This is a genomic window from Anoxybacillus sp. P3H1B (genome assembly GCF_001560855.1).
GTDB lineage: Bacteria > Bacillota > Bacilli > Bacillales > Anoxybacillaceae > Anoxybacteroides > Anoxybacteroides rupiense.
In genome coordinates, this window is the sequence record NZ_LPUG01000034.1 from 1 (window position 1) to 53,267 (window position 53,267).

Below are 53,267 nucleotides of genomic sequence, written 5' to 3' on the forward strand. Positions count from 1 at the left end.
GGTCCGCTCGACTTGCATGTATTAGGCACGCCGCCAGCGTTCGTCCTGAGCCAGGATCAAACTCTCCAAAAGAAAGTTGATTGGCTATTATTTAAATTTCGGTTGACCATACCGAAATTTTTCGATTAACGCTTCGTTTTGTTCAGTTTTCAAAGAACATTTATCTTATCGCTCACAGGCGACTTTATCAATATAACATTTGTCTTTTAGCTTGTCAACTACTTTTTTAACTATTCATTACTGTTTTTGATCGACTAAAAGCGACGTTCTTAAATATATCACTTGCACGAAAATAAATCAATAGTTTTTATTAAAAAAATAAATTAAAATCCCCCATGAATTCCTTTCACAGGGGATTTTTTAGTATAACTTTTATCTATTACGCATTTGCGGAAATAGTAATACATCACGAATCGATGGTGAATTAGTCAACAACATAACTAATCTGTCGATTCCTATTCCTAATCCACCTGTTGGTGGCATCCCATATTCTAGAGCCTCAATAAAATCTTCATCCATCTCGTGTGCTTCATCGTTGCCTTGCTCACGCTCTTTAAGCTGTGCCTCGAATCTCTCTCTTTGATCGATTGGATCGTTTAATTCTGTGAATGCATTAGCATGCTCACGCCCTACAATAAACAGCTCAAAACGATCAGTGAATCGAGGATCTTCCGGATTTTTCTTCGCTAGCGGAGAAATCTCCACTGGATGACCATAAATAAAAGTCGGCTGAATGAGTTTATCTTCTACCTTTTGCTCGAAAAACTCATTGACAATATGACCAAATGTCATATGTGGCGCTACCTCCACGCCATGTTGTTTTGCCAATTCGCGAGCTTGCTCATCCGTCATTTGCCGCCAAAAATCTACTCCCACATATTCTTTAATAGCATCCACCATGTGAAGCCGTTTCCATTGTGGGGTTAAGTCTACTTCGTGCTCGCCGTATTGAATTTTTGTTGTATCTAGTACTTCTTGAGCGATATGGGCAATCATATTTTCCGTCAGGTTCATAATATCTTGATAATCCGCATACGCTTCATATAACTCAAGCATTGTGAATTCTGGATTATGTCGTGTAGAAACTCCTTCATTGCGGAATACACGGCCAATTTCATATACTTTTTCTAATCCACCTACAATAAGCCGTTTCAAATGCAACTCAATGGCAATCCGCATATATAGCGGAATATCTAGAGCATTATGATGCGTAATAAACGGACGCGCCGCTGCTCCTCCAGCGATGGAATGCATCATCGGTGTCTCTACTTCCAAATATCCATGAGTATCTAAATAACGACGCATCGATTGAATAATTAAACTACGAGTAATAAATGTATTTTTGCTTTCTGGATTTACAATTAAATCCAGATAACGCTGACGATAACGCTGTTCAATATCCTTCAAGCCATGATATTTTTCTGGAAGAGGCCGCAAAGACTTTGTTAGCAACTCATAAGCGGATACTTTAATCGACAATTCGCCTACTTTAGTTTTAAAAACGGTTCCTTGAACACCAACGATATCTCCTAGATCGGAAGTATCAAATATTTCATATTGTTCTTCACCAACATCATCTTTTCGCACATAAATTTGAATTTGACCTGTCAAATCTTGAATATGGGCAAATCCAGCTTTTCCTTTTCCCCTTTTTGTCATAATGCGGCCTGCAATGGCTACCTGGATCTTCTTTTCTTCCAATTCTTCTTTTGATAAACCTCCATATAATTCAAAAAGCTCTTCGGCTTTATGCGTGCGTTCAAATCGTTTTCCAAATGGGTCAATACCCTTCTGTCTTAGTTTGCTTAGTTTTTCTCGACGTACTCGTAATTGGTCATTCAATTCTTCGTGACTCATATTCCATTCACTCCATTTTTTAATTTATTAAAAATACTGTCAGCAAAGGCTGACAGTAAATAGTCATGACATATATTCCTTCACTTACACAGCCTGCGCATCACTCTGTTGTTTTGCTTCTACTTCTTCAACGAACTGTCTTAAAAGATTGACCAGCTCTTCCCGAGTATTGCATTCGTTAATGGCATTTCTTACCCTTGCATTTCCACGTACGCCTTTTAAATACCAAGCGGCGTGTTTGCGCATTTCTTTGACCGCAATATGCTCATTTTTTAAAGCAATGAGACGATCTAAATGCAAAATGCACACATCTATTTTTTCTCGGACAGATGGCTCTGGTATCAATTCTCCAGTTTCTAAATAGCGAACTGTTCGATAAATCATCCATGGATTTCCCAAAGCAGCACGACCGATCATAACGCCGTCAACGCCTATTTCATCAAGCATTCTTTTGGCATCTTGAGGAGTTTGTACGTCTCCATTTCCAATCACCGGAATATTAACAGCTTCTTTTACCTGTTTAATGATATTCCAATCTGCTTTTCCTTCGTACATTTGCACTCTTGTTCTCCCGTGAACAGCAACAGCCTTGCCGCCTGCGCGCTCTACTGCTTGGGCATTTTCCACTGCATAAATATGATCTTCGTCCCAGCCGATACGCATTTTTACTGTTACAGGTTTTTCAACCGCATCGACGACAGCACTTACGACATCATAAATTTTATTCGGATCTAGCAACCATTTAGCTCCAGCGTCGCATTTTGTGATTTTTGGAACAGGACATCCCATATTAATATCAATAATATCAGCATTTGTATTTTTATCGACAAATTTCGCTGCCTCGACAAGCGTTTCCTTCTCTCCGCCAAAAATTTGCAAACTTAGCGGCTTTTCACGTTCATCAATATAAAGCATATTTAATGTTTTTTCATTATTGAACAAAATTCCTTTATCACTGACCATTTCTGCACAGACCAACCCCGCACCAAATTCCTTCACCGTCAGGCGGAACGCAGAATTACACACTCCTGCCATTGGCGCTAGAACAACACGGTTATTGATCTGAACATCACCAATTTTAAACATTTCTTGCCCTCCTTTCTTCTCCCGCTATGATCTCTGGTGGCGAGAGCTCCTCAACCGTAATGTTTAAGCATTGAGCTACCATTTGTAAAAACTGTTCTGTCGGCAGGCGATTGCCTCGTTCAATTTCCCCTAAAACCGATACAGAAATGCCCAACTGTTTGGCAAATCTCTCTTGTGTGTAGCCTTTTAGCTTTCGAAAAGCGCGAATACGTCTCCCCCACTTTTCTGCTTCCATAAATATACCCCTTCTTTATTTAATAATTGATCTATACATAACGATAAATCACCATTCAAATTTGGAATGTATATTTTCTCATTAAGCTCAAACAACGGAACTAATACAAACGCTCTTTCTGCCATTCGCGGATGCGGAATGGTAAGTTGTTCTGTTTCAATATTTTCACGATTATATAATAAAATGTCAAGGTCTATCGTACGCGGTCCCCAACGAATCTCTCGTTTTCGCCCAAGCTCCTGCTCAATTTTTTGCGTTTCTTCCAATAGTTCAAAAGGAGATAGCGATGTTTGAATTTGCACAACCATATTTAAAAACTTGTTCTGTTGGATGTAGCCAACCGGATCCGTTTCGTAAATAGAGGAAGTTTGAATAACAGAGATTTGCGGATGTTCCGCTAGTTTTTGAACAGCTTTGTATAAATAAAGAATACGTTGTCCAATATTAGATCCCAAGGCAATATATGCGCAGTTTTCCATTTAACGTCTCCTTACTATTTCTACCGCTACAGATTGGTAATGGCCTTTAATAGGCGGATTCGGCTTCACAACTTTGACCGTGCATTGCAGAATCGAAGAAAACGCAGATAAAACATGGCAAGCAATTTGTTCCGCCACCGCCTCAATCAGTTTAAAGCGCTGCTCCTCCACGATTTCACGGCATATTTCATATAGAGCGGCATAATTAATCGTATCATCTAAACAATCGCTTTCTCCTGCTTTTTTCAAGTCAGTCTCAATCACTAAATCAACTATAAATCGCTGCCCCAATCTATTTTCTTCTGGGATGGCCCCGTGATATCCATAAAACTCCATTGCGTTTAGATAAATTTTATCGATGGCCATCGCCCCCTTTCCCTATCATGGCATCCATCATTTTTGCCATTCTAGCGATCGGCTGAACATCGTGAATACGAACGATGTGAACCCCTTTCGCAATCCCTAAACAAATCGTGGCTCCCGTCCCTTCCATACGCTCATGGACTGGCAAATCAAGAACATGGCCGATAAATGATTTTCGCGATGTTCCTAATAACAATGGATAGCCTAATTGTACAAACTTGTCCAAATGTCTCATGACTTGCAGATTATGCTCAGCTGTTTTTGCAAATCCGATGCCCGGGTCTAAAATAATATTTTCGTCCTTCACCCCAGCTTTTTTGGCTAACTCCACACTTTCCAACAGATCAGAAATCATATCGTTAATTAAGTCTCTATAATCTACTTGATGGCGATTATGCATTAAAATAATCGGCACTTGATAATGAGCAGCTACTTCTGCCATTTTCGTATCGGCTTTAGCCCCCCATATATCGTTAATTATATGCGCTCCCGCCTCAATAGCTTGCTTCGCTACTTCTGCCTTGTAAGTGTCTACAGAAATAGGAACCTTTATTTCATTGGCTAACGCTTTTACTACAGGTATCACTCGTTTTAATTCTTCTTCTAGCGCTACTTTCTCAGCTCCCGGGCGCGTCGATTCCCCTCCAATATCAATAATATCTGCTCCAGCATCTACCAATTGCTTGGCATGCTCAACAGCGCGATCGATTGCATTAAATTTTCCTCCATCCGAAAATGAATCAGGTGTTACATTTAAAATTCCCATGATGATTGTTTTTTGCTTTATATCAAGTGTATACGGTCCACACTGAATCACATTCATTGTTCCATACTGATCCTTTCTGTTAATTGATATCTTGTCCATAAAGAATGTGTGAAGCAAGCATAATGGGCCTTCAAAGATTGAACAAAGACGCCGCGTTCACCCGGATAAACGAAATGATCGATTCGCGAAACGGGAACAATTTCTTGAATTGAGTTCGTTAAAAATACCTCTTCTGCTTGTTCTAAATCCTTTAAGGTGTAAAGTCCTTCTTCACAGCGAATTCCTGAAACGCCGAGCATAGCCATGACAAACTGTCGTGTAACTCCATTTAAAATTCCTGTTTCTAGCGCTGGAGTATATACAATTCCGTCTTTCACCCAAAACAGATTGGAGACAATTCCTTCAGCAAGAAAGCCATAATGATTCAGAAAAATCCCTTCCATGTGAGGATGGCTTCTCATCTCGCGCTTACCAAGCACATTATTAAAATAATGATGCGATTTAAGACGCGTTTCTCCCTCAGGACTATTTCTCCTTGTTTTTAAAATGGTACACATTTTTTCTTTTACAGCTATTTCCGGCAATGATTTCATATATACAATAACAGTCGGCTCAGTATATGCATCGATTTGCAAACCAATATCGCCAATTCCCGCTGAGATATTTAAGCGAATATAAGCATCTTCTAAGCGATTAGCTGCTAATAGCTGCTGAATGATTGCGATTGTCTCTTCCCGGCTAACTGAAAAACGGATTTGCATATCCACTAAACTTTTATGAAGGCGTGCAAGATGGTCATCCAGTAAAAACGGATGACGATTATAAGTACGAAAGGTTTCAAAGACTCCCAATCCATACATAAAGCCGTGATCAAATGGCGAAATACGGGCCTGTTCATTCGGAATAACTTTACCATTTATATATACATACATGGATTATCGATTCCTTTTATATGTTTGAATAAAATTGTTCAAAAGCTCCATCCCATATACAGTCATGATCGACTCTGGATGAAACTGAACCCCCTCTATAGGCAGCGTTTTATGACGGATTGCCATAATCTCGTCGTCTTCTGTCCACGCTGAAATGTCAAAGCATTCAGGCAATGTTTCTTTTTTTACAATTAATGAATGGTAGCGGGTAGCTGTAAATGGATTTGGAACCTCCGAAAAAATCGTTTTTCCATCATGTAAGATTTGTGATGTTTTTCCATGCATCAGCTTTTCCGCGCGAACCACTTCCCCGCCAAATACTTGTGCAATGGATTGATGGCCGAGGCACACTCCGAAAATAGGAATTTTGCCAGCGAAGTGCTCAATGGCTGCCAAGCTGACCCCCGCTTCATTCGGACTGCACGGCCCAGGCGAGATCATTAAAAAATCAGGATTCAATTGTTGTATGCCCTGCACATCGATCTCATCATTTCGTTTGACAATTAACTCCTCACCTAATTCTCCTAAATATTGAACTAAATTGTACGTAAATGAATCATAGTTATCGATCATTAAAATCATCTTTTCTCACCTCGTCATAAATAATCGCTCTGCTTCGCTCATCTCTTTTGCTTGCCACAGGGCTCTTGCTTTTTTCAAACATTCTTTGTATTCATGCGGTGGCCGAGAATCAATAACAATCCCGGCGCCAGCTTGTACGTGCGCCATCCCGTCTTTGGCGATCATGGTTCGAATCGCAATATTAAACTCCATATCTCCATTAAAGCCGATCCAACCAATTGATCCGGTATAGATTCCGCGTCGCACTGGCTCTAATTCCTCAATGATTTCCATCGTGCGCACTTTTGGAGCCCCGGTAATCGTCCCGCCTGGAAACACGGCCTTTATCACATCAAAAACATCTTTTTCCTTTTTCATTTCTCCTGATACATGCGATACAATATGCATGACATGAGAATATGCTTCAATGGTCATCCATTCATCTACTTTTACTGTACCATATTTGCATACTCTGCCTAAATCATTGCGCTCTAAATCAACAAGCATGAGATGCTCTGCTCGCTCTTTCTCGTTTTCTAACAACTTATTAGCGATTTGTTGATCCTCCTCCGCTGTACTGCCTCGCGAACGTGTCCCCGCAATCGGTCTTGTACTCAAACGAGATTTTCGCTTTTTTATGAGCAATTCTGGTGAGCCGCTCACCACCTGAAATTCCGGAAAATGAAGATACCCCATATATGGAGAAGGATTTAACAGACGCAGCTTTTCATAAATGTGAAATGGATGTGTGAACAAAGGCTTGGATTGCCGCACTGACAGGTTGACTTGAAACACATCTCCTTGCCCGATATATTGCCGAACTTTTTCAACCGCCTCCATAAACTCCGTTTCTGTCATGGAAACAGATTCGCTTTGCGCCTTTGGAGTAAAAAACCACCCATTCGGCTGCTTGCTCTCCTGTAACCATAAGAATTCATAAAGCGAAAGACGCTTTTGTGCATCTTCGTGTTCTTCCTCTACATAATGAACAATGAGATGCAGAGCTTGTTCCTCATGATCATAAACAACAATATCGTCAAAAATTAAAAAATAAAGATCTGGAACTTTAAGATCATCCTCTGCTTGGGAAGGAAGGCGTTCGATATAGCGGACACAATCATAGCTAAAATAGCCCATCAATCCCCCTTGAAAATCGGGACCATCATCATCAAAATCCGTCTTCCATTGCGAAAACCATCGCTTTAGCAAATGTAACGGATTTCCTTGTAGCTTCAGTTCTTCTCCTCGATAGCGAAGCAAAAGCTCCTGTCCGCTTCCTTGTACCATTCCGGCTGGGCGCAAGCCGATAATGCTGTAACGCCCTGAACGTCCACTTTCTAGCAAAATATGATAAGGCTCATCTTGTGCGAGCCATTGATATTGTTTGAACCACTCCTTATGCTGATAAGCAATCTTTTTTTTGAGTATTCGCCTCAGTCTCATAAAAGGTCCATACCTCCCTTCCTTTGTTGCACCATACTTATTGTACTATAAAAAAATTTCGACAGGGAGTATTCCCTGCCGAGATATGCGACTTTTCATTATTCTTCGAATTGATATAGCGCTGTACTTAAGTAACGCTCTCCATTACTTGGAACAATTGCCAATACTTTTTTTCCTTTTCCAAGCTGCTTGGCTACCTTTAGAGCTGCATGGATAGCTGCCCCTGATGAAATGCCTCCTAAAATTCCTTCTTCGCGGGCAGCGCGGCGAGCAGTCTCAAATGCTTCCTCTGTCTTTACAGCAATGACTTCGTCGTAAATATCTGTATTTAAAATATCTGGGACAAATCCAGCGCCAATGCCTTGGATTTTATGCGGTCCCGGTTTTCCTCCTGATAACACAGGAGAATCTGCAGGCTCTACTGCATAAATTTTAATATTTGGGTAGGCTTCACGCAGTACCTCGCCAGCTCCTGTAATCGTTCCACCAGTACCGATTCCAGCAATAAACGCATCCAGCTGATCGCCCATTTGTTCTACAATTTCTTTTCCTGTCGTAATTCGATGGATTTCCGGGTTCGCTTCGTTTTTAAATTGCTGTGGCATAAAATAGCCGTGTTCTTTAGCCAACTCTTCCGCTTTGTTGATCGCTCCTCGCATTCCTTCACTGCCTGGTGTCAATATAAGCTCCGCACCATATGCCCGCAATAGATTACGGCGTTCCAAGCTCATTGTATCAGGCATGACCAGAATGGCTTTATATCCTTTCGCAGCCGCTACCATCGCTAAGCCAATTCCAGTATTGCCGCTTGTCGGCTCAATAAGTGTATCTCCTGGCTTTAGCTTTCCTTCTTTTTCAGCGGCTTCAATCATTGCTAAAGCAATACGGTCTTTCACGCTGCTGCCTGGATTCATAAATTCCAGCTTTACGTATACATCTGCGCTGTCTTCGTCCACGATACGATTTAATTTTACTGCTGGTGTGTCTCCGATTAATTCTGTAATAGAGTTTACTGCACGTGCCATTTTTTATCCACCCCTAATCCCGAGTAATTTTATAGAATTTGTTTAAAATTTATCAACTATTTTCTCAATTGTCAATTATTTAATTTTTTACTCGGTCGACGATTCAGCCATTTTCTTTAATTCATATAGCTCCTGTGTTGTAAAATGATACGCCTCATTGCAAAAATGGCACATTGCCTCAGCCTGCCCTTCTTCATCAATAATCGCTTGAATTTCTTCGGGACCTAAGCTGATAAGGGCATTTGCAATTCTTTCTCGTGAACAGCTGCATACAAAAGCAACAGGAAGAGTTTCAAGAATTTTTACATTTCCTTTGCCTAACAATTCTTCTAAAATCTCTTCAGGAGTCGCTCCTTTTTCAATCATTTTTGAAACCGGAGGAATGGCTTGAAGCCTTCGTTCAATTTCATGAATCGTTTGTTCTTCTGTATTAGGCATCAGCTGAATAATAAATCCGCCGGCTGCTAGGATTGTATGATCAGGGTTTACAAGCACCCCAACTCCAACAGAGGAAGGCACCTGCTCAGACGAAACAAAATAGTATGTGAAATCCTCTCCAAGCTCTCCAGACACAAGAGGAACTTGACCTGTGAAAAAATCACGCAGCCCTAAATCTTTCACAATCGTCAACGTTCCGTTTGTCCCTACTGCTCTGGCTACATCTAATTTGCCGTACTGATTTAAGTCAAAATGGACTTGCGGATTGGTCACATACCCTCTGACTTCTCCCTGGGCATTGCTGTCAACCATAATGGCGCCAAGCGGGCCCCCTCCCTCGATTTTAATGGTGAGCTTGCTATTTCCTTTTAGCATCGCTCCCATCATAACACCGGCTGTCATAGCGCGGCCAAGAGCGGCAGAAGCCGTTGGCCATGTCTGATGACGTCGCTGTGCCTCTCCAACGGTCGTTGTGGTTCGTACTGCATACGCCCTTACTTGTCCATCATAAGCCAAAGCTTTTACTAAGTAGTCTGACATTTCATTCACCTTTTCTTATTTTTTATCTGCATTTTTTATATAAAGGAGTTGCAGTCCTTTTAATGTTAAAAATGGATCAACGATATCAATTACGTTCGATTCGTTGGCAATCAAAGAAGCCAACCCTCCAGTTGCAATCACCTTCGGAGGAATGGCACTTTTTTCTTTCATCCGTGATACAATGCCTTCGACCTGTCCAACATAACCATATAGTATACCAGCCTGCATCGCACTGACGGTATTTTTCCCAATAATATCATCTGGACGCGCAATTTCAATCCTTGGCAATTTAGCAGCACGAGAATACAAAGCTTCTGTTGAAATCGTGATTCCCGGAGCAATCGCTCCTCCCATATATTGTTTATGTTCATTGATATAGCAATATGTTGTGGCAGTTCCAAAGTCAACGATAATTAACGGGCTCCCATAAAGGTGGATACCCGCAACAGCATTGACAATGCGGTCTGCCCCTACTTCTTTCGGATTATCATATTTAATATTGAGTCCTGTCTTAATTCCTGGTCCAACAATGAGTGGTTTAATATGAAAATATTTGTGACACATTCGTTCAAGCGCAAACATGATCGGCGGCACAACAGAAGAAATAATAATTCCATCAATATCAGAAAAATTAAGATCGACATGATTAAGGAGTGCTTTAATCGTCATTCCATATTCATCTTCTGTTTTTCCCCTGCTTGTTTCAATACGCCAATGATGCTTTAGCTCATCTCCATCATATACCCCTAATACAGTATTAGTATTTCCGACATCTAACACAAAAATCATCGCTTCATCCCCACTTTTCACACATTCTTGCCTTTTCATCATACCATAAGAATAGAAAAATTGCCTGCAAGGTAAGAAGCACGCAAAGTGTCCATCGATGGCGCTTGAAGCTAGACAGCGCCTTACTTCTAAAAAAAGAACGAGCGGTAATTTCTGATATGATGAAAAAAGATGCCTCTGTAAAAAGAGACATCTTATTCTTCTTCTTTCTTTGTATGAATATTTACTTTTACGTCTTCTTGTTGCTCTCCATTTCCCGTACGATTCGGAAGCGTTCCATGCTCAAAAAGATGTTTAATTTGCTCTGCATCTAACGTTTCCACTTGGAGTAATGTTTGGGCAATAAGCTCTAGTTTATCCCGTTGCTCTGTTAAGATATTTTTGGCTTTATCATAGCATTCCTTAATAATTCGCTGGATTTCTAAGTCAATTTCATATGCGATTTGATCGCTATAGTTTTGCTCACTATGCAAATCGCGGCCTAAAAACACTTGGCTATGAGACTGGCCGAACTGCATTGGGCCAAGCTTATCGCTCATTCCGAACTCTGTTACCATCCGACGAGCAATGTTTGTCGCACGCTGAAAATCGTTATGGGCTCCTGTGCTCACTTCATCAAAGACGATTTCTTCAGCGACACGGCCGCCCAGCAAGCCAGTAATTTTATCTAACAACTCTGGCTTGGTCATAAAGTAACGATCTTCTTTTGGCAACATTACCGCATAGCCACCTGCTTGCCCGCGTGGCACAATGGTTACTTTATGAACCATTTCCGCATCAGCTAATACCATGCCGATAACCGTATGTCCCGCTTCATGGTAAGCAACAATGCGACGCTCTTTCTCAGAAATCACGCGGCTCTTTTTCGCCGGCCCGGCGATGACGCGATCGGTAGCTTCGTCAATATCGCTCATATCAATTTTCTTTTTGTTTTGCCGCGCAGCTACGAGAGCTGCTTCATTGAGCAAATTCTCTAAATCAGCGCCAGAAAATCCTGGAGTGCGCATAGCAATGGCTTTTAAATCAACAGATTCATCCAATGGTTTGTTGCGGGCATGGACTCGCAACACCGCTTCACGCCCTTTCACATCCGGGCGATCTACCGTGATTTGACGGTCAAAGCGGCCCGGGCGCAGCAATGCTGGATCAAGAATGTCTGGACGGTTCGTTGCCGCAATAATAATAATGCCTTCATTGCCGCTAAATCCATCCATTTCCACAAGCAATTGGTTCAGCGTTTGCTCGCGTTCATCATGTCCACCGCCAAGCCCCGCACCACGCTGACGACCGACCGCATCGATTTCATCAATAAAAATAATACAAGGCGCATTCTTTTTCGCAGTTTCAAACAAATCACGCACGCGTGATGCACCGACACCTACAAACATTTCTACAAAGTCCGAACCGCTGATGGAGAAAAACGGAACTCCTGCTTCTCCAGCTACCGCACGAGCTAACAACGTCTTCCCTGTACCAGGAGGTCCAACAAGCAGCACTCCCTTTGGAATGCGAGCACCCAACTCGGCAAATTTTCTCGGGTCTTTTAAAAATTCCACAATCTCTACAAGTTCCTGCTTCTCTTCATCTGCGCCAGCCACATCGCGGAAGCGCACTTTTTTCTTTTCTTCGTTATAAAGTCTTGCGCGGCTTTTTCCGAAATTCATTACTCGGCTGCCGCCGCCTTGCGCTTGATTCAGCAAGAAGAAAAATAAAATGAAAATGATAACAAACGGAATAATCGACGTAAAGAACGTCACCCAACCGCTTGTTTCATCCGCCGGCATCACTTCTACTCTCGTCCGTTTAGCCGCCGCGTCAATACGGTTTAAAACAGGATCACTGTTCATTACATACGTAGAAAAATACTGGCCTTCACGATAGTCTTTTAGCTGACCTCTAATCTCGTATACGCCACGTTCCGGCTTCATGGAAAACGTTTTGACATCACCGTTTTCTAGATGGGTAATAAAAGCATCGTATGTCATCGGTTCAGTCCGCTGGTTGCTCCCATTAAAGAAGCTGACAACGCCAATGACCACGAGAAAAATTAGTAAATAAAATATCGTATTACGGAAGATCCGATTCATTTCTTGCCTCCTCCCATATGAAACACGCTATATTCAATAGTACCATAGAAAATCATTCCAACACAACCAATTCACCGTATGGACTGCCGCTTTATTTGCTGTATACTTCAGGCTTTAACACACCGATATAAGGAAGGTTGCGATATTTTTCACAATAGTCTAGCCCATACCCCACCACAAACTCATCCGGAACGACAAAGCCAACATAATCTGCTTCAATATCTGCTTTTCGTCCAGCTGGTTTATCTAAAAGCGTCACAATCTTGATCGATTTTGCTTTGCGGTAGCGGAACAGCTCTACCAAGTAACTCAGGGTCAGACCGCTGTCAATAATGTCCTCGATAATTAAGATGTCACGTCCTTCAACAGACGTATTCAAATCTTTTAAGATTTTGACTTCTCCAGATGACACCGTCGCATTTCCATAGCTAGACACATCCATAAAATCCATTTCTAAGTATGTATCAATATGCTTTAGCAAATCCGACATGAAAGGCATTGCCCCCTTTAACACGCCCACAGCCAGCGGAAACCGTCCGTCATATTCCTCTGTAAGCAGTTTACCTAGCTCCTTTACCTTTTCCTGTATTTGTTCCTGTGTCACTAAAACTTTTTGAATATCTTGATTCATCCCCATTTTCTTTTTTCCTCCTAGATGTTCATTGCTCTTTATAGTGTAATACAAGATATCGCATTTTTGTAACATCAGTTGCTTCAAAAGCGGATTTTTTTAGCTTTGGAAGCCACAAAATTCTCCCTTGTCCATCTTCAAGTACAGGCCAGCTATCTCGTTCATGCAAAGGGATTTTTTTTTCAATAAAAATATCCTTGATTTTTTTTGTTCCCTTCATCCCTTTTAATGTCATGCGATCACCCTTGCGCCTTGTTCGCACACGCAGAGGAAGTTCAAGCGTTTCTGGATCTAGAACCAGTATGGCATTTCCTTTTCGCTCCCTCGGATAGTGTTCCCAAAATTCGCTTATGATTGCACATCCATTTGGCAAATACAACGTTGTTGGTATGGCTGCATCAAATTCGACCATATAAGCCCCTGTTTTCTTTTCTTGGAACGTGAAGGTACAGCTATCATAAGAACGAATGATTTTTAGACCATTTGGAAAATCCAGCCTGCCTGAAGGATGGTTATTGTTTAAAATGGCTAACACATTTTTTATATGTAACGAGGACAAAGAGGAAGGCTTTCCATCATAAAGACAGTTCAATATTAGTTGAATCCCTCTTCTTTGTAAAGGCTTAGGCATCGCTTGAAACGGCTGAATCCGCAAAGTAATTTCGTCAGATTGCTTTTCCATTACCTTATTCATCGCTTGCTCCGTTAATTCCTCTAAAAAGGCTTCATCCTCCATCATCGTTTCACTATAATATTGAAACCGTTCATGGACACGCGGATTTTCTTTTTTCAAAAAAGGAAGGAGCACGTGGCGAAATCGGTTTCTTGTATAGCTATCTTTCGTATTGCTTTCATCGTAGCGAGGCTGAAGGCCATGATCATAACAGTATGCTTCAATATCATCCCGACTGATGCATAAAAATGGACGGATGATATAACCATCGTGAAATGGCCGCTTAACCGGAATCCCGGCATATCCCTTCTGGCTACTTCCACGAACAAGCCTCATTAAAATTGTTTCAATTTGGTCGTCACCATGATGCGCCAACGCTACATAAGAAGCAGAATGCTTCTCCATGATTTCCTGAAAAAAACGGTAACGGCATATGCGAGCTGCCTCCTGTACACCTATCTTGGTCTGACGTTGGAAAGAAGGAACGTCAATTTGTGTTGCCTCACATATAATACCGAACTGAGCGCAAAAATGTTTCACAAAATTCATATCTTCTTCTGATTGTAGACCGCGAAACATATGATCTACATGAGCAGCAACAAGCTTGATTTTCCATTCATGTCGAATAGTATAAAAAAAATGTAGCAAAGCAAGAGAATCAGGTCCACCTGATACACCAACTACAACAGTCGAATTCGGCTCAAGCAGCTGATGCGTCTGAATAAAGGAACGGACGGTCGAAAGCATATAGCAAAAACCCTCTTCTATCAATTTTCTTCATTATTTATCGTATCATTAATGAAATATTTTCTCAAAAAAGAAGGTTTGTCAATTTAAAGAACTTGTCCATATAAGTATAGTACGTATACGAATAATAAAATGGCAGCAATAAATGCCGTTTCAATCACTCCTCCTCGCCGCTTTTTTGCTTTCCGCCGTTTTTTCCTGCTTCTTGATGAAGGAATTGTTTGGGGAGGAACATGCTTTTCTTTTGGCGGGAGATCAGAATGATGAATAGCTGCTACCAGATCTCGTTTCATTTCAATCGCTTGCTTATAGGTTCCATCAATCGCTTTCATAAGGGCTTTGCGATATTTTCGCAATGTCGCATCCGCTTCAATCATAGATAGTAACTGCTGACGCGCATTTTCCTTTTTGGTAAATTGTGTAGGATAGCAAACATGAATCATCATCATTGCGACTGCGAATAGATCATAAGCAGGGTCTGCTTTTCGTGAACCAAGTCCCCAATATCCCCGATCATAAAATTCAGTAAATTCTTTAATTGCTCTTCCTTGCAAAGTCGTACCGCCAACATCAAGTAGCCGAATAGTTGGTGGCATTCCTGCCACTAGCAAATTCTCTGGTTTTAAATCTCCAAATACCCAGCCTTCTTTATGCAGCTTATCTAATGCAGATAGCAATTGCAAAATTAAAATGATCATCCATTCTTTTCCTCTTTTTTTAATAAAGGAAAAGAACTCCTCTCCTTTAATATATTCCATTACATAAAAAGGAGTCAGGCGATTGGTAGAGGGATCAAGCCAGTCATCCACGTCTAGCAAAGAAGGCCCAAGGGCGGCTCCTTGGACCTTGGAAAAACGTTTTAATACATTTACTTCAGATAAAATGGTGGTGTTATTATCACTTAATTTAATCGCCACAAGCCCCTTTTGGCTTTCCGCCAAATAAACAACCCCATTTGCTCCGTTGCCGAGCAGCTTAATCATTTTGTATGCTTTGCGATGCCATTTTCCCGTAATAATCGTTCCAGTCGGCAGCTTACATAGATGATTCTTCAAAGTATGATTCATCACCAGAGATCAAACTCCTTAAGGAACGTTTTTTATTGAAGTAGTAGGAAACCGCTTCACGTAATGCAGGACCTGTCGGTGTAAGTCCTCCAGACGTTAATTTCGGAAATACGGACGATAGTGCCTCCAGATTAGGTGTCCAGTCCATCACTTTTTCTACATTTCCTTGTTTCCCAGGAAATACGAAAACAGAGAATTGGTTATCTCCGGTACGGGCATTTAAGCTCAACGATAAATCAAATAATGCTTCTTTGACTGTTGGCAGCTTGGTTTTCATGCTTCCGCTTGTGTCTATTAATATTAAAACTTCCAATTCAATCGTTTCGCCGAGTTCATCGACAACTTCCATGACTTCTCCGCGCTTTTCTGGAGGCAGATCCTCTAACGATGTATCGGAACCTAAAATCTGCTTTAGCTCTTTATTAACCACTCCTTGCAATGTTTGTGTCATCGCTTTTCGTGTGACCATTTGCACGGTTTGTGATAGCTGTTTAGCATAAACAACCTGACTAACTCCACCTCCCGCCATTGCAATTCCTTCTATTTCACGCAAGCCGTTTTCATCAATCGTATCTTGATCAAGCACACCAATGACATTGACTGTAATTCCCTGCTCCTTAGCTAGAGAAGCCATTGCGATCGGATCTTCTCCGTGGTTGGAGCAACCATCCGTAATTAATAAAATTTGCCGTAATGTTCCTTTTCGCACCTTTCATTCCCCTCCTCAAATGATGTATTACCATCATCGACGGAATGAAAGAATTTTATACTTATTGAGCTTTTTTCGCATACATATAAGCCGGAATCGTTGCCCATTTTGGCGTATTATGCTTAATCTTAGCTACGATTACGGTCATATCATCCTCGATTTTTCCAGAACGAGTTCGAATCACCTCTTCCATGATTAAATCCGCTACTTCTTGTGGATCATTGGTTTGCAATTCGGTAATTTTTCGTTTCATCCATAGCTCATGATTCTCGACATGGGAAGGCCCTTCAAATACTCCATCGCTCATCATAATTAATAGATCGCCCGCTTTTAATTGCTCGCTAACCATTTCAAATTCGAATTCTTTAATAATTCCTATTGGTAAATTGCTTGATTCAATTTTTATCACTTTATTTCCTCTTTTAACAAAACTAGGAATAGAGCCGATTTTCAAAAATTTCGTGGCCGCATTTTGCAGATCAATAATCGCTAAATCAAGTGTTGAAAAAATTTCATCCGTCGTTCTCAGTGAAAGAATCGAATTAATCGACTTAATGGCTACTGTTTCATCAATACCTGTTTGTAAAATTTTTTGCAATAACCGAAGCGTTTCATTGCTTTCATTATGCGCTCTTTCTCCATTCCCCATCCCATCGCTGATTGCAATCGCATATTTTCCTGCGCCAAGCTCAATCATGGAATAACTATCACCAGAAACAAATCCCCCTCCTTTTGCTGCAAACGCTACCCCTGTTTCGACAACAAAAGCTTTCGTTGATCCGAATGCAACACGGCAATATCCATTTGGATAGGCGGCACACTCCTCTCTTTTGACAACAATGGTTTCATCTAAAATATCAGAAAGCATCGGCGCGATTAATTTTTCACATTCCCCTCGCCCCTCGCAATATGGAATGCTCATCTCAATATCAATATTTCCTTTTTCCAAACTATAAATATCAACATGCCCCACCTCGATGCCAAACTCCTGCAACGCGTGGAAAATTTGTTCCTCCTGTAAATAATGATTTTCGCGCTCCCGTTGAATCTCTTTAGCGAAATCTTCCATAACTTGCGAAACTCCCATAAGTTGTTCAGCCACAAGCTTGCGGCTCTCTTGAATTTGCTTTCGCAGTTTTTGATTAGCTTGATAAATCGCAACATCCTTTTCCATCACTTCAACCATTTTTTTGGCCTTCATGCAGTAGCGATCCCATTCACGCAAAAGTTTATGGTTTTGCATGAGATTTCCTGTCTCAGCCTCTGTCATAATCTGTTTCATATAATCATATGTTGTATCAAACTGTTGAGACCAGCATTGTTCTTTCCTAAAGCATGTTTGGCATGTTTTCTCAGCAATATTGCTAAGGAAATAGTCAACCTCTTTTTCGCTATATTCATGATCTGAAAGAAGCCGATCGCTAGAAAAGCTGTTAGCCAATGCCTGAAACACACGGGAAAATTGCGAAACTCTCTGAGCAGTCACATCGCGCACTTTCCGTACATATTGCTGTTGTTCATTCATATACTCGACAGTGCCAGGTACATACTTGGCTACCTTTTCTATTAACGAGCTAGGAGTAAGCAGAAACAACAATGTCGCAACGCAAGATTCCAATATGGTTGGAACGACATCCATTTTTCCGTTTCCATACAATCCGATCAATAAAGTAGCAACAAGCATTCCAAAAGCCGCACCAATTTTCTTGCCTTCTTTCAATAAGCCGCCTAAAAGCCCAGCAAATGCAAGCAATCCCATTTCATATAAATTGTCCACATTCGCTAAGCTTAAAATCAGTCCTGTTACTACTCCTACTGTCGAACCAACTGTTGTACCTGCCACAAAAGCAAATAGTAATACGAGATAACGGGATAAAATATACTCAGCAGATAAATCAGATAGCTGCCAGCCAATCGTACCTGTTAGCATCGAAGCAAGTAAAATAACGAGAGAAATAATTTCCTCAGACCTTAATGATTGCTTATATTTTTGCATTGTTAACAGAGGAATGCTTTGCAGAAAAATCAGAGTAAGGACAAACCCAAGACCAGCTTCAATCAAAGCCATGATATTTTCGTACATTGTCGGTGTACCCGATAAAAGGTAAATAACCGCCAATTTTGTAGAAAAAGAGAGACAAAATACAACAACAGGGAGCGTTTTCAGTGATTCATCAAAAAATTTCTTAATGAATGGATAGAGCAGCAAAAAGCTAACCATCCCTCCCAAAACAAACAGCGCCGTTTCAAACGATACCGTTAGTGATCCTGCTACTAAAGCAATAAATGCTAACCCTGCTTTTTCACGGCGCATCATATAAACAGACACAAAAAATGGCAAAGCAAATGGAATCAGCTTTGATAAAATGAGCGCGCGCCCAAGCAAAAAACCAATGACTAATAATAGAAATCCTTTATGAATAAACAAATGCCCTAACCTTAATTTCAAATGCTTCGTCCAACGTGAGAAAATAGCTGGTGTGTTGTTAAGCGGCACCTCTGAAATTTGGTTGATTAAACGACTTTCAATTCTTTCCACTTCCGAACCACTCCTTTGTTTTTTCTATTAGCCCTATTATATCTCCTGAATTATCAAAAATTTGTCAAAAAAGGAACGCTGTATAAAAAACTGTTCGACGAATTTCATGCTCACTTGCCATAATGATACAGGCTCTGCCTTGTTTGAAAAAAATAAAAAAGGATGCTTCCTATTGCTAGGAAGCATCCTCCTGTAGTGACCCGTACGGGATTCGAACCCGTGTTACCGCCGTGAAAGGGCGGTGTCTTAACCACTTGACCAACGGGCCTTATTTTTATGATAGCGGCGGAGGGAATCGAACCCCCGACCTCACGGGTATGAACCGTACGCTCTAGCCAGCTGAGCTACGCCGCCATATAACGACAATTACAATTTTAATTTTCTATTTTTCTTTTGTCAACATTTTTTTATCTATTTTTGAATGTAAAAAGGAATATGGCCACCGTTCTGCCTTGCCTGTACTTACATAACAAGCATCGCTGTCTATCGCATGACGATCCCTGTATTCTTTGACAAAACGAGCGACATTTACACACGTCAGCCACTTGAGTTTGTATGACCATCATCAGATGCGACATAGAAAAAGCATCCATCAGCTGGATGCTTCTATACGTTCACCATTTACTTATCTGCCCGATTATTATGGTAATTCAGCAGCAAGTCAACCGCGTCTCGCGCCACGACCTCCTCGTTTTGATTCAGTATGACGTTTTAGAGAGGCTAAACGATCTTCGCTTTCTTTTAAAAAGCGGCTGATTTTTTGTTCGAAACTCTCTTTTGTGGCACGATCATTCACTTTCGTACGCGGGCGCTGTGAAGACTGCGATTCTTTTGCCTTTTTAATCGACAAGCCGATTTTTCCGTCTTTTTCAACATTAATGACTCTGACATCTACCACATCGCCGACTTTAAGATGGTCATTAATATCTTTTACATAATTATCGGCTACTTCGCTAATATGCACCAAGCCTGTTACGCCGTCTGGCAGCTCCACAAACGCTCCGAATTTTGTAATTCCCGTTACTTTGCCTTGTAACTTGCTGCCTACTTCAATTGACATAAAAAAAGTGCTCCTCCTTAATCATTAAAAAAGTAAAAATTATTTTCTTTATTATAACGAATGCGAAAAACAGGTGTCAATAAGCTCAATGCCCATGTCTTGAGGGATTCGCTGATTATTTTTTCGGAACAGCAAATATGATTTCCCCTTCTTTTGATAAATAATACTTTTTTCTGGCCAGTTCCGCAATATAGTCATCGTCATGCAGCTTTTTAATTTCGGCCTCCAATTGCTTTTGCTGCTTCTCCAACGCTTTTAATTGTTTCTCGAGCTTCTGCTGCTCTTTTACCTTCGCCTCAATATCGGCGGACTGAGAGTGGAGAGAATATAAAAATACAGTGGACAGCGCCATGAGCACCGCACATAAAAAAGCAAAACGAATAACAACCATACGCCGTCTTTTTGCCGTTTTCCTTTCTTTTTCTTCGTGTGCTAGAGCATATGAAGAATGAAGCTTTGTCACATTGTTTTTATGTAAAGCACTCACATTTTATACCTCCACTCCTATTTTCGGAATTTAGAGCTCCTTTTTATGATGATATTCTTGACTCTTTGCACAACTCCTGCCGCCCAATCAAAAAATTTAGCTATTGTCTCTCTTTGTTTAAGCGGAACCATCATCCAAAGCCATTTTATCAGCCAAAAAACAGGCATTAGCAAAAAAATAACACAACGATAGAGCAGTTTACATGTCGAAAGAATCAATTTCCATATCACAAGCAAAAGCAGCAGTAATAGATGCAGAAGCCCTTGTATAGGGCGAACCACTATATAATAGCATGTCCTGACAAAAAAGCGGAACAATGCTGTAAAAAAGCGAATGAACATTTCTAATAGCCGCAAATATAGGCTGCGCAACAAGCTTTGATAAGCGGCATAACCACATAAAATAGCTAAAAAAATATAAACTCGCAGTTCCCCTTCATTGACAAGCAGCAATACATAAAAAATAATGAGACCTTGGAGGAGCCAGAATAAAACATCATTAATAAAAACGATGAAACGAGCCCGCTTCCGGCGTTGTAAAAAGCGGCTATATGTGTCGATCGACAGGCCGAGCCAGCCGCCCATTCCAATCATAGCAAGCATCGTTTCGAGTTGAGTGGTTACACTCATTTGAACAACTTGCTAAAGAATCCTTTAGCTTTCTCCTGATGATGTTCATCTAAATAAATCAAATCGAAAATTTTCCCCTTGATGGAAACAATTCCTTTATCAACATCTAAGTTTTTCATTTGCAAGTTTTGTCCCCGAATAGACAAAAATCCCATCACTGTTTCCAACAAAAACTCTTCGCTGTCAAAGCTTTCTACCTGCTTGACACCCGTAATATCTAAAAGCCGGCGCCCCCGCATCACCACATCATGCTCTTGCACAGCTCCTTTATTGTTCATTCCTTCGTAATGTTGGCTCATATTCATCCCCCGCAATCATCTCACATTTGTACCATATGTATGAATGCGAGGGACATTTTAGAACAAGCTATCATCATTCATTTTGTGGGAGTTCCTCTTCGATACGCTCTTCCTTTATAATTTCATAAAGCTGCGACGCTTCTTCTTTTTTTGTCGTTTCTTTTAAATCAGTAATTTTAACAGTCAATTTTTTCTGTCCAAATTGAATCGTCACTTCATCCCCTATTTTCACTGTTGAGCTAGCCTTTGCAATGGTATCGTTGATCGCGATACGCCCTTGCTCTGCCACTTCTTTCGCTAATGTCCGCCTTTTAATAAGGCGTGATACCTTCAAAAACTTATCAAGCCGCATTAGCCTTCCTCCTTTTATAGACCTTTCTCCTTTGCTTCCTCCCACCATTGATCAAGCTCTTGTAGAGATAGTGCCTCCATGCGCAAGCCGCGCGTCTTCACCTGCTCTTCAATATAAGAAAAACGACGGTAAAATTTCATATTTGTTGCCTGTAACGCCTCTTCCGGATTGATCTTATAATAACGAGCGATGTTGACAAGAGCAAACAATAGATCTCCGAACTCATTCATTTGCTTTTTCACATCTTGGTGTCCTTGCAAAAGCTCCTGTTTAAATTCTTGCATTTCTTCTTCTACTTTCTCCCACATCGGTTTTACGTCATCCCAATCAAAGCCGACTTTTGCTGCTTTTGCTTGAAATTCATAAGCCTTTAGAAGGCTTGATAAACTTTTCGGCACTTGGTCAAGCAACGATACAGAACGGTCTTGTTTTTCTTTTTCCTTAATCAGCTGCCAATTTTGCAAAACTTCCTCTGCATTTTGTACCTCTATGTCTCCAAATACATGGGGATGGCGGCGAATCATTTTCTCCGTAATTCCTTTGATGACATCAAATATGGAAAAAAGACCCTCATCCTCACCAATTTGCGCATGCAGCATCACTTGCAATAAAACATCTCCCAATTCTTCAATGATGCCGTCATCGTCCTGCATATCAATAGCATCAAACAGTTCATATGCTTCTTCTAGCAAATATTTTTTTAATGATTCGTGCGTCTGCTTACGATCCCATGGACAGCCATTTGGTCCGCGGAGTGTAGCAATGACATGACGCAATTTCTCAAAACGATGATACAGCCACTTTTCTTCCTTCACAGGCGGAACGTAGACGCTCGTTAAATTGTTCAGCTCCGTAACACGATCCAGCTCATACAAAGGAACTTGAATCACTTTTTCTGCTACCGTCCCTGCCGCTGTCACCACATAAACAGGATAATCATCTGGCAGTTGTTCCATTAATGTGAGTTTCACTTCAGAAGCAATGAATGAATCATATACTTGACAAAAAACAACGTGATTCGTTAACTGCCACTCCTCTTGCTGAAACGATGTTGCATCCAGAAGCTGAAAGCCTTCAATTGGATCGATTTTCACAGCGGCAAACAGCGGATCCAAAAAGCTTTGGCCCCCTGAAACCACCACCCGGCATTGCTGCTTTTGTTCAACCTCTAATAAAAGCTGTACCGTTTTTTCTGCTACGAGAGGGTGGCCAGGTACCGCATAATATACATCGCTCGTTTGCGCTTTGTCCAACAGTACACGAACAATCGCTTCATATACTTCTTCAAACGTTTCATATGTTTGATATAACTCATCAAAAGAGGTGGCCGAGACCCCTTCATCAATAAGTGCTTGTACAACCGGATGCTCTTTTGTGCGCAAAAAAAGTGGAGAAGCCGTTTTTAATTGACGGTAAATGCCAAGCGGCAATTGATCTATATCTCCCGCACCCAAGCCAAAAATAAAAATCGTATTCACTTTTCATCACCTATTTTGCCAAGAAATATGCGTAATTTTTCTCCAAAAGGAAATAAAGCAATCTCTTTTGGAGAGAAAAGCTTTCCTCTTAAAATCATTATAATATAAACGCTTCCTCCAAGCAGCACGCCAAGCAATGCTTGACCTGTCGCTCCCAGCCGGCTTCCTCCCCACAGCTGCGTTCCCCACATATATAGTTTTAATGATACCACCATTATAAGCGCCGCTTTCATTACAGCATATACATCTTTCTTCCTAATAAACCAAACACCTATCTTCTTTCGTAATACTTGATACAGAAACAAAAACATCACGATGTATGAAAGCCAGGTAGCCCATGACGCTCCAGCAATTCCAAACATAGGGACAAACCAAAGATTGCCCAACCACTTACTAATAAACGCAATGAGTACGCCAATGACGGCAAATTGCTCATATCCAATCCCTTGTAAAAGGGCGGAAGCTGTAAGAGACATCGTGGTAAAAAAAATAGATAGCGATAAAATAGCTAATGGCCAAGAGCCGGCATCATTTTTGAACAGCATGATGTTGACCGGACGGATTAACGCAGCCAAGCCAAAAGCCGCACCGATACCGACAACAAGGGCAACCCGCAAGGTGACGTCTATTTTTTCTAAAATAAATGTCTCGTCCCCGCGTTTTTTCGCTCCTGCAATGAGCGGCACAAGCGTTAATGAGAACGACGTCGCAACAACGGTTCCTAGCTGCACAAGCGGCTGACCGCGATCATATACTCCTTTAAATGCTTTCGCAGCCTGCTCCTCTATTCCTTTTTCCATTAACAATGATAATAACGACATCGCATCAGCAAGTTGAGTAAGCGTTAGTGCCATATTGGCTATACAGATCGTCAATCCTTGTACAAATAAATACCGAATAACACTTTGAGCAGACAGCCTCGAAGCTTCGTAGAAATACAGTGAACGTGCGCTACGCAGCCAATACGCACTTAAAAGCAAAAGCGCTGCAAACCCTCCCGTCAACGATCCAAAAATAGCACCTGTTCCAGCTTCATACATGGTATGTCCCGTTTTCACTAAAAGATATGAACAGATGATAATCGTGGCTACTCGCACGGATTGCTCTGCTACTTGTGACAGAGCCGTTGGCATCATCTCATTTTTTCCTTGGAAATAACCGCGTAATACGGAAAGAAAGGGCAGGAGTAAAAATGAGAAAGAAATGGTACGAATCAGCGGTGTCAGCTTTTCATCTCCCATCCATCGCGCAATCCCCCCTCCCCCTACGTACAACACACCGAAGCAAAGCAGGCCCATAACAGCTAAAAACCAGAATGAGACTTGCAAAACATAGCGAATTCCCGCTTCATTTTTTTCCTCTGCTTGCTCCGCTACAAGTTTAGAGATGACAACGGGATAGCCGTATGTAGCTAAAGCTATAACCATTGCATAAATCGGATAAACCTGCTGATAAATGTAGAAACCGATATCGCCTACAATATTTTGATAAGGGATACGGTAAAAAGCGCTCAATATTTTCGTTACAACGGCTGCAATAGCCAAAACAGTAGCTCCGCGCCATATGCTTGCATTTCGCGATTCACCATTTATAGCCATTTCGCTTCACCTTCCAACACTCTAAAAGCTAGCCCTTGCCATTATAACGCAAAAAGAAAAAGACAGCATAGCAGCTGCCTTTCTGAAGGAATAGAATGCTGTTTATTCAAAACAGCCCGCTCGCCTCAAAGCTCGTTGCATAAAGTACAAACATTCCTTAAGGGGATAACATTTTATTAGGCGTCCATTCTGTTTTAAAATCTCAGGCGCTCTTTTTAGCATACCCCGTAAACGATTACCCAATAGCAAGCAGGCCGATATTGATAGCCGTTATAACATTTGCCTGCTTTAGACATGCGAGCGGAGGCCATTCACGTGTTACCGCTCAAAATATAGCGATATCGTTTGTTAAGTAATCCACTTTATTTCATTATTGCTCCATTTGCCGCGCTAAAAAGCTTGCAGCAGTTTCCGCTGATTTGTGCTCTACTTCGCCAATCGTTTTGTCTTTTGATAAAATGACAACAGCTCCAATTGGATCCCCGTTCGCCACAATCGGTCCGATTGTATATGATTTCAATCGTTCCTCATGGCCATCGACAAGCTCCACTTCACTCTCTTCTGTATGGATCACAGACTGGCGCTCCTCCATTGCTTTCTCAATAAGAGAGCTTACACCTTTATTGAGAAATTCTTTTTTCGACACACCAGCTACGGCGATAAAGGTATCTCGGTCACAAATTAAAACCGGATGACCTAAGCTGTCAAACAATGCCTCTGCATATTCTTTCGCAAAATCACCAAGCTCGCTAATAGGCGAATATTTTTTTAATATAACCTCACCATCACGATCAACAAATATTTCGAGCGGATCTCCTTCTCGAATACGCAACGTTCTGCGAATTTCTTTTGGAATGACAACGCGTCCTAAATCATCAATTCGACGAACAATACCAGTTGCTTTCATCTATTGCTGCCTCACTTTCATCTAAATTTAAAAATTACATCGATGAATCCTTCGTTGAAGAATTCACCATTGTTGTGATTAGTATCCTTCACAACCCAACTTCTATACACGATGAAAGTGATTTTTTCAATTTTAGATAAAATTCCCCAACCTCCATGATCGACAACATTCCTAAAAAATAAACATGAGATCCCCATGATGCTAGGTAAGCATTATGCTCAACTACTATTATAGATACATCTTGATACATCAACATTTGTCCCATGCGAACAAGGGATGATCCGATTGGAATGATCGGACAACCCAATAAAACCGCTTCCAGATAAATTCATTTATCTGGAAGCGGCTTGTTGGTTGGTTTTGGCGTCCCCGAGGCAGGTCGGTGACTTTTCTTCCGGCTTCGGATTTTTGTAGATAACGTTCGTTGATATTTATACAGCACAAGGACAACAAATAAACCAATTGTATCTGACACCACGGGTAAACATGGGATGCTTAAGCTGTCACCGATTTTCCGTCTTTCTCATATACTAACTCTTTTAAGGTTTCATATAAGATGACAAGCCATTCCTGAGGCTTTAGCCCCTTTACATACAGCACAATTTTTAGCTTTGGACCTTCCATGCCAAATCCAAATATTCGTCCATATCTGTTTCCTATTTTCGATAAACGTTGGATTTGTACATCCTTAGAAGCCTGATCATTAAATAGTAAATCAATTTGTTGCTTATGCTGTTTAATGGACTCGACTCCATTTTGTTTTGCATATACCTTCATTTCAGCAATTTGGAATAAATAATCTACCTCATCTGGATATTCTCCAAAACGATCCAACATTTCTTCGCGAAGCTCCTCCAACTCTTCTAGGGTGCTGATCGCTTTAAAGCGTTTATACATATCAATTTTTTGCAAGCCATCAGAAATATACGTATCAGGAATATAAGCATCAATTTCGATATCGATTTCCACATCAGCTGGCTTTTCTTCTTGCTCCACTCCTCTTCGTTTTTCAATCGCTTCTTTCAGCATTTGTGAATACAAGTCAAAACCAACCGAGTCAATAAATCCATGCTGCTCAGCTCCCAGTATATTTCCGGCTCCACGAATGGATAAATCACGCATGGCAATTTTAAATCCCGATCCGAGCTCTGTAAATTCTTTAATTGCCTGCAGCCGTTTCTCAGCAACCTCATTTAATACTTTATCCTTTCGATACGTAAAATAGGCATACGCTACCCGATTTGAACGGCCAACGCGCCCTCTTAACTGATAAAGCTGGGATAGCCCCATTTTATCTGCCTCATATACAATCAATGTATTAACGCTTGGTATATCAACGCCTGTTTCAATAATTGTCGTCGTCACTAGCACATCGTATTGTCCCTCTAAAAATGCAAGAAGCACAGATTCCAGTTCGTTCTCGCTCATTCTCCCGTGCGCATATGTGACACGAGCGTCGGGTACAAGCATCGAGATCTCTTCCGCTCTTATATCAATATCTTCAATGCGGTTGTACAAGACAAATACTTGCCCATCTCTGGCAAGCTCTCGCTCAATGGCCTCGCGAATTAGCTCTGGCGTATGTTCCATCACATACGTCTGTACAGGAAAACGATTTTCCGGCGGAGTCTCAATAATGGATAAATCACGCACGCCAATCATGGACATATGCAATGTTCTAGGAATCGGCGTTGCAGTCAATGTTAGCACATCAATATTCGCTTTTAGCTGTTTAATTTTCTCTTTATGGCTTACACCAAACCGCTGCTCTTCATCAATAATGAGCAGCCCTAAGTCTTTAAAGGCTACATCCCTCGATAATAATCGATGGGTGCCAATCACAATGTCAACTGTGCCATTTTTCAATCCTTGGATCGTCTCTGATTGCTGCTTCCTTGTCCGAAAACGATTAAGCAGGCCAATTTCAATCGGATATCCTTGAAACCGCTCTCGAATCGTTTCATAATGCTGCTGGGCCAAAATAGTGGTTGGAACTAAAAAAGCTACTTGCTTTCCATCCATAATCGCTTTAAAGGCTGCGCGAAGGGCCACTTCTGTTTTTCCGTAGCCGACATCGCCGCATAATAAACGATCCATCGGCTTTTCGCTTTCCATATCCCGTTTAATTTCCTCAATAGAACGCAGCTGATCATCTGTTTCTTGATAAGGAAAGGCTGCTTCAAATTCGCGCTGCATTTCCGTATCTGGAGAAAACGCATATCCCTTGCTTGCTTCCCGCTCTGCATAAAGTTTAATTAAGTCTTCCGCAATATCTTGAACAGACGACTCAACCTTTTTCTTTACCTTTTTCCATTCCGAACCGCCCAATTTATAAATTTTCGGTTCTTTTCCCTCTGAGCCTACATATTTTTGCACCTGATCGATTTGATCGACAGGAACATAGAGCGTATCGCTACCTTGATATTGAATATGAATATAGTCTTTATGAATCCCATTGATTTCTAACGTCTCGATGCCTAAGTATTTACCAATCCCATGATTGACATGGACTACATAATCTCCTACTTGCAGCTCTGAATAGCTTTTAATTCGCTCTGCATTTGATAATTTCTGTCGGCGAGCTGGTTTTTTTACCCGCTTTTTAAATAGTTCTTCTTCAGTAATGACCGCCAGTTTTTGCATCGGCAACTCAAAACCAGTGCCCAAGTCTCCTTGAATAATCTGGATCTTGCCATGCATCGGCAACGCTCCTCCAGGCAAAGGAGAAGCATCCATCTCATAATCTTCCAAAACAGATTGTAATTTTCGCATTCGTTCTGCATTCGCAGCTAAAAAAACGATGGCGTATTTCGCCTTTTTCCATCTTTCTAGCTCCGCCTTTAGCAACGGCATTTGTCCATGAAAATTTTGCATTTGCTTGCAGGAAATATTGACGATATTTTGCGGATGGGTGTGCGGAACATGCCGTAAAAAGAGCGATAAATATAAAATCGGCCTTTTGTTTTTCTGCAATAGATCAGAAAATGAGTGAGAAACAAAAGCAGTATGAATCGTTTTACCCTCTGCAAGTAAACTTGTCTGCCACTCTGCTTCCTCTTCATCTAAATTTTCTGACGTTTCTTGCAGCCGGCTCACCTCATCAAGCAACAACAAACCGTTTTCTGGCAGATAATCTAGCAAACTAGCAGGTTGCTCATAAAAAAGTGCCGAATATTTATATGGCTGCTCAATTTCTTGCCCTTGCTTCAAGCGCTCGAGCTCATATGAAATATGCTGCAATAGCAGCTGCTTCGTTTTTTCATCTTTGACCTTTTGAATACTTTCTTTTAATCCCATCTCAATGCGCTTGATTCCTTGCTGCAGTGCATCCCCATATACAAGTGTCTCATTTACAGGTCCGATTAAAACTTGCTGCACTTCCTCATGAGAGCGTTGATCGTCAACCGTAAATGTTCGAATCGATTCTACCTCTGTATCAAATAATTCCATTCGGTATGGCAATTCAGCTGTTAACGGATAAATATCAATAATACCACCGCGGATGCTAAATTCTCCCGGGGTTGATACAACGGATACACGCTTATATCCCATTTGAACAAAACGATGTTTATAAGCTTCAATATCGAATTCTTGCTCCACAGTAATTTTCAGTAAATTTTCTTTCCATAACGACTTTGGCGGCAATAAACGCCGCACCCCAGCAACAGGAGCAATCACAATTCCTCTTTTTTGCTCTGACCAATAATTCATGACCTCTAAACGCTGAGCCTTTAGTTCCGGGCTAGCAATGGCCATTTCTGCGGCAATCATTTCATTAACTGGATACAGAAACACTTCCTCTGATCCTAAAATTTGAACAAGATCATCATATATTTTTTGCGCTTGAAATAGGTTATGAGCAACAATAAGAAGCGGTCTTGCTGTTTCTTTATAAAGAGCAGATAAAAATACGGATCGAGCAGAGCCAGATAATCCTGTTATAAGCTGCTCTTTTAACCCCGCCTCAATTCCTTTCATGATCGATTGAATATCTTGGTTTTCGATAAAATAATGATGCAACGAACGCACCTTGCTCTCCCTCCTCTCGCAAAGCAATAAATGCAAAAATGCTTTGGTCACCCAAAGCGATCTACTGAATAAATTTTTCGCATTGATGCAGTTCCGGATTTCTCTCAAGCGCCTCATAGCAATCTTCACAAATCGTTTTTACATGAATTTCCCCGTTTGGAAGATAGGAGATCATATCTAATCGCTCTTCTTCTGTTAAATGGTGAAAGCCCAGTTGTTCACTATATATCGGCACTTGACTGATCGTTCCTATTTTTACTCCACAATGCCGACAATAATAGTGTAATGCCATATGGATAACCTCCTAACGGTCTCTTGCTCACATTCATTTTTTACCATTTAGGAGGATTTTATTCATGCATTAAATTCATTCATCACTTGCAAAAAAGGTTCGGTCATAAATTTTTCGCAAGCGTCAGCCGCACGCATGATAGCATGCTGAATATCCGGTTGTTCCTCGCTTATAAACCGTCCTAATACGTAATCGGTTACTTTTTGACCGTTTTGTGGACGGCCAATACCAATGCGGATCCGTTTAAATTGATCTGTGCCTAAATGATGGATTAACGATTTAATCCCGTTATGACCTCCGGCGCTTCCTTTTACCCGTAAACGAATTTTTCCTACTGGCAGATCTAAATCATCATAGATAACCAATAAATCATCTATATCCATTTTAAAATAATCCATCAACGGGCGAACACACTCACCTGATAAATTCATATATGTTAGCGGCTTACATAATATGACTTTTTCTGTTCCTACCATGTGTGATGAAAACAGCCCATTAAATTTAGTTTGATTGTATGAAAGATTCCATCTTTTCGCAAGCTCATCGATGACCATAAATCCGACATTATGTCTTGTCTGTTCATATTCTCTCCCCGGATTTCCTAGACCGACCAGTAACTTCAATGCCTTTATCTCCTCTCTATATGACACGTTCTTTCGATCTTTTCATTTTCTTGGTGTAATCCCTTGTCACGATATCGTTCTCATGGAATGTGTCAACGCTACCCCAGCATCTGGACACACGAACACAAAGCCCGTGACGGCTGTCATCGGGATGGCGAACGTAAAATTTTCACTTTTTGCTGCGGATATCATAACAGGAAAACCAACAGCCAAAAGTGCAGATCAACATTCGGCCGCAAAACAGACACACAACCCTACGTCAAATATTATCACAAAAGACGTAACCGAAATACGGTTACGTCTGTCATCATGATTCAGGCGTAGTTTCTCTTCCCTCTTCAGCTTCCGGGTGACCTGGTTCCTGTTGTTCGCCGCTATGAATTTCCTCTTCCTGCTTAGGCGGTAAAATCGAGGCAATCACTTCTTCCGACTCATGATTGATTTCGTACATCCCACCTGTTTGCACATCGCCCACTGTAATGGTTTCACCAACCTGTAATGAGGAAATGTCAATATCAATTGAGGAAGGGATGTTGGCTGGCAACGCCCGAATCGACAGCTGATGTAAAGACTGCTGTAATACACCGCCATCTTTCACGCCAGCTGCATTACCAACTAAATGTACATTAACAGCCACATCAACCTCTGTTGACATATCAACGACTTGAAAATCGACGTGAATAATCTCATTGCGAATCGGATCTTTTTGAATATCACGTAACAACGCAGAATGACTTTCACCATTTACCTTTAACGTGATTAAGCCATTTCGTCCTGCTTCGCGAACGGTTTTCAAAAAATCTGCCGCATTCATATAAACGACACGATTTTTCACATTTTTTCCGTAAAGTACTCCAGGAATATTTCCTTGTAATCGGATTTTGCGCAATCCAAAGCCTTGCCCTTCTGTACGCTCTTTCGCTTCGAGCACAGCCATGCGTCATCCTCCTCCTGTTTAAAGACTCTACGAATTACTTTGTCCTAAAACAGGAAGATTTAAACATCTATTTTTCTCAATCAAACAAGGCACTAATCGATTGCATTTCATAAATACGAATAATCGCTTCGGCAATCAACGGGGCTACTGATAGTTCTACAATTTTATCAATTTTCTTTTCTTCTGGAAGAGCAATCGAATTTGTCACAACAAGCTCTTTAATTTTTGAATTTTGAATTCTCTCAATCGCTGGACCTGAAAGTACCGGATGCGTACAACACGCATATACTTCACTAGCTCCATTTTCTACAAGTGCATTGGCCGCTAATGTTATCGTTCCAGCGGTATCAATAATATCGTCAATGAGAATGGCCGTTTTGCCTTCCACTTGTCCGACGATATTCATAACTTCAGCAACGTTTGGTTTAGGGCGGCGTTTATCAATAATCGCAATCGGAGCTTTTAACCGATCAGCTAACCGACGGGCCCGTGTTACTCCTCCATGGTCTGGGGATACGATCACGATGTCTTGAAGATTTTTGTTTTTAAAATAGTCCGCTAAAATTGGCACACCCATTAAATGGTCGATTGGAACATCGAAAAATCCTTGAATTTGTGGAGCATGGAGATCAAGCGTAATCACGCGAGAAGCCCCCGCCGTTTCTAGCAGATTCGCAACCAGCTTAGCTGTAATCGGCTCGCGAGAACGCGCTTTACGATCTTGTCTAGCATATCCATAGTAAGGCATAACGATATTAATCGTTTTGGCTGACGCCCGCTTCAGTGCATCAATCATAATTAAAAGCTCCATTAAATGTTCATTGACAGGGGCGCTGGTCGATTGGATAACAAATACATCTCCGCCGCGAATGCTCTCCTCAATGTTGATTTGAATTTCTCCATCACTGAATCGGGATACAGAGCATTTTCCCAATTGTACCCCAATCACTTGAGCAATTTCCTCTGCCAGCTTCATATTCGAATTTAACGAAAATAATTTTAGACTGGAATCAAGATATTGAGACATGATAAACCTCCATCAGGAATTTTTCTTAAAGTTAAGGCGATCCACATAATTTTCTTTATTAACCTGGCGGGCGCGAGCAATCGATAAAGCATTTCCCGGGACATCGTCTGTAATGGTAGAGCCAGCAGCTACATAAGCGCCTTTTCCAATGGTCACTGGAGCAATCAAGTTAGCATTACAGCCGATAAATGCGCCATCTTCAATTTTGGTTAAATATTTATGCTTTCCATCATAGTTCACTGTGATAGAACCGCAGCCTAAATTGACATCTTCCCCGACCTCAGCGTCGCCAATGTAGCTTAAATGCGAAGCTTTGCTGCCTTTGCCAAAGGTGGATTTTTTAATTTCAACAAAATTGCCAATCCGAACATCATCGCCGATTTGAGACGATGGACGAATATGAGCAAAGGGACCAATCGTTACTTGATGTCCAATTTCACTGTCATGGGCAACAGAGTGACGAACCGTCGTGCCGTCACCAATCGAACAATCTTTAATTTCAGAATGAGGACCAATGATACACTCTTTTCCAATCGTTGTTTTTCCTTCAATGATCGTACCAGGATAAATGATGGTGTCACGTCCAATTTCCGCTTCTGGTGATATATAGGTATGCTCTGGATCAATAATTGTCACGCCATTGGTCATATGCGCATAGTTAATCCGTTTGCGCATAATCGCCTCAGCTTGAGAAAGGGCAATGCGGTCGTTGATCCCTATTGTTTCCTCAAACGAAGGGGACTGATAAGCAGAAATGATTTCGCCTTTTTTTCTTAAAATTTCAATCACATCAGTTAAATAATACTCGCCTTGAACATTCTGATTCGATACATTTGTAAGCGCTTCAAACAATGCTTTGTTATCGAAACAATACGTTCCTGTATTAATCTCTTGAATAGACCGTTCCTCTTCTGTAGCATCTTTATGCTCTACAATTTTTTCTACGCTTCCTTCATCATTTCGGACAATTCGGCCATATCCGCTAGGATTTTCTGCAATTGCCGTTAAAATCGTCGCTTTAGCCTTGGTTGAAAGATGATGCTCTAATAGCGCTTTCATCGTTTCAGCCGTGATGAGTGGGGTATCACCGCACACAACAAGTGTTACACCTTCCAGTCCTTTCAAGTAAGGAGAAGCTTGCATAACAGCATGAGCAGTCCCTAGCTGCTTTTCTTGGAGAGCAAATTCGCTTTTATCACTGATTTGTTTTTTTACTTGTTCCGCACCAAATCCAACTACGGTAATTAACTTCTCAAGATCAAGCCGCGATACTTGATCGACTACATGCTGAACCATTGGCTTGCCGCAGACAGGATGTAAGACTTTATATAGGTTTGATTTCATTCTTGTTCCCTGTCCCGCCGCCAATATTATCGCGTATCGTTTTACCATAAACAGGGCCTCCAATTACCTTTTTATCCATAATTGAATATATCCTAATTAGCTATGTATTTCAAGGAAACATTCCATTTTACCAGAAAATAAAAAAAGCCTGTTGCACAGAACAGGCTTTTTTTATTTAAGAAGCACCGGCTTCTTCTAACTCTTCTTCAAGTTCCCCTAAACGGTGATACTCAGCTAATACTGCTTCTTGAATTTTTCCACGAGTTGTGGAATTAATTGGATGTGCGATGTCGCGAAACTCCCCGTCAGGAGTACGCTTGCTTGGCATAGCCACAAACAAGCCGTTATTGCCATCAATTACGCGAATATCATGCACCACAAATTCGTTATCCAGCGTAATAGAAGCAATCGCTCTCATACGTCCTTCGGTATTCACGCGGCGTAATCTAACGTCGGTTACTTCCATTCTGCTCACCACCTTTTCCCTATATAAGAACTTGGTTAATTTATTCCACATTCATCTCGCATTTCCTTCTTTTAATTTAAAAAATTTCATAAAAAATAGATAAAATGACCTGTTTTTGTCAAAATAAGTGTTTATTCTAGCCGATGCTGTCGAATGAAGATATGCGGGAAAATCTAATAAGGGAAAAGGGGAGTAGAAAAGCTATCATTCACTCGTGGGGCCTGATAAAATGGATTTGCTTGTTATTCTTGCGCCTCATAAATGATGAACGGACCGTATCTATATCTGTAAAAAGCCTCGAACGGAAGGCAAGTGGGTGCACGGTCACGCCAAAGCGTGACCGTGCACCCGCCAACAAGTATCTTATAGTTGGGATATCGCTAAACTTATTTCACTAAAGCAATCACTTCAATTTCAACAAGTGCGTCTTTTGGCAGCTGAGCCACTGCTACGCAAGAACGCGCTGGTTTATGCTCATTAAAATACTGGCCATATACTTCATTCACAGCTGCAAAATCGTCCATGCTTTTTAAGAAAACGGTTGTTTTTACAACTGTTTCAAGTGATGCTCCTGCTGCTTCCAGAACGGCCTTCAAATTTTTGAACACTTGATGAGTTTGCTCTTTGACATCTCCCTGCACCATTTCTCCTTCTGGTGTCAAGGCAATTTGACCTGAGCTGTAGAACATATTATTAACAATGATTCCTTGGGAGTATGGGCCAATCGCCTGAGGCGCTTTCGATGTTTGTACTTTTTCCATCTTTGTATGACTCCTTTCTTTTATTCGAGAAAATTTAAATAGTTTCCTTCTTTTACAGCAATGTGCTTCTCTTTTATATTAACAGAAGAAAGCTTCACTAAGGAAACGTATTCATCCACAAGCCGTTCACTTATATCTTCTGACTCGACAAGCACTCCGATTCCAGCCAAACGAGCGTTAAACTCATTTAATAAACTGGTCATACCATGTATCGTGCCGCCCGCTTTCATAAAATCATCGATAATTAATACGTTCGTTCCCTCTGCTAAACTGCGTTTTGCCAATACCATTGTTTGAATGCGTTTAGACGAGCCAGATACGTAATTAATGCTAACCATCGATCCTTCTGTCACTTTATTATCATGACGCACGATCACCACAGGCACATTCAAAAAATGGGCTACAGCATAAGCTAACGGAATCCCCTTTGTCGCAATGGTCATAACGACATCAATAGTCCGTTCGGCAAAAAGAGACGCATATAATTGGCCGATTTTATTGACAATTCGCGGATCTCCAAGAATATCCGTCATATAAAGATACCCACCGGGCAGCAATCGATCCGGATTTGCCAGCTGCTCACATAAGTAATGAACCGTCTCTTTGGCTTCATCAACAGAGATTTTAGGAATATATTGAACTCCGCCTGCCGCGCCTGAAAGTGTTTTCAATGTTCCGATCCCTTGCTGTTCAAATGTTTGCTTAATAATCGCTAAATCCTCACTAATGGAAGATTTGGCCGACTGATAGCGTTCAGCAAAAAAAGTGAGCGGGACCAGCTGATGGGGATGTTCTAGGAGATAGTGCGTCATATCGACTAAGCGGCTACTGCGCCTTAATTTCATAAACGAACCCCCTAAAAACCGAATGTTATATGGTAAATATAACATTAATGTACGTATTTAATCAAGCGTATTCCGCTCTCCTAATAACCTCACTGTAAAGACTTGGTCACAAAAACCTCTTAAACCGTTATAAATGCGCTGCAATCGTGAATCATACTGGACGAGTCCAAAAACCGTCGGGCCGCTTCCGCTCATTAATACCGCATCAGCCCCGAAACGCTTCATTTGCTCTTTAATATGGGCTACCTCTGGATATTTTTTTAACGTCACATCTTCCAATACATTTCCAACAAGAGAACAAATTCCTTCGTAATCTTGGTGTTTAATGGCTTGTACCATTCCATCGACATCAGGGTGCTCAATCGTGTTGACATTTAAACTTCGATACACTTCGGCTGTTGAAACCCCGATGGCTGGTTTTGCTAGAATGACCCAGCACGGTGGAGGAGCAGGAATATGTTCAATTTTTTCTCCTCGTCCGGTGGCAATGGCTGTTCCGCCATAGACGCAAAACGATACGTCAGAACCTATTTTTGCACCAAGCTCGGCTAATTCATCGAGAGTAAGTCCCAGTCTCCAAAGTTTATTTAGTCCTCGCAGTGTAGCTGCTGCATCACTGCTTCCTCCAGCCAAACCAGCAGCGACCGGAATCGCTTTCGCAATTGAAATAGCGACCCCCTTGCGAATTCCAAACGTTTCTTTCAGCAATTTTGCTGCTTGGTAAGCTAAATTCCGATGATCGTCAGGAACAAATCGATTATGTGAGACAATTTTAATTGTATCGCTGGCTAATGGGACTAGTTCGATTCGGTCAGCAAGATCAATCGTCGTCATCACCATTTTGACTTCGTGATATCCGTCTGGCCGTTTATGTAGCACATCTAACGATAAATTGATTTTAGCCGGAGCTTTTACCAATAGTCTCAAACTTTCCACCTACTTTATCCACTTCAAACTTATACGAACATTTTACCACAAACCAACGAACTCCATTATGCAATCTTTCAAGAGCCTTGTCAAAGAAAAACCGAAGCCATTAAGCTTCGGCTGCCGCGGTTATAATTTTTAGTGATTTTGATTACTTTGTCCTCTCAGCCAAATGACGTTCCGCCATTTGTATCGCTAATTTCACCATATTTCCCGCATCTTTCGCGCGAATAGCTCCCCAGCCTTCTTTTTGAACGACATCGTAAAATCCCAACTCTTTGGCCAGCTCTTCCTTAAACTGCTGTGACATCATTCCTCGACGTCTGCTCAATTGCAAGCAGCTCCTTTCAAAAACCGCGACAATTTTATTATTTAAAAACAGACGCATCTTTATGTTTCCTTTATAAAGAAAAGTACAAAACAAAAAGCAGCAAACAAATGTCTACTGCCCGCCCATTACCATATGATCGTCATCTAAAAAGGTTAATTTTACTGTTTCTGTTAACACGTCAGCATAGCTATAAGATACACGCTCGAATGCGTTTTCCGCTTGATCAAGCTCAATGACAAAGACAGATGGATACGTTTCTGCAAGAATCCCGCAGCGTTCAATGGTTTTTCTTCGCCCACCGTTCGCTTTTAATGTTAGGCGTTTACCGATGTTAGAGTCTAACGCCTTCTTAATATCGGATAAAGTTTTTGCCATCATTCGCCCTCCACCTCACTGATTTAATTATAACAAATTATTACTCAAAAATCAAAAATAAAAATTATACCAACCATTTTTTATTTATGTCAATGTGTATTTTTCTACATTTTTCTCATTTCTGTGCATATTATATACTGTTTATGAAAAATTATGTATCAAACATAGAAAAGATCGCCCGACTATCTCCCGTCGTAGCGACCTTCCTGATTTTCTTTTTCAATTAGACGAAATGGCATTCCTGTGCGCAGGACTCCTTTCGTTTCTATGCCTCCGAGCCCTTTTTCACCAGTCAATGTATTTCGTAATACATCCCAAACATGAACCGTTTCAATAAAAGGAGTAAAGCTAATCCTAGAAACAATATAGACAGGGTCAAGGGCATGAATATTGACCCGAGCTGGAGAACTAGCGAAGTTGGCGCCTGCGCGAATAAGCGATTCAAAATACGATTGACAAGCTCCTGCGAAAATGACGAGCTGGTCGAGATGAGGTATTCTTTTGCGCGCTTCTTTCACAGTCTGCACAAAATATCGCGAGTGACGATATGCCTTTAAATCCGTCGCTTTTCCTTTCGATTTCGAATAAGAGTCATGTCCTGTGATCACTAAAATATCAGGACGAATTCGGTCGATAAGCTCCCCAACCCTTTCTGGCATTTCCTTTTCTTCGCAATATATTCCATGTACCGGGACGCCAATTCGCTCATACATGCTTAAGCATTTTCGTAAATACACAGGGTCACCGTCCATGTGCAGAACGCGCCCCGGGATTTGAAAAAAATCTTCCTCTGTTTGATAGCCTCCTGTTGCTCGGTACTCTGATTTTTGCTTTAATAAGTGATAATCTTGCCTTAACAATTTATACGACTGCTCGATTAATTCACTTTCTTTTTTCTGTCTCATTTGCTGCTCTTGCTCATCAATAATGATTAAATCATCGAATGGAGCATCAGCTATTAATCGCACATCTTCTCCATGCAAAATGACTTCTTTTTCTCCGTCATTCCTCACCTTAATGTCAATGACTCGGAATAGCAAATCGCATTCATATGACTTCCTAGCGACAATATCGCCGATTTTGATATCCATTGCCTCTTCACTCCAAAAATATACGATTTATTAAGTACAATATGCATAGATTTTCAAGAGGTGAAGCGAAAAGAAAAAAAGGTCTAGAGCTAGACCTTTTTTTCAAAAATATCCACTAAGCGATTACTAAGAGCAGCAAATTCTTGAATGGTCAGCGTCTCACCTCTTCTTTTTGAATCAATGCCACTATCCGCTAACCCGCGCTCAATATTTTCTTTTTGCTGTTTTCCGTTGGGCAGATGGCTTATTAGATTATTTAAAATCGTTTTGCGCCTTTGTCCGAAGCTAGCCCGAACCACCTGAAAGAAAAATGATTCATCAACGACTTCAACCGCTGGCTTTTCTCTTTTTGTTAAACGAATCACAGCAGAATCAACATTTGGCTGAGGCATAAAAACCGTTCTAGGCACATTCATCACGGTTTCAGCTTTTGTATAGTATTGGATAGCAATGGATAAAGAGCCATAATCTTTAGTACCAGGAGAAGCAGAAATGCGGTCTGCCACTTCTTTTTGCAACATGACCACAATGCCACGGATCGGCAAACGATCTGTAAGCAGCTTCATAATAATAGGTGTCGTTACATAATAAGGCAAATTGGCCACAACCATAATATCATGAATTTCTGCCAATTCTTCATCAATAATGTGCTGAATATTAGCCTTAAGTACATCTTGATGAATAATACGAATATTGGAATATAAGGAGAGGGTATCCGCTAAAATAGGCAAAAGGCGCTGATCGATTTCAAAGGAAATCACTTTTTTGGCCTGGCGCGCCAGCTGCTCAGTAAGGGCCCCAATCCCTGGGCCAATTTCAATTACGCCTGTTTCGTTAGACAATTCTGCAAAATCGACAATGCGACGCAAAATGTTCGTGTCAATGAGAAAATTTTGTCCTAAACTTTTCTTAAATGAAAAACCATATTTATTTAAAATTTCACGCGTACGTGCCGGTGTAGCAATATCCTTATTCATTGTTTTTTTCCTCCTGAAGCACTTGCTCAAGCGCATGATAAAACGCTTCTTTAGAAATTTGAAACATGAGCAGCCGTTTATAGAGCTGCTTTCCATTTGTATAGCCAATTTTTAATATTTGCCCTAAACGCTGCCGCCGAGCTTTAGCTAATGCTCCGCCAATCAATCCAGCAGCTATGAGGTCATCCAGCGTAATATCTTCTCGCCATTCTGCCGCTTCCTCATATACGTGCCTTAGTGCTTGCTGAATCGCTTCCACAGAAGCATATTCAACGCCAACTCCCCTTCCTTTTTTAGAAAGCGCCTCCTGCTTTGGTAAAAACGCATGTTTACAACCAGGTACGCGTTCAGCAATTGTTTTTCGAATCTTTTCACCAGGGAAGTCTGGATCAGTAAAAATAATAACGCCACGCTTTTCATTTGCCAGCTTGATCCGTTCAATCGTTTCTTCTGTAATGGCCGAACCATTCGTTTCAATCGTATCTGCTGTAACCGCGCGCTGAATGGCTACTGTATCATCTCGTCCTTCAACAACAATAATTTCTTTAATTTTCAATCCTTCTGCGCAGAAATATGGTTCCGCGCTTCCCCCTTTCTTTCACAAAAAATGTTCCATGATGATCCCATAAAACCGAATGAACAATTGTGTCCCAGACTTTATTTAATATTTTTTATCATTACTACATAAAAAACGCGAAACTTTTTGCCCATTTCTTCGTCTAATAATGTAGAAAATCACTTCCCATTATAACGAAAAAAAAGAGGGGAGAAAAACCCCTCTCTTGCGTTTTGCCTATTGTATAATTCTTACCTTTACGCGTTTCGTTCCCCAACGAAATGCAGCGGACTTATTTGGAAAGAAAACATCAATTTTATACCCATTAATGCTGCCTCCTGTATCAGCAGCAATTGCATAGCCATAGCCTTCTACGTATACTTTAGAGCCGAGAGGAATAACGCGAGGATCCACAGCAATGACTTTCATATGCGGATTCGCCCGCAGGTTGATTCCTGTACTCGTTCTTCCCGAACAGCCGCCGCAATAGGCTGTATACGCTGTCGCATTAACATAAAGTTCTCTAGATGATGCTGACGAGCCGCGCGATGTCATCGCTGGCCTTTCTTTCGTACCCACAGCGATCACTCGATTTTGGCTTTGCTTCACGGTTTCAGTTTTTAATAGCTTCCTAGATATTTCCTTTCCGTTTTCTAGCACAACCTCATAATGCTTTGATAAAAGCCCTTTTTGACCTGGATTAATGACTCGTTGCTCACCTTTAGGCAAGCTAGCATCCTTCTGAGTAACGACTGCGAAATTTACCGGTTCTTCCACTACATCGGTGACTTTTTGAACTTTCGTAACCTTCACAACCATATTCGCTTTTATTTGATCTTGTAATGCTGGCTCTACACGGTCGAGTTCATTTAACGTGATATGGTGCTGCTTTAAAAAGTCAGCGACAGTAGTCGAAGTTGCCCACACTTGCTGTTGCTTACCGCCGACATTCAACTGAACAGGAAACGCTTTTTGCAGCGAAATGCTCATCCCTTTTTGGATCGGTGCATCCAGTGATGGAGATACTCGATCATATGGTCCGACGGTAATATGCTGGCTCGCTAATAACTCTCTTACACTTTCAGCAGTCGTCCATAGTTCCTTTTGCTTTCCATCTATTTTGACGGTAACTTGTTTGCTCGCTTCCCAGACAATATTCAAATCGTCTGTAACAACCGTATCAAGAGAAGGGTACACATGATCCTCTGGACGAAGGTCAATATGCTGCTCCTTTAACACTTCTTTCACTGTGTTAGCGTGTGTGCGAATCTCTTGCCTCTCTCCATTTTTAGTAAGAACCACATGATCCTTTGTTGCTTCATATCCTGCAAATCCAGTCGTCGCTGAAAAAGCTATTAAACTACTAGCTGTTACTGTAAAGTTTTTCCTTAATGAATCAGAAAGCAGACTCCTCATGCTAGTCAACACGGTCTAAACCGCCTCCTTCATTTGCCTATATTTCCCCTTTCCCTAACCTTTACGCATAAGCACACTCTATTATGCAAAAAATAAAGGTAAAAGGGAAGGAAGACTTGTCGACATGTCTATACTATGCATCGTTCTAAATTTGTAGAACTCTTTTTTATTTCTCGATGATTAGACAAGCCTTCTCAAAAAACGACACATTTTGTTAGCGATTAATGCCGAATAATTTTTTCGCATTTTCGGTTGTTTTCATCGCTACTTCCTCAAAAGAAACCCCTTTCAGCTCAGCAATCGCTTCGGCAACATACTTCACATAGCTCGGTTCATTGCGCTTGCCTCGAAAAGGATGCGGGGTTAAATAAGGACAGTCCGTTTCTATAAGCAAATGTTCAAGAGGGATTTCTTTCGCAACTTCTTTAGGCTTCTTCGCATTTTTGAATGTCACAGGTCCGCCAAACGAAAGGTAAAAATTCATATGGATGCACTGCTTTGCCACCTCAACACTGCCGGTAAAACAATGCATGACCCCGCCGACTTCTTGTGCGTTTTCCGATTGTAAAACTTCCAAAATATCCGCTGTCGCCTCGCGATTATGTATAATAATCGGCAGCTTCACCTTTTTCGCCAGTTCAATTTGCTGCCGAAATACTTCTTTTTGTATTTCCTTCGGTGATTTATCCCAGTAATAATCTAGTCCCATCTCTCCTAATGCCACTACTTTAGGATGCGATGCTAGTTCTTCAATCATTTGCAAATCTTTGTCCGTCATATCAATCGCATCGACAGGATGCCAGCCAACCGCAGCATAAATAAACTCATATTGCTCTGCCAGTTCCATCGCACCGGCAATCGTCGGACGATCAAATCCCACGACTACAATATGAGATACTCCTTCATCCCGGGCTCGCTGAATGACCTCTGTCACATCCTCGCTATATTGCATCGCATTTAGATGTGCATGCGTATCAAATAACATAAGCAATGACCCCTTTTCTAACCTGTTGTTAAGTGTAGCATACAAAGCGATTACATATATCACATATCCTTAACATTTATATTACAAAATGACAACAAAGAGGTGTCGTGTGTTTCATTCACGTCCACCTCTCTGATTGATGCTACTTAATTTTGGTTCCGTTCGGCAGATTCTCATCAACAGTTGCTAAAGAAAGCATTCCATTTGTCTCGCCAGCCAAAATCATTCCTTGAGATAGTTCTCCTCGCAACTTAACTGGCTTCAAATTCGTTACACAAATCACTTTTTTGCCAATTAATTGTTCAGGTTGATAAAATTCAGCAATTCCTGACACGACTTGACGCTTTTCATAGCCAAGGTCGAGCTGTAGTTTAAGAAGCTTGTTGGCTTTTTTTACCAGTTCAACATGGAGAATTTGCGCCACTCGCAAATCTACTTTCATAAAATCATCAATTGTAATTTCCGCCGCCGTTTCTTTGGATGGATCGTTTGCTGAAGGATTTTGTGCCGCTTGATCTCCTTGCATGTGCGATTTAATATACGCCACTTCCGTTTCCATCTCCAATCTCGGAAATAAAGGCTCTCCTTTTTCAACCTTTGTTCCTTCTTTTAAAAGGCCAAATTGATATAAGCTTTCCCATTCTTTTAATTCTTGTTGTTTGATGCCGAGCTGCTGAAAGATTTTGTCTGGAGTGCGAGTTAAAAATGGCTGAAGCAAAATCGCCATGTGACGGAGCGATTCTGCCAAGTGCGTCATGACGGACGCCAATTTTTCCTTATTTGCTTCCTCTTTCGCTAATATCCACGGTTGTGTCTCGTCAATATATTTATTAGCTCGGCTGATGAATTGCCACAACGCTGTCAGAGCAACAGAAAACTCCATTTTTTCCATTGCCTCTTCATAATGCTTTACCGTTTCCTTCGATGTTTCAACAAGCTGATTATCGAACGCGGTTTTCGGTCCATCATAAACCGGAATCACACCATCAAAATATTTTTGAATCATCGCAATCGTACGATTTAGTAAATTTCCTAAATCATTGGCTAAATCATAATTAATTCGTTCGACAAACCCTTCCGGAGTAAATACCCCATCTGAACCAAATGGAACTTCGCGGAGTAAATAATAGCGAAGCGCATCTAAACCATAACGGTCAATTAATGTCACAGGATCGACGACATTTCCTTTAGATTTCGACATTTTCCCATCTTTCATTAGCAGCCAGCCATGGGCAAATACCTTCTTCGGCAACGGTAAATCCAGTGCCATTAGCATAATCGGCCAGTAAATCGTATGGAAGCGAACAATTTCTTTCCCTACCAGATGAACATCTGCCGGCCAATATTTCAAAAACTTCTCATCATTTTCCGTACCATAGCCCAATGCTGTAATATAATTAGATAACGCATCAATCCATACATAAATCACATGTTTCGGATCTCCCGGCACTTTAATGCCCCAGTCAAAGGTTGTTCGCGACACAGCTAAATCTTCCAAGCCAGGCTTAATAAAGTTGTTAATCATTTCATTTTTGCGAGATTCTGGCTGGATAAATTCCGGATTTTCTTCGTAATATTGAAGAAGACGATCGACATATTTGCTCATATTAAAGAAATACGATTCTTCTTTTACCTTTTCAACCGGACGCCCGCAATCTGGACAATTACCATCTACCAACTGTCTTTCTGTATAAAATGATTCACAAGGTGTACAATACCAGCCTTCATATTGATCTAAATAAATATCTCCTTGTTCTACTAGGCGGGCAAAAATCTTTTCAACCACCTCTTTGTGGCGATCCTCTGTCGTACGAATGAAATCATCATAAGAAATATCGAGCTTTTTCCATAGCTCTTGAATCCCAGCAACGATTTCATCTACATATGCTTGAGGTGTAACTCCTTTTTCTTCCGCTTTTCGCTGAATTTTTTGTCCGTGTTCGTCCGTTCCTGTCAAATACATCACATCGTATCCGCGAAGCCGCTTATATCGAGCCATCGCATCTCCAGCCACCGTCGTATAAGCATGGCCAATATGTAACTTGCCGCTTGGATAGTAAATCGGTGTCGTCAGATAAAAGGTTTTCTTCTCCATTTTATACCCTCCTCGATATGCAAAAACCCTCGTCCAAAGACGAGAGCAATTATCGCTTATTATATATTTTATATGATTTTGATGGTATATAAAAACATCTATTTCTCTCATCTTGGAAAAATATACATAAACACTTGAACAAATGTCAACAAATACGGTTGATTTTTGTCGAATATTCTTTATGAGTTTATATTTATAAAAAAAGAAGTGGAAAAAATAGAAAAGCATGCTTATTTTTTGATAAATTTATATATTTTATTACTTTCTTAATATATAAATAAAAAGATATAAACTCTTAATTGAAAGCATGCGATATTAAATAAAATTTTTCTGAAATAACAAAATACATTTTTTTTAAATTTTACATATAAAAGGATTGACGTATAATGGAAACATTGATATGATTAGGTTGTAGGAATTTTGTCGAATATTGACGAATAAACAAACAGGCACATAGAATTTATGATGGAGAGGAGATTATTTCAATGAAATCTACAGGTATCGTTCGTAAAGTGGATGAATTAGGCCGCGTTGTTATTCCAATTGAGTTACGCCGTACATTAGATATCGCGGAAAAAGATGCGTTAGAAATTTATGTTGACGATGAGCGCATCATCCTCAAAAAATATAAACCAAATATGACATGTGTCGTAACAGGTGAAGTTTCTGACGATAACTTCAAGCTTGCTGGCGGCAAAATCATTTTAAGCCGTGAAGGTGCTGAAATCCTTCTTAAAGAAATTCAAGAACAATTAGAAACATCAAAATAAAAGTTTCTCTAGATTTTCTAGAGAAACTTTTTTATTGGTGATATTCTTGATAGATTTCCCGTTTCGGCACCTTTCGATCTTTTGCTACTTCTTTTATTGCATCCTTGACGCTCAAATGTTTTTCATCAATATAATAATCAACATGTTCGCTGACTGAAAGCGAATGCCACCAATCGCTCACCTGTTCCTCGTTTTCCTTTGCCCCTTCCACAATGATACAAAATTCGCCGCGAATCTCCCCGTTCTTTGTCCATTCGATTACCTCGCTTATAGTACCGCGAATAAATTCTTCAAACCGCTTAGTTAATTCGCGGCCTATCGCAATTTTCCGCTCTCCCATGACTTCATGCATCACCGCCAGTGTATCGGCCAATCGGTGCGGCGATTCATAGAAAATCATGGTGTCACGTATATTCTTTAATGCTTCAAGCTGTTGTTTCTTCTCTTTTTTCGCCCGATCAAGGAAACCAAAAAAATAAAAATGTTCAGTTGGCAGCCCAGAAGCAACAAGGGAGGTGAGCGCCGCATTCGCTCCCGGCAATGGTACAACAGGGCAACGCTCTTCCAAAGCGGCGGCAACGAGATCATAGCCCGGATCAGAAATAGCAGGCATTCCAGCATCGCTCACCAATGCAATCGTTTTTCCTTCTTGCAGCCATTCGACAATTTTTTTGCCAGCTGTATATTTATTATGTTCATGATAACTGATGATTGGTGTCGTAATTTCAAAATGGTTAAGCAACTTTTTCGTTTGTCTCGTATCTTCTGCTGCTATCATATCTGCTTCCTTTAACACCCGCAATGCCCGAAATGTTATATCCTCTAAATTGCCAATCGGGGTCGGCACAATATATAAAGTTCCTTGATGAGTTTGCTCTACAAAGCTTTTCTGCTGCCAAACCATAATTTTTTCTCCTTTTTATCACATTCCATATAATATTTGTCTTACTTCTTCTGTATACTCATTATGATCATTATACACAATTAACGGTGGCAAAATTTTTAAATCAGGATTCCCATCTTTTATCCCTTCGATCAAAAGCGTATTGGCTTCCTTCCCCAGTTTGGGGTATACGAAACGTAACCGCTTTGGCTCTAAACGATATTTCCGCATCAGGGTCACAATATCTAATAAGCGACCCGGCCGATGAACAAATGCCGCTTTTCCTCCTTGCTTAAGCAGCTGGCTGCTAACCTTCATGACATCCTCTAGCGTACAATAAATCTCATGACGCGCAATCGCTAAATGCCTATTTTTATTCATTTCCTCCTCACTTACAGTCGGAAAATATGGCGGATTGCATGTCACCACATCATATTTGCTGTAACCGAGCTTCTGAGGCATGTCCTTAATATCTCCATGAATCATCTCAATTTGCTCTGTCAGCCCATTATATTGCACACTTCTTCTAGCCATATCATAAATTCGTTCTTGAATTTCAACACCGATAATTTTTCCTTTCGTCCTTTTGCTGAGCAAAAGTGGAATCACACCATTACCTGTACATAAATCAACAATATGGCCTTTTTGAATGGGCAAATATGCGAATTTCGCCAACAACACTGCATCTAATGAAAAGGCAAAAACAGATGGACTCTGAACAATGCGCATATCTTCATTTAAGAGATAATCGAGTCTTTCATCGTGCTGCAATTCAATCATCGTTCTAATCCCTCTTTCATGTTCTTTCAAGAAAAGAGCCTCTCCTTGTTGGAAAGGCTCCGTTATTACTTTTTATTTAAAAAAGACAAGCAAAATAAGCAATCTTCCGTACGAACGCTGCCATAATGAACATTGCAAATATGAAACCCTTCTTGATAAAGCCGCGCCAAATTGTCATATCCTTCACCAATATCAATCGGCTTGCGTTCATTTTTTACCTTATGGCTTTTTTCTTTTCGTTTTATGCTGACCGCATCTTCAGTAAGTTGCTCGAGACGCATGCGCAAATGGCTGTTCTCCATTTGCAACTGCCGGTTCTCCTCAAGTAATTGAGCAAGATGTTCCTTCAGTTCAACAAGCTGACTATACAAATGGCTGATTTGTTCTTCCATACTTGTTACTGATTGAAAAATCTCTTTCTTATCCACGCAAATCCACCTCAATTAATCTGTGGCCTGAATCGACAAAACTCCTTCTTTTACTAGCTCATCAATGGTATATTCGACTACTCGTTCGTGCTCTGGCAATTCCACTTGCAGCACTCTTTCCAAAATATTTAAGCCAACTACTCTGCCGAGGCCATGCGGGGTTTCAATATATTCCCCTAAATCAGGCAACTGCTCTTTTGCTGTTTCATATTCGTCGTTTTCATATTTTAAGCAGCACATTAGCCGTCCGCAAAGACCAGAAATTTTGGTAGGGTTTAAAGATAAATTTTGATCCTTCGCCATTTTAATGGATACAGGATCAAAATCCCCTAAAAAAGTAGAGCAACAAAGCATTCTTCCGCAAGGCCCGATTCCTCCAAGCATTTTTGCTTCATCGCGAACACCTATTTGTCTTAGCTCGATGCGAGTGCGAAAAATAGCTGCTAGATCTTTCACAAGCTCACGGAAATCAACTCGTCCATCAGCTGTAAAATAGAAAATCACTTTATTGCGATCAAACGTGTACTCCACATCAACAAGCTTCATTTCAAGCCCGTGCTCTTCAACCTTTTTTAAACAAATTTGATACGCTTCCTGCGCTGCTTTTTTGTTTTCTTCAACGACCATTTTGTCTTTCGAATCTGCTATGCGAATCACCTTTTTTAAAGGCAAAACGATATCATTCTCATCCACTTGTTTATTTCCAATAACGACCTTACCGAATTCAATGCCACGAACAGTTTCTACAATGACAAACTCTCCGGTTGGAATCGTTAATTCTCCAGGATCAAAATAATAAATTTTTCCTGCTTTTTTAAAACGGACGCCTACTACATTATACAAACGGTCTTCCCTCCTTTAAGTTGAGGATAAGCTGCTCCATTAAAAGCTGGGTATTCATATTTGTATTTAAACGTGCTTTTGCTTGTAAAATCGTCGACATATTTTGGATCATTCGTTTTTGCGAACAGGCAAGAGCCCATTGCTGCAAGCTATCTAATCGATCGCAGTAAACAATGTTTTCAAGCTGATCGAGTTGCAAATACATTAGATCCTTATATAAATACAACAATAAATCCAGTCCTATATCCATTTGCTGCTTCTCTTGAAAATGGGGCATCCATTTTTCATGTATCATGAAAAGTGCATATGAGGGCTTTCCCTGTAATGCTTCATATAATTGTAACACTATTTTTCGGGCATCTGCAAACCAATCATCTCGACTTAATTCGAGAGCTTCTTCGCGATTGTTCGTAACATGTGCCGCAAGAAGGGCAAGATGGGGAGGAATTTGTTGTTCTCTTAAATAATCAGCGATGGCAGTAGGCGGCAACGTCCGAAATGATAAAACTTGGCAACGGGAAATGATGGTTGGTAACATGCGATGATATTGCTCTGTTAACAAAACCGCCGTTGTGCCTCGGTGAGGCTCCTCCAAAAACTTCAGCAAACTATTAGCCGCATTGTTTGTCATTTTATCTGCATGCCTAATGATGTAAAGCTTTTGGTTTGATTCGACTCCCGTTTTAGAAAATTCCTCTTGCAATGCTTCAATTTGCCCTTTTTTGATCGATTGACCATCCGGTTCAATCCAGTGTACATCCGGATGGTTTCCTGAATCGATCCTTCGACAATTTCTACATTCATTACAAGGTCTATACGTTAAACGGTTGAGACAAAATAAACTTTTGGCCAGCAATAAACTGACTTCTCTTTTGCCTGTTCCCCGTTGTCCTTCAAATAAATAAGCATGTGCCACACGCTCTTTTTCAATGCTGCGAGCGAGCATCTTCATCACAATCGGTTGATACTGCTCAAGCTGGTCCCAAAGAACAGCCACATCCATCACTCACTTATCTATGATCTAAAATCGAAAAACGCTCCCGTTTTGCATTGATCCTGCTGCTTATTCAGGATGATGAGACAGACATCGTCTTCGTTCAACTGCATCATATTTATTATGAAGCAATAGCCGCAAAACGGGAGACCTTATTTTTATTCTAACATGTCTTATGAATTTCATCATTTTATGTTTCATGGTCGAACGATTTTTCCTGTTCACCAAGCTTCTTTAAGATAATATGGGCCGTGTCAGCCAACACCTCATCAACTGGTTTTGAAGCATCAATTTGTACAATACGTTCAGGAAAACGTTGGGCTAACTGCAAATATCCTTGCCGTACTTTATGATGAAACGACAAGCTTTCCATATCCAGTCGATTAATTTCACGCTGCTGGCTTTTACGAATTCGCTCTAAGCCTACCTCCGGTTCTAAATCAAAATAAAACGTCAACGATGGAAAGTATCCATCAATGGCAAATTGATTAATACTTAATATCTCATCCATTCCCAGCCCTCTTGCAAAGCCTTGATAAGCAAGGGAGCTATCAATAAAACGATCACACAATACAATTTTCCCGCTTGTCATGGCAGGAATAATTTTTTCTACAAGATGCTGTCTTCTTGCTGCAGCATATAATAAAGCCTCGGTTCGTCCATCCATTTTTATATATGCTGGATTTAAAATAATGGAACGAATTTCCTCGGCAATTTCAATTCCTCCTGGTTCTCTTGTCGCCACAACCTCCCAGCCCCGCTCTGTCAAAAAGTCCTTCAGCATAGCAATAATCGTCGTTTTTCCTGCTCCTTCTGGTCCTTCAAATGAGAAAAATGGTCCTACCACATCTGTCACCCTTTTCATTTTCTTTTTTATTATTCGAACACCTCAATTTGATGAAAATCGAGTCGTTTTCCTCCTTGGAAATGAGAACCGTATTGTCGTAATTCAAGAAGCGAGGCAATATGTTCTCCGTTAATGATTTCTCCAATAATCAATAAAGGAATCCCTGGGGGATACGGTATAATGGTTTCTGCTGCTATGAGCCCCTCTGCTTGTTCCACATGAACAAATTTTCTGTTTCGCTTCTTTAATGATGAATATGGAATGACCTCTGATGCTGCCGCAAACGAAATGGGCGAGACAGAATCAAGGGAACGGTCACAACGGTGAAGACCAGAAAATGCCTTTTTTATTTTTTCAATAATCTCCTCCAGATTTTCAAATAATGCTAAGGGATAAACAAAAAGAACATTCAATGGATCAGCCAATTCAGTAAAAATCCCTGCTTGCTCTAAACAGCGCTGCAATTCATAACCTGATAACGAGCTTCTTGTTTGAACCGTAATTTTTAATAAATCGGTCATCACACATGGATCAGTAGATTCCACTACCGCTATTCCTTCTATTCCATTTAATGCTTTTTTAAATAAAGATACTTGAGCTTGTATATGACCGATCTCTTCTATAGATAAATGAGCTAAATAGCTTCGAGCTAAATCAAGTGAAGCCATAATTGGATAAGATGGGCTGCTCGATTGAAATATTCGCAAAAAGTGATGCAGTTTTTCTATGTCGACTAACGAGCTGTTTACATGTAAATACGACCCCATTGTCATAGCCGGCAATGTTTTGTGAGCGGATTGTACAACCACATCAGCACCATATGTTATCGCTGTTGAAGGAAAAGGATCTCCTAATATAAAATGAGCACCATGAGCTTCGTCAACAAGCACAGGGATGCCATAGCGATGGGCCATACTCACCGCTTCTTTTAGATCAACTGCCATGCCATAATAATTGGGGTTTGTCAAAATCAGAGCTTTAGCGTTAGGATAAGCTTCAATAGCCTGTTTAATTGCCTCGTTAGAAACATAAGAAGCCACTTTTACCTCATCATCAAACTGAGGAGAAAGAAATACAGGCACTGCTCCTACTAGCTGCAAAGCATGGATAATCGATTTATGGCAATTTCTTTGCACAATTACCGGCTCGTTTTCTTCACACGTAGCAAAAATCATGGCTAAATTGCCAACAGTTGAACCATTGATCAAAAAAAAGGTTTCATCCACTCCATACAACTCAGCTGTTAATCGTTGTGCAGCTGCAATCACAGACTCCGGTTGATGGAGATCATCCAGTCCATTCAATTCAGTAACGTCAATCCTTAATAAATGCTTATAATGTTTTTTTGATTCGTTTAAAAATACATTTCCATATTTATGTCCTGGTACATGGAAAGAAATTGGATGTACAGAGAAATGCTTTTTTAAAGCCGTATATAAAGGTGTTTCTTGTTGTTGATAACTCATACGAAATCATTCCTTTTTTATTCTATCAATTAAATATATTAAAATAAAATAGGTCCTATTAATAGGACCTTAAACTATGAATATATTTCTCGATTGATAATTTTTTTTAGTTGCTGTAAATAAAATTGGTATTTGGGATCATCTATCTCTGTATGAACGATTTCTTGTTCACAATCGATACAAAGGAATTTTGTATAGATTCGGATGCCTTGATGCTTTAGTTGCTCACAAACAATACACGTATCACCTACTGTATGATTGGTCGTAGACTGGTTCAACTTCTCCACCTCCCATTTGTCAGGATTGCCATCTTTATGAGTTTCTATACTTACAAGATATGTATTTTTAGTTTGTTTGTATTAAGATGAAATAAAAAAACCTGACTAAACTGATGTTTGAATTGACCTCATAAAGTTAGACAGGTTATTTTGTTAGGCGGCTGTTTGGGCATGAGTTCGGAATTGTACCGGGCTCATGCCTTTTAATTTTGCCTTCATTCGTCTGTGATTGTAATACTCGATATATTTTGCTAATTCTTCTTTAAAATGGACCACACTTTCAAATTCTTTTAGATATAAGAATTCGGATTTCATCATACCAAAGAAATTCTCAATGACTGCATGATCGTAACAGTTACCTTTTCATGACATACTTTGTGTAATCCCTCGTTCTTTGAGGATATCCCGATACTGGCGCATTTGGTAGTGTCAACCTTGGTCTGAGTGTAAGAGGAGGGCGTCACCATCTGTCAACTGTTCAAAGGCCTGCTCTAACAATTTCAATTCTGTAATATCTGTTACCCACTTTTCATTTGGTTTTTCTGCCTTGAAATTACGTTCTAAAATGTTTGGCGCAATCTTGCCGACTTTACCTTTGTCTGAACGATAGTTCTTTATACGAACAATACTTTTTAATTCCCATTTTTTTCATGATATGTTGCACCTTTTTGTGTCCACGATTTGTCAGTTCATCACGAATACGGCGGTAGCCATAACGACCTTCATGTTCATCATCAATCGCTTGAATGATTCCTTTCAGTTCTGCATCTGGATCGGGCCGACCAAAGTTTTTTACCCAATAATAATATGTGCTACGCGGAATATCTGCGAGTGATAGAAGTGCTTTCACCGGAAATGCATGCCTTAGTTCATAGACTACTTGCGCTTGGTCTTGTGTAAACTTCTCCATAACAAAACTGCACCTCCAACTGTTAGACACAACTAACAATTGGAGGTGCAGTTCAAACTGATGTTTAGTCCGGCTTTTAGTTTGTTTGCCTAGCAACGTCCTACTCTTGCAGGGGCGTTAGCCCCAACTACCATCGGCGCTGGAGAGCTTAACTTCCGTGTTCGGGATGGGAACGGGTGTGACCTCTCCGCCATCGTCACTAGGCTTGTTATTT

General features: G+C 40.7%; 53 protein-coding genes, 2 tRNA genes, 2 rRNA genes and 1 pseudogene. 1 reads left to right on the forward strand and 57 read right to left on the reverse strand.

The genetic code is table 11. From position 1 onward, the window contains the following. The 47 genes from AT864_RS17095 to metG all read right to left on the reverse strand — a co-directional run. A 16S ribosomal RNA gene (locus AT864_RS17095) occupies positions 1 to 72 on the reverse strand; the annotation flags it as partial. A gap of 300 nt (positions 73 to 372) precedes the next feature. Beyond that, positions 373 to 1,857, reverse strand: coding sequence for a lysine--tRNA ligase (gene lysS, locus AT864_RS17100; protein WP_066151158.1), 1,485 nt, complete (start codon positions 1,855 to 1,857; stop codon positions 373 to 375). An 84-nt stretch (positions 1,858 to 1,941) separates the two neighbouring features. After that, entirely contained in the window at positions 1,942 to 2,943 is a 1,002-nt protein-coding gene (gene dusB / locus AT864_RS17105; protein ID WP_066151161.1) for a tRNA dihydrouridine synthase DusB, read from the reverse strand. Beyond that, positions 2,936 to 3,178, reverse strand: a complete 243-nt coding sequence (locus AT864_RS17110) for a helix-turn-helix domain-containing protein (protein ID WP_066151163.1) — start codon at positions 3,176 to 3,178, stop codon at positions 2,936 to 2,938. The genes dusB and AT864_RS17110 overlap by 8 nt, the downstream gene beginning before the upstream one ends. Beyond that, positions 3,130 to 3,657, reverse strand: coding sequence for a 2-amino-4-hydroxy-6-hydroxymethyldihydropteridine diphosphokinase (gene folK, locus AT864_RS17115; RefSeq protein WP_066151165.1), 528 nt, complete (start codon positions 3,655 to 3,657; stop codon positions 3,130 to 3,132). Before folK ends, AT864_RS17110 begins: the two co-directional genes overlap by 49 nt. After that, complete coding sequence (gene folB / locus AT864_RS17120) at positions 3,658 to 4,017, reverse strand: dihydroneopterin aldolase (protein ID WP_066151252.1); 360 nt, start codon at positions 4,015 to 4,017, stop codon at positions 3,658 to 3,660. It abuts the gene before it with no gap. After that, the gene (folP, locus tag AT864_RS17125; protein ID WP_066151169.1) at positions 4,010 to 4,843 is read right to left on the reverse strand and encodes a dihydropteroate synthase; all 834 of its coding nucleotides are present in this window, start codon (positions 4,841 to 4,843) and stop codon (positions 4,010 to 4,012) included. The genes folB and folP overlap by 8 nt, the downstream gene beginning before the upstream one ends. Next, complete coding sequence (gene pabC, locus AT864_RS17130) at positions 4,840 to 5,718, reverse strand: aminodeoxychorismate lyase (RefSeq protein ID WP_066151172.1); 879 nt, start codon at positions 5,716 to 5,718, stop codon at positions 4,840 to 4,842. Before pabC ends, folP begins: the two co-directional genes overlap by 4 nt. A gap of 3 nt (positions 5,719 to 5,721) precedes the next feature. Continuing rightward, a complete protein-coding gene (gene pabA, locus AT864_RS17135; protein WP_044743287.1) occupies positions 5,722 to 6,300 on the reverse strand; it encodes an aminodeoxychorismate/anthranilate synthase component II in 579 nt (192 codons plus the stop codon). A gap of 6 nt (positions 6,301 to 6,306) precedes the next feature. Continuing rightward, entirely contained in the window at positions 6,307 to 7,722 is a 1,416-nt protein-coding gene (trpE, locus tag AT864_RS17140) for an anthranilate synthase component I (protein ID WP_066151175.1), read from the reverse strand. A gap of 98 nt (positions 7,723 to 7,820) precedes the next feature. Continuing rightward, complete coding sequence (cysK, locus tag AT864_RS17145) at positions 7,821 to 8,747, reverse strand: cysteine synthase A (RefSeq protein ID WP_066151178.1); 927 nt, start codon at positions 8,745 to 8,747, stop codon at positions 7,821 to 7,823. A gap of 87 nt (positions 8,748 to 8,834) precedes the next feature. Then, a complete protein-coding gene (gene hslO / locus AT864_RS17150) occupies positions 8,835 to 9,725 on the reverse strand; it encodes an Hsp33 family molecular chaperone HslO (RefSeq protein ID WP_066151180.1) in 891 nt (296 codons plus the stop codon). Between the two features lie 15 nt (positions 9,726 to 9,740). Then, positions 9,741 to 10,514 (reverse strand): type III pantothenate kinase, encoded by a 774-nt coding sequence (locus AT864_RS17155; RefSeq protein WP_066151183.1) that lies wholly within the window; start codon positions 10,512 to 10,514, stop codon positions 9,741 to 9,743. A gap of 194 nt (positions 10,515 to 10,708) precedes the next feature. Beyond that, a complete protein-coding gene (ftsH, locus tag AT864_RS17160) occupies positions 10,709 to 12,601 on the reverse strand; it encodes an ATP-dependent zinc metalloprotease FtsH (RefSeq protein WP_044743283.1) in 1,893 nt (630 codons plus the stop codon). 91 nt (positions 12,602 to 12,692) lie between these two features. Then, positions 12,693 to 13,238, reverse strand: coding sequence for a hypoxanthine phosphoribosyltransferase (gene hpt, locus AT864_RS17165; protein ID WP_044743282.1), 546 nt, complete (start codon positions 13,236 to 13,238; stop codon positions 12,693 to 12,695). A gap of 22 nt (positions 13,239 to 13,260) precedes the next feature. Further along, positions 13,261 to 14,652 (reverse strand): tRNA lysidine(34) synthetase TilS, encoded by a 1,392-nt coding sequence (gene tilS / locus AT864_RS17170; RefSeq protein ID WP_066151185.1) that lies wholly within the window; start codon positions 14,650 to 14,652, stop codon positions 13,261 to 13,263. Between the two features lie 86 nt (positions 14,653 to 14,738). Further along, positions 14,739 to 15,722: a protein kinase gene (locus tag AT864_RS17175; RefSeq protein WP_082063646.1), complete on the reverse strand. Its 984-nt coding sequence runs from the start codon at positions 15,720 to 15,722 to the stop codon at positions 14,739 to 14,741. Further along, a complete protein-coding gene (locus AT864_RS17180) occupies positions 15,688 to 16,428 on the reverse strand; it encodes a VWA domain-containing protein (protein WP_044743279.1) in 741 nt (246 codons plus the stop codon). Before AT864_RS17180 ends, AT864_RS17175 begins: the two co-directional genes overlap by 35 nt. Before the next feature lie 61 nt (positions 16,429 to 16,489). Beyond that, entirely contained in the window at positions 16,490 to 18,967 is a 2,478-nt protein-coding gene (gene spoIIE, locus AT864_RS17185; RefSeq protein ID WP_044743278.1) for a stage II sporulation protein E, read from the reverse strand. 196 nt (positions 18,968 to 19,163) lie between these two features. After that, positions 19,164 to 19,235, reverse strand: a tRNA-Glu gene (locus tag AT864_RS17190). A 12-nt stretch (positions 19,236 to 19,247) separates the two neighbouring features. Next, positions 19,248 to 19,321, reverse strand: a tRNA-Met gene (locus tag AT864_RS17195). 307 nt (positions 19,322 to 19,628) lie between these two features. Then, positions 19,629 to 20,027, reverse strand: a complete 399-nt coding sequence (locus tag AT864_RS17200; protein WP_066151188.1) for a S1 domain-containing RNA-binding protein — start codon at positions 20,025 to 20,027, stop codon at positions 19,629 to 19,631. 115 nt (positions 20,028 to 20,142) lie between these two features. Beyond that, a complete protein-coding gene (locus AT864_RS17205; RefSeq protein ID WP_066151191.1) occupies positions 20,143 to 20,514 on the reverse strand; it encodes a septum formation initiator family protein in 372 nt (123 codons plus the stop codon). A 17-nt stretch (positions 20,515 to 20,531) separates the two neighbouring features. After that, positions 20,532 to 21,143 (reverse strand): spore cortex biosynthesis protein YabQ, encoded by a 612-nt coding sequence (gene yabQ, locus AT864_RS17210; RefSeq protein ID WP_066151195.1) that lies wholly within the window; start codon positions 21,141 to 21,143, stop codon positions 20,532 to 20,534. Next, the gene (gene yabP, locus AT864_RS17215) at positions 21,140 to 21,442 is read right to left on the reverse strand and encodes a sporulation protein YabP (protein ID WP_044742018.1); all 303 of its coding nucleotides are present in this window, start codon (positions 21,440 to 21,442) and stop codon (positions 21,140 to 21,142) included. Before yabP ends, yabQ begins: the two co-directional genes overlap by 4 nt. Before the next feature lie 73 nt (positions 21,443 to 21,515). Further along, positions 21,516 to 21,794, reverse strand: coding sequence for an RNA-binding S4 domain-containing protein (locus AT864_RS17220; RefSeq protein ID WP_066151198.1), 279 nt, complete (start codon positions 21,792 to 21,794; stop codon positions 21,516 to 21,518). Positions 21,795 to 21,808: 14 nt separating this feature from the next. Then, positions 21,809 to 23,272, reverse strand: a complete 1,464-nt coding sequence (gene mazG / locus AT864_RS17225; RefSeq protein ID WP_066151203.1) for a nucleoside triphosphate pyrophosphohydrolase — start codon at positions 23,270 to 23,272, stop codon at positions 21,809 to 21,811. Then, complete coding sequence (locus tag AT864_RS17230; RefSeq protein WP_066151206.1) at positions 23,269 to 24,870, reverse strand: polysaccharide biosynthesis protein; 1,602 nt, start codon at positions 24,868 to 24,870, stop codon at positions 23,269 to 23,271. Before AT864_RS17230 ends, mazG begins: the two co-directional genes overlap by 4 nt. 370 nt (positions 24,871 to 25,240) lie before the next feature. Next, positions 25,241 to 25,777, reverse strand: coding sequence for a stage V sporulation protein T (spoVT, locus tag AT864_RS17235; protein WP_044742022.1), 537 nt, complete (start codon positions 25,775 to 25,777; stop codon positions 25,241 to 25,243). 495 nt (positions 25,778 to 26,272) lie between these two features. Continuing rightward, a complete protein-coding gene (gene mfd / locus AT864_RS17240) occupies positions 26,273 to 29,806 on the reverse strand; it encodes a transcription-repair coupling factor (protein ID WP_066151209.1) in 3,534 nt (1,177 codons plus the stop codon). 61 nt (positions 29,807 to 29,867) lie between these two features. Further along, positions 29,868 to 30,098 (reverse strand): anti-sigma-F factor Fin family protein, encoded by a 231-nt coding sequence (locus AT864_RS17245; protein WP_044742024.1) that lies wholly within the window; start codon positions 30,096 to 30,098, stop codon positions 29,868 to 29,870. A 62-nt stretch (positions 30,099 to 30,160) separates the two neighbouring features. After that, entirely contained in the window at positions 30,161 to 30,721 is a 561-nt protein-coding gene (pth, locus tag AT864_RS17250; RefSeq protein WP_066151212.1) for an aminoacyl-tRNA hydrolase, read from the reverse strand. Between the two features lie 307 nt (positions 30,722 to 31,028). After that, entirely contained in the window at positions 31,029 to 31,658 is a 630-nt protein-coding gene (locus AT864_RS17255; RefSeq protein ID WP_066151215.1) for a 50S ribosomal protein L25/general stress protein Ctc, read from the reverse strand. Positions 31,659 to 31,734: 76 nt separating this feature from the next. Further along, positions 31,735 to 32,688 (reverse strand): ribose-phosphate diphosphokinase, encoded by a 954-nt coding sequence (locus AT864_RS17260; protein ID WP_156450564.1) that lies wholly within the window; start codon positions 32,686 to 32,688, stop codon positions 31,735 to 31,737. Positions 32,689 to 32,697: 9 nt separating this feature from the next. Continuing rightward, positions 32,698 to 34,077, reverse strand: a complete 1,380-nt coding sequence (gene glmU, locus AT864_RS17265) for a bifunctional UDP-N-acetylglucosamine diphosphorylase/glucosamine-1-phosphate N-acetyltransferase GlmU (protein ID WP_066151217.1) — start codon at positions 34,075 to 34,077, stop codon at positions 32,698 to 32,700. Between the two features lie 127 nt (positions 34,078 to 34,204). Next, a complete protein-coding gene (spoVG, locus tag AT864_RS17270; RefSeq protein WP_044742029.1) occupies positions 34,205 to 34,495 on the reverse strand; it encodes a septation regulator SpoVG in 291 nt (96 codons plus the stop codon). Positions 34,496 to 34,881: 386 nt separating this feature from the next. Then, positions 34,882 to 35,256, reverse strand: coding sequence for a 2-iminobutanoate/2-iminopropanoate deaminase (ridA, locus tag AT864_RS17275; RefSeq protein WP_066151220.1), 375 nt, complete (start codon positions 35,254 to 35,256; stop codon positions 34,882 to 34,884). A gap of 20 nt (positions 35,257 to 35,276) precedes the next feature. Next, on the reverse strand, positions 35,277 to 36,101 hold the full coding sequence (gene purR / locus AT864_RS17280; protein WP_044742031.1) for a pur operon repressor: 825 nt from the start codon (positions 36,099 to 36,101) through the stop codon (positions 35,277 to 35,279). 57 nt (positions 36,102 to 36,158) lie between these two features. Next, a complete protein-coding gene (gene ispE, locus AT864_RS17285; protein WP_066151223.1) occupies positions 36,159 to 37,028 on the reverse strand; it encodes a 4-(cytidine 5'-diphospho)-2-C-methyl-D-erythritol kinase in 870 nt (289 codons plus the stop codon). Positions 37,029 to 37,179: 151 nt separating this feature from the next. Then, complete coding sequence (locus AT864_RS17290; RefSeq protein ID WP_066151258.1) at positions 37,180 to 37,359, reverse strand: small, acid-soluble spore protein, alpha/beta type; 180 nt, start codon at positions 37,357 to 37,359, stop codon at positions 37,180 to 37,182. A gap of 111 nt (positions 37,360 to 37,470) precedes the next feature. Next, the gene (gene veg / locus AT864_RS17295; RefSeq protein WP_044742047.1) at positions 37,471 to 37,734 is read right to left on the reverse strand and encodes a biofilm formation stimulator Veg; all 264 of its coding nucleotides are present in this window, start codon (positions 37,732 to 37,734) and stop codon (positions 37,471 to 37,473) included. A gap of 182 nt (positions 37,735 to 37,916) precedes the next feature. After that, positions 37,917 to 38,825 carry a sporulation peptidase YabG gene (gene yabG / locus AT864_RS17300; RefSeq protein WP_066151227.1) on the reverse strand — a complete coding sequence of 303 codons (909 nt, stop codon included), beginning with the start codon at positions 38,823 to 38,825 and terminating at the stop codon, positions 37,917 to 37,919. A gap of 89 nt (positions 38,826 to 38,914) precedes the next feature. Beyond that, a complete protein-coding gene (rsmA, locus tag AT864_RS17305) occupies positions 38,915 to 39,802 on the reverse strand; it encodes a 16S rRNA (adenine(1518)-N(6)/adenine(1519)-N(6))-dimethyltransferase RsmA (protein WP_066151231.1) in 888 nt (295 codons plus the stop codon). Next, positions 39,795 to 40,358 carry a ribonuclease M5 gene (gene rnmV / locus AT864_RS17310; protein WP_044742035.1) on the reverse strand — a complete coding sequence of 188 codons (564 nt, stop codon included), beginning with the start codon at positions 40,356 to 40,358 and terminating at the stop codon, positions 39,795 to 39,797. Before rnmV ends, rsmA begins: the two co-directional genes overlap by 8 nt. A gap of 237 nt (positions 40,359 to 40,595) precedes the next feature. Continuing rightward, entirely contained in the window at positions 40,596 to 41,786 is a 1,191-nt protein-coding gene (locus tag AT864_RS17315) for a G5 and 3D domain-containing protein (RefSeq protein WP_066151234.1), read from the reverse strand. 202 nt (positions 41,787 to 41,988) lie between these two features. Then, positions 41,989 to 42,759, reverse strand: coding sequence for a TatD family hydrolase (locus AT864_RS17320; RefSeq protein ID WP_066151237.1), 771 nt, complete (start codon positions 42,757 to 42,759; stop codon positions 41,989 to 41,991). 142 nt (positions 42,760 to 42,901) lie between these two features. Further along, positions 42,902 to 45,082 carry a methionine--tRNA ligase gene (metG, locus tag AT864_RS17325; RefSeq protein ID WP_369815678.1) on the reverse strand — a complete coding sequence of 727 codons (2,181 nt, stop codon included), beginning with the start codon at positions 45,080 to 45,082 and terminating at the stop codon, positions 42,902 to 42,904. A gap of 257 nt (positions 45,083 to 45,339) precedes the next feature. On the opposite strand from metG, the gene AT864_RS17330 reads away from it, so the two are divergent. Beyond that, on the forward strand, positions 45,340 to 45,624 hold the full coding sequence (locus AT864_RS17330) for an AbrB/MazE/SpoVT family DNA-binding domain-containing protein (RefSeq protein WP_044742039.1): 285 nt from the start codon (positions 45,340 to 45,342) through the stop codon (positions 45,622 to 45,624). A gap of 31 nt (positions 45,625 to 45,655) precedes the next feature. On the opposite strand, the gene rsmI is transcribed toward AT864_RS17330, so the two are convergent. The 10 genes and pseudogenes from rsmI to rrf form a co-directional block, all read right to left on the reverse strand. Further along, positions 45,656 to 46,528 carry a 16S rRNA (cytidine(1402)-2'-O)-methyltransferase gene (gene rsmI, locus AT864_RS17335; RefSeq protein WP_066151245.1) on the reverse strand — a complete coding sequence of 291 codons (873 nt, stop codon included), beginning with the start codon at positions 46,526 to 46,528 and terminating at the stop codon, positions 45,656 to 45,658. A gap of 18 nt (positions 46,529 to 46,546) precedes the next feature. Further along, positions 46,547 to 47,287 (reverse strand): tRNA1(Val) (adenine(37)-N6)-methyltransferase, encoded by a 741-nt coding sequence (locus AT864_RS17340; protein ID WP_066151261.1) that lies wholly within the window; start codon positions 47,285 to 47,287, stop codon positions 46,547 to 46,549. A gap of 65 nt (positions 47,288 to 47,352) precedes the next feature. After that, a complete protein-coding gene (yabA, locus tag AT864_RS17345; protein WP_044742041.1) occupies positions 47,353 to 47,715 on the reverse strand; it encodes a DNA replication initiation control protein YabA in 363 nt (120 codons plus the stop codon). A 15-nt stretch (positions 47,716 to 47,730) separates the two neighbouring features. After that, complete coding sequence (locus tag AT864_RS17350) at positions 47,731 to 48,558, reverse strand: stage 0 sporulation family protein (RefSeq protein ID WP_044742042.1); 828 nt, start codon at positions 48,556 to 48,558, stop codon at positions 47,731 to 47,733. Then, positions 48,551 to 49,555, reverse strand: a complete 1,005-nt coding sequence (holB, locus tag AT864_RS17355) for a DNA polymerase III subunit delta' (protein WP_066151263.1) — start codon at positions 49,553 to 49,555, stop codon at positions 48,551 to 48,553. Before holB ends, AT864_RS17350 begins: the two co-directional genes overlap by 8 nt. A gap of 187 nt (positions 49,556 to 49,742) precedes the next feature. Beyond that, on the reverse strand, positions 49,743 to 50,399 hold the full coding sequence (tmk, locus tag AT864_RS17360) for a dTMP kinase (RefSeq protein ID WP_066151247.1): 657 nt from the start codon (positions 50,397 to 50,399) through the stop codon (positions 49,743 to 49,745). Between the two features lie 29 nt (positions 50,400 to 50,428). Continuing rightward, complete coding sequence (locus AT864_RS17365) at positions 50,429 to 51,865, reverse strand: aminotransferase class I/II-fold pyridoxal phosphate-dependent enzyme (protein WP_066151250.1); 1,437 nt, start codon at positions 51,863 to 51,865, stop codon at positions 50,429 to 50,431. Positions 51,866 to 51,939: 74 nt separating this feature from the next. After that, the gene (locus AT864_RS17370) at positions 51,940 to 52,143 is read right to left on the reverse strand and encodes a sigma factor G inhibitor Gin (protein WP_044742045.1); all 204 of its coding nucleotides are present in this window, start codon (positions 52,141 to 52,143) and stop codon (positions 51,940 to 51,942) included. A 153-nt stretch (positions 52,144 to 52,296) separates the two neighbouring features. Beyond that, a pseudogene (locus tag AT864_RS18050) lies at positions 52,297 to 53,038 on the reverse strand (IS3 family transposase); the annotation flags it as partial. A gap of 102 nt (positions 53,039 to 53,140) precedes the next feature. Continuing rightward, positions 53,141 to 53,257: ribosomal RNA gene (gene rrf, locus AT864_RS17380) — 5S ribosomal RNA — on the reverse strand. Between the last annotated feature and the right edge of the window lie 10 nt (positions 53,258 to 53,267).

What these genes read in the sequence shown, in the direction of transcription:
- lysS (WP_066151158.1), bottom strand. Translation starts at nt 1,857, where the DNA reads ATGAGTCACGAAGAATTGAATGACCAATTACGAGTACGTCGAGAAAAA.
- dusB (WP_066151161.1), bottom strand. Translation starts at nt 2,943, where the DNA reads ATGTTTAAAATTGGTGATGTTCAGATCAATAACCGTGTTGTTCTAGCG.
- AT864_RS17110 (WP_066151163.1), bottom strand. Translation starts at nt 3,178, where the DNA reads ATGGAAGCAGAAAAGTGGGGGAGACGTATTCGCGCTTTTCGAAAGCTA.
- folK (WP_066151165.1), bottom strand. Translation starts at nt 3,657, where the DNA reads ATGGAAAACTGCGCATATATTGCCTTGGGATCTAATATTGGACAACGT.
- folP (WP_066151169.1), bottom strand. Translation starts at nt 4,843, where the DNA reads ATGAATGTGATTCAGTGTGGACCGTATACACTTGATATAAAGCAAAAA.
- pabC (WP_066151172.1), bottom strand. Translation starts at nt 5,718, where the DNA reads ATGTATGTATATATAAATGGTAAAGTTATTCCGAATGAACAGGCCCGT.
- pabA (WP_044743287.1), bottom strand. Translation starts at nt 6,300, where the DNA reads ATGATTTTAATGATCGATAACTATGATTCATTTACGTACAATTTAGTT.
- trpE (WP_066151175.1), bottom strand. Translation starts at nt 7,722, where the DNA reads ATGAGACTGAGGCGAATACTCAAAAAAAAGATTGCTTATCAGCATAAG.
- cysK (WP_066151178.1), bottom strand. Translation starts at nt 8,747, where the DNA reads ATGGCACGTGCAGTAAACTCTATTACAGAATTAATCGGAGACACACCA.
- hslO (WP_066151180.1), bottom strand. Translation starts at nt 9,725, where the DNA reads ATGTCAGACTACTTAGTAAAAGCTTTGGCTTATGATGGACAAGTAAGG.
- AT864_RS17155 (WP_066151183.1), bottom strand. Translation starts at nt 10,514, where the DNA reads ATGATTTTTGTGTTAGATGTCGGAAATACTAATACTGTATTAGGGGTA.
- ftsH (WP_044743283.1), bottom strand. Translation starts at nt 12,601, where the DNA reads ATGAATCGGATCTTCCGTAATACGATATTTTATTTACTAATTTTTCTC.
- hpt (WP_044743282.1), bottom strand. Translation starts at nt 13,238, where the DNA reads ATGGGGATGAATCAAGATATTCAAAAAGTTTTAGTGACACAGGAACAA.
- tilS (WP_066151185.1), bottom strand. Translation starts at nt 14,652, where the DNA reads ATGCTTTCGACCGTCCGTTCCTTTATTCAGACGCATCAGCTGCTTGAG.
- AT864_RS17200 (WP_066151188.1), bottom strand. Translation starts at nt 20,027, where the DNA reads ATGTCAATTGAAGTAGGCAGCAAGTTACAAGGCAAAGTAACGGGAATT.
- yabQ (WP_066151195.1), bottom strand. Translation starts at nt 21,143, where the DNA reads ATGAGTGTAACCACTCAACTCGAAACGATGCTTGCTATGATTGGAATG.
- yabP (WP_044742018.1), bottom strand. Translation starts at nt 21,442, where the DNA reads ATGAGCCAACATTACGAAGGAATGAACAATAAAGGAGCTGTGCAAGAG.
- AT864_RS17220 (WP_066151198.1), bottom strand. Translation starts at nt 21,794, where the DNA reads ATGCGGCTTGATAAGTTTTTGAAGGTATCACGCCTTATTAAAAGGCGG.
- AT864_RS17230 (WP_066151206.1), bottom strand. Translation starts at nt 24,870, where the DNA reads ATGGCTATAAATGGTGAATCGCGAAATGCAAGCATATGGCGCGGAGCT.
- spoVT (WP_044742022.1), bottom strand. Translation starts at nt 25,777, where the DNA reads ATGAAAGCAACTGGTATTGTTCGTCGAATTGATGATTTAGGACGCGTT.
- AT864_RS17245 (WP_044742024.1), bottom strand. Translation starts at nt 30,098, where the DNA reads ATGGCATTACACTATTATTGTCGGCATTGTGGAGTAAAAATAGGAACG.
- AT864_RS17255 (WP_066151215.1), bottom strand. Translation starts at nt 31,658, where the DNA reads ATGGCTGTGCTCGAAGCGAAAGAGCGTACAGAAGGGCAAGGCTTTGGA.
- glmU (WP_066151217.1), bottom strand. Translation starts at nt 34,077, where the DNA reads ATGGTAAAACGATACGCGATAATATTGGCGGCGGGACAGGGAACAAGA.
- spoVG (WP_044742029.1), bottom strand. Translation starts at nt 34,495, where the DNA reads ATGGAAGTAACCGACGTTAGATTACGCCGCGTGAATACCGAAGGACGT.
- ridA (WP_066151220.1), bottom strand. Translation starts at nt 35,256, where the DNA reads ATGGAAAAAGTACAAACATCGAAAGCGCCTCAGGCGATTGGCCCATAC.
- purR (WP_044742031.1), bottom strand. Translation starts at nt 36,101, where the DNA reads ATGAAATTAAGGCGCAGTAGCCGCTTAGTCGATATGACGCACTATCTC.
- veg (WP_044742047.1), bottom strand. Translation starts at nt 37,734, where the DNA reads ATGGCAAAAACTTTATCCGATATTAAGAAGGCGTTAGACTCTAACATC.
- yabG (WP_066151227.1), bottom strand. Translation starts at nt 38,825, where the DNA reads ATGGATATCAAAATCGGCGATATTGTCGCTAGGAAGTCATATGAATGC.
- rsmA (WP_066151231.1), bottom strand. Translation starts at nt 39,802, where the DNA reads ATGAATAAGGATATTGCTACACCGGCACGTACGCGTGAAATTTTAAAT.
- AT864_RS17320 (WP_066151237.1), bottom strand. Translation starts at nt 42,759, where the DNA reads ATGTTATTTGATACGCATGCACATCTAAATGCGATGCAATATAGCGAG.
- metG (WP_369815678.1), bottom strand. Translation starts at nt 45,082, where the DNA reads ATGCTTTTCTATTTTTTCCACTTCTTTTTTTATAAATATAAACTCATA.
- AT864_RS17330 (WP_044742039.1), top strand. Translation starts at nt 45,340, where the DNA reads ATGAAATCTACAGGTATCGTTCGTAAAGTGGATGAATTAGGCCGCGTT.
- rsmI (WP_066151245.1), bottom strand. Translation starts at nt 46,528, where the DNA reads ATGGTTTGGCAGCAGAAAAGCTTTGTAGAGCAAACTCATCAAGGAACT.
- AT864_RS17340 (WP_066151261.1), bottom strand. Translation starts at nt 47,287, where the DNA reads ATGATTGAATTGCAGCACGATGAAAGACTCGATTATCTCTTAAATGAA.
- AT864_RS17365 (WP_066151250.1), bottom strand. Translation starts at nt 51,865, where the DNA reads ATGAGTTATCAACAACAAGAAACACCTTTATATACGGCTTTAAAAAAG.